Consider the following 57671-nt stretch of genomic DNA (forward strand, 5'->3'; position numbering starts at 1 on the left):
AATCCTGTAACCCATTTATCATATGTCTGACAACAACAATTCGAGAGGTACAATCATGTCTTTCCGATCCCTGCGCGCGTACTTTTTCGTTTTCGCCACCCTGCTTCTGATTTCCTGCGGCGGCGGGAGCACCGTCACGGCGGTCTCCTTGACAGCCGATTCCAACGAAGTAGCCGTTGGAGGAAGAACCCTAATTACAGCCCAGGCTGCCAATAGCATCACCGAAAACCCCATGGGCGAGAAAGTAACTTTTACCATCCGACACAACGAAAGTGGTTCACGCCTTGATATAATTAATGATCGACTTGATGCAGGTACTGGAAATGAAAATCCCAAAGCTCAAGCACTATTCTTTGCTGGACCAAGAGAAGGCACTGACATTATTGAGGCTTCGTTCGAAAGCGGAGCCCGGGCTACCACCACAATCAAAGTTGGTGAAGGCGTGGTCCTGGGCAATATTCGCCTTGAAGCTTTCAGCCTGGGAGGTGCAGACTCTCAATCAACCGGATGGCGAATTCGGGCCACTGTCACCGACACCCGCGGCTTCCCAGCAGTGGATGTGACCGTGTCGTTCAGCACCAACAACGGTGAATTAGATATCAAAGATACTGGCAAGGGAGTCGGGAAAACTAATGATGCTGGTATTGCGGAAGCTTTGCTCACAGGCCTTCAATCTGACAGAGGTGCCAGGGTCTGGGCCACGGCTGGCGGAATCACAGTGTCCATCGATGTCGGCCCCAGAAACTAATCTCCTTGGCGTTATTTTCATTCATTTGTCGGCTATCCTGTTATGTAGTTTTTACCCACATCCCAGTACGAAGATTACTGCAAAAAGTCCCGAAAAGCCGAAATCAGTCATATCGGCGATAGTCGGTATCCGGTTTTCTGGCGGTAGAAGCGGCGCACCTTCCGTTTTTAAAAGGGAGGATGACTTTTTGCAGTGACATCATTACGGGTTAAAGCAAAACTTCTTTTCCACCAGGACAAAGCATAACTTCGTCGAGGAGGAACAATTAATGTTCTCTTTACCAAAGAAAGTATTGTCTACTTTTGCCTTGCTTTTATTATGGACCGTCGCCCCCGCCCACTCCCGCCTCCCCGAATTCACCGACCTTGCTGAAAAGTCCGCCCCGGCAGTGGTGAACATCAGTTCCGTTCGGGTTGTGTCTGGTGAGAATCCCATGCGGCAATTTTTTTCTCCGTTTCAACGCCGCGGTGGGCCTTTTGACGATTTTTTTGAGCAGTTCGAGCGATTTTTCGGGGACCAGGCACCCGCCAGGCGTTCCCAGTCTTTGGGGTCCGGCTTCATCATTTCGTCCGACGGGTACATCGTCACCAACAACCATGTGATCCGGGACGCTACGGAGATCACGGTAAACCTCCTGGACAGTGCAGACTCGTATAAGGCCGAGGTTGTCGGACGGGACGCGGAGACGGACTTGGCCTTGCTGAAAATTGAGGCTGACCGGCCCCTGCCCGTATTGGAGTTCGGGGATTCAGACCAAGCCAAGGTCGGTCAGTGGGTGGTGGCCATCGGGAATCCTTTCGGCTTAGCCCATACGGTGACCGCCGGGATAGTTAGCGCCAAGGGCCGGATCATCGGCTCCGGGCCCTACGACGACTTCATCCAGACCGACGCATCCATCAACCCCGGCAACAGCGGCGGTCCGTTGCTGGACATGCGGGGGCGAGTAATCGGGATCAACACGGCCATCGTCGCCTCGGGCCAGGGCATCGGCTTCGCCATCCCCAGCAACATGGCCCGCGGGATCATCGCCCAGTTGCAGGAAAACAAAATGGTTCAACGAGGATGGCTGGGCGTGACCATTCAGGACCTGGACGACAACTCGGCCCGGGCCCTGGGCTTGACTTCGACCCGAGGCGCGTTGATCGCCGAGGTGATCCCAGATGAACCCGCCGCCAAGGCGGGATTACGCTCCGGTGACGTGGTGGTTTCCATCAACGGGCAAACGGTAGTGGACTCCAGTTCTCTGCTACGGGTCGTGGCCCAGCAGACCCCGGGTGAATCAGTTAAGGTCGAGGTGATGCGCCAAGGCAAAAAGCAGTCCTTCGCCGTCACCCTGGGCACCCGGGATCCTGAGCGTCTGGCTCAGCGAGGTGTGCCGTCCCCAAGTGAGGACCAGGAAACATCCTTGGGCATTTCCCTACGCCCGATTGACGAGCGTGAGGCCAGGGCCATGGGCATGACCCGCCCGCAGGGCCTGCTGGTCACCGCCGTGGAGGTCGAATCCGAAGCCGCTCGCGCCGATGTTCGCGCCGGTGACATCGTCATGGAAGCCAACCAGCAGCCCGTCAACTCCATAGACGACTTTCAACGAATCCTCCGTGAAGACGCCGCGGAAAAAGGCGTGGTCATGCTACTCATCCGCCGACAGGCCCAGACCATCTTCCGAACCATTCCCCTGGAATAGCTCCCTCTCTTCAAACAGCCTCAAAAGGCGGCGCGACAACGCGCCGCCTTTTTTATTGTGCTTTCTCCATGGATCGACTATGCGGCGATGGTCATGCCCACATCCCATTGCTCGTCAACGAGACTTCTTGCGGGCTGCAAGGTCAACATTTATTTGCATATCCACGGTCTTCGCGGCGATGGATACCACGAATTGACGACGTTGTTCCTGCCTCTGCCGAGCCCACACGATATATTGACCGTCACCCCAGGCTTGTCCGGCGTCGGACTGACGTTGTCCTGTTCCGATGATACGGTACCTCGCGACGAGAACATCCTGGTCACGAGCTACGAACATTACGGGAAAGCGACGGGTTTCTATCCGGACGTGCATGTTCACCTGCAAAAAAACATTCCCATGGGGGCCGGGCTTGGGGGCGGCAGCAGCGATGCGGCGGTCTTCCTGAAATACCTGAACGACAGAGCCGGCGATTCCGGCTTGAGTGACGTCGAACTCACGAGCATGGCCGACGATCTCGGTGCGGACGTTCCCTTCTTTCTGCTAAGCAGGCCTGCATGGGCCACCGGACGGGGCGACCGACTGACTCCGGTGGACCTTCCGCTGAATGGCTTGACCATGGTTCTGGCTTGCCCCCGGATTCACGTTTCCACGGCTTGGGCTTACAAAGCCTGGGACGAGGAGTGGCTGAAAAAACCATCGGCCCCACCTCTCTTGACACCCCAAGGCGCTCCGGATATGTTCCCCGCTTTGCCAAATATCGCCTTTTACAACAGCTTTGAAGTGCCGGTATTCGCGAAGCATCCGCAATTGCGGGCCGTGAAAGAGACGCTCCTCACATCGGGGGCGAGCGGAGCCGTAATGAGTGGTAGCGGAGCAAGCCTTTTTGCCGTGTTTCGTGAACCCGCCCAGGCGGAGAGAACAGCGTGTCGGCTCCGAAAGAAAGACATCCCCACGCATGTCTTTCCATCTTAGCCCAGACTATTCGGCAAACTGATCACTGGGGTGTCGCCAAGCGGTAAGGCACGGGTCTTTGGAATCCGCATTCGGAGGTTCGAATCCTCCCACCCCAGCCATTTTTTCAAGGAATCCCCTCATGGCCCTTCATGGCGAAATGAAAATCCTCTCCGGTTCCGCGAACCCTCCCCTGGCCAAAGCCATCTGTGACCACCTGGGCACCAGACTGACGCCTTGTCTTGTTGAAACGTTCAGCGACGGAGAAATTCGCGTCGAAATCGGCGACAATGTCCGAGGAGACGACGTCTTCGTCGTGCAGCCCACCTGCGCCCCCGTCAACTACAACCTTATGGAACTCTGCCTTGTGCTGGACGCTTTGAAGCGAGCCAGCGCCAAGCGGGTCACCGCCGTGATTCCGTATTACGGCTACGCCCGACAAGACCGCAAGGTGGTCCCTCGTGCGCCCATCAGCGCGAAACTCGTGGCCGACTTTCTGACCGTTGCCGGTGTGCATCGCCTGTTGACCATCGATCTCCATGCCGGACAAATCCAGGGTTTTTTCAACATTCCCGTTGACAATCTCTACGCGGCCCCGATTCTGCTCGATAATATCAAAAAGTTGACCGACAGTCCCGACAACCTCGTCATCGTCTCGCCCGACGCCGGCGGGACGGAGCGGGCACGTGCCTATGCCAAACGTCTTTGCGCGGGATTGGCCATCATCGATAAACGTAGGGTCTGCCCCAATCAAGCTGAAGCCATGAACGTCATCGGCGATGTGGAAAACAAGCTCGCTGTTGTGCTCGACGACATGATCGACACCGCCGGAACCATGGTCCAAGCCGCCAAGGTGCTCATGGACAAGGGCGCGCAAAGCGTCGTAGCCTGTGCCACGCATGGCGTTCTTTCCGGCCCCGCTGTGAAACGCTTGCAGGATTCGGCCTTCAACCAAGTTTACGTCACGGACACGATTCCCTTGAAAAATGAGGCCCAGGCCTGCAATAAGATCCAAGCGCTGTCCGTGGCCAGCATTCTGGCCAAAGCGGTACATAACATCCACACCGAATCATCGGTCAGCGTCCTTTTTGTCTAATCAATACCCTTAAGGAGATACAGGCATGTCCAATCAAGCAACCCTTAGCGTCGACGTCCGCTCTGAAACCGGTTCGGGGCAATGTCGCAGGCTGCGCAACAAGGCTTTTGTGCCGGGTATATTTTACAATGCCCAAGGAGCGAACCTGCTTTTTTCCGCTGAGCGGACACCACTTCAAAAACTGTATAACAAGGTCGGGCTGTCCCAGGTCTTTCAACTGGAAATCAAACAGAGCGGGGAGAGCCAGCTCCATCCGGCGATCATCCGCGATATTCAGTTCCATCCCGTAAAAGGCTCCATCACCCATATCGACTTCTTTGGAGTGGACTTAACCAAGAAGATCAATGTCTACATTCCCGTTGAAGTCACCGGCAAACCCAAAGGCGTTGTCCTCGGCGGCATGCTGGAAACCTTTCGGGACGAACTCGAAGTCGTTGGCCTGCCAATGTCCATCCCGGAGAAGATCGTCATCGACGTCACGGCGTTAGAAATCAACCACAACGTGCATGTTCAGGACCTGAAGCTCCCCGATAACGTGGAATTCGTCTTTGAAGACAACTTCGCGGTTGTTGGCGTCGTCAGCCCCTCGGCCAGCGATTCCGAAGCCGAGGAAGGCGAAGCGGAAAAGGGCGAGTAATCATTCTCCCGCCTTGGCCGAACATTTCATCCTTTGGCCAAGGTGGTTTTTTCTCTCCGGGTGTCACCACCCTCCGCTTTTCCGGCAATTTCGTCACGGCAAACGAATTTTACATAGCTCCGCGTTACCTGCGGGTAACGCCGCCCGAAATCCTTTCTCTCCTTTCTCCCTAGCACCACATGCAAAGCCGAGGCTTTTACGGGCTCATCGTTGGTCTGGGCAATCCCGGGCCGGAATACGAACGCACTCCGCACAACATGGGCTTTTTGGCCCTGAATGCTCTTTTCTCCTCCTCTCCAAGCGTTTGGCGAGCCGTAAAGGCTCCGGTGGGAAAGTGTGAACTCCATCGAGGAGAGAGCAACGGCTCAACTTGGTTGGCCGTCAAGCCCTTGACCTACATGAATCGCAGCGGAGACGCCGTTGGACCATTGGCCCGTTGGTACCGCATCCCCGCTGAGCACATCCTCGTGGTCCATGATGAGCTCGACCTCCCTCCCGGCACCCTGCGCTTTAAAATGGGAGGAGGTGCTGCCGGGCACAAGGGGATATTGTCCATCGTTCAATCGTTGGGGACAAACGCTTTCCCCAGGCTGCGCGTCGGCATAGGCCGCCCTCCATCCGGCCACGACCCGGCGGGTTATGTCCTACGCCCCTTCCACGCGGAAGGCCTGACCGCCCTTCCCGAGACATTGGCCACGGCGGTCACAGCGATCACGACGTTTTGCACCAAGGGATTAGCCTGGGGAATGCAGGAATTGCACGGCGGTCAACGAAAATGCTCAGCCTCAAGCCAGGCCGAATGACCCTTTTTGGTTTCCCACGAGAGAAAACCATGGACTCTTCGTCGACTTCAGGATATTGTGAAAAAAGTCATTAGGGGATTATGCTTGATCAGTACCTCATATCAGGAGTGGTGAACGTGTTCTCGGTTAACGACTTGGTAGTATACCCGGCACAAGGTGTTGGAAAAATCGAGAAAATCGAAAGTCAGGAAATCGGGGGTTGTCAAACCAACCTGTACATTATCCGTATCTTGAACAACAATGTTATGGTCATGGTTCCCGTGCACAACGCCGCCAACGTCGGCCTGCGTGCTTTATGCACCAGCGAGCAGGGCGAAGCCATGTTGGTATACATCCGGGATCGATCCGACTTTACCGGATATACTGGACAGAATTGGAACCGAAGATACCGGGAGTACTCGGAAAAACTTAAGAGTGAAAACCTCCGAGATGTCGCCTACGTTCTCAAGGAATTGATCCTGATCGGCAAGGACAAGGAACTGTCTTTCGGAGAGCGACGTCTACTGGAACAAGCTTTGCATCTGATTACAACGGAACTGGCCTTTTGCCTGGACAGCACACCGTCCGACATTCGCACCAAAATCTATTCATTTTTTGAAGATATTCTTAAGCCCGTCGAAGAGAGTGGAACCGTCGAGCCAAAGCAGGATGAAAAGTGAGGCCATATCGATTCGTTCTTCGACTCGACTCACAACCGGGGGACGCTTTTTCCACACGAAGCTGGCTTTTCCCAGTCTCGTCCCGTCACGTGCGGAGTCTCTATCAGCAGCACCAAACTCAGTCGGCTTTTTCCGTTCTCACCAACCAAAGCACCTCGGAAAAGCTTCAAAAAAATCTTGCCAAAACGAGCTGTTGTTCGGTAAGGTTAAGGAACGCATCATATGGTTTCCACCTGTGCCAGCCTTCCATTTCCGTTTCATTCCGTTCACGCAAATTTTGATTCATCGCCTGCCCCTTTTGCACCGACCACTTGTCAAAATATTTTTTCCCATATATTGCAATCTTCCATCCACGCATGACCATCTTCACACTTGGTTTCTTCAGCGCATTTTTTTGGGACGCCGTGCGACGTCAAACGTTGATTTCACACTACTTACTACACTAGCGAAACATATCCGCTTTTTTTGCATATCACAGAACGTTGCCTATTTTCGACACACCACTCTTCCTTGTTTAAGGTCATTTCTCTTTCCGGTTTTTCTTGATATGAGGCCGGTTCTTCTGTGTTGTTGCGACATGCTCCATGTCATGTCCAATCATTTATTTGTTCTTGTTTTAGTTGATCAGCAATACGTTTTTTCCAAAACTTCTTGCGGGAGATTTGAGCGAAGGTACGAACTATGAATTTGTCCGAATTGAAAACCAAGTCCATGTATGAACTGACTGAACTGGCGAACCAGTTCAAGGTGGAGAACCCGAGCAACTTGCGTAAACAGGAGCTTATTTTCGCGCTTTTGCAAGCCTGCTCATCACAAAACGGCTCCATATTCGGAGAAGGTGTATTGGAGATCCTCCCCGACGGGTTCGGCTTTCTTCGTTCGCAGATGTACAGCTACATGCCCGGGCCGGATGACATCTACATATCTCCATCTCAAATTCGACGATTCGGCTTGCGTACCGGCGACGTCATCTCCGGACAAATCCGCCCACCCAAAGACGGCGAGCGATATTTCGCCTTGCTCAAGGTCAAGGAAATCGGCTTCGCTCCCCCGGAAAAATCCAAACAACTGGTTCTATTCGACAATCTGACTCCCATTTATCCGGACAAGCGCTTTGTCATCGAAAACGGCAAAGAAAACTACGCCTCGCGCATCATCGATTTGCTCACGCCCATCGGCATGGGGCAACGCGGACTGATTGTCGCGCCCCCGCGAACCGGGAAAACCGTTCTACTGCAAACCATCGCCAACTCCATCAGCGCCAACCACCCAGACATCTACCTGATCGTGCTGTTGATCGACGAACGTCCAGAAGAAGTCACGGACATGGCGCGGACCGTCAACGCGGAGGTCGTCAGTTCCACCTTCGACGAACCCCCGACTAGGCATGTACAGGTCGCCGAAATGGTTCTTGAAAAAGCCAAGCGTCTAGTGGAACGTAAATACGACGTCGTGATCCTCCTTGACAGCATCACCCGCCTGGGACGCGCGTACAACACGGTCACACCCTCTTCCGGCCGCGTCCTTTCCGGCGGCCTGGACGCCAACGCCCTCCAACGCCCGAAACGTTTTTTCGGCGCGGCGCGGAACATCGAGCAAGGCGGAAGCCTAAGCATCATCGCCACGGCATTGATCGACACCGGGTCGCGCATGGACGAGGTCATCTTCGAGGAATTTAAGGGCACCGGCAACATGGAGATCTACCTGGATAGACACTTAGCCGACAAACGCATGTTCCCCGCCATCGACATCAATCGTTCCGGGACCCGCAAGGAAGAACTCCTACTCAGCGAAGACGTTCTGAATCGCGTCTGGATTTTGCGCAAGGTGCTTTCTCCCATGAATACCCACGACTCCATGGACTTCCTGCTGGGCAAGATGCGTGGCAACAAAAGCAATCGCGAGTTTTTGGACATGATGAACAAGTAACCCTCAACGACGGCTGTCGCCTTGCAAGCCGCCTTTTCATGACTATATCCGGAGGATGCCTCTGTTGTTCTCCCCTCGCCTCCGAACGGACATTCACATCCGACGCCCGGCACATCAGCCATCTTCTGGAATACTCCGTCGATTCATTCCTTCTTTCGCTTCATGCATTGGAATCGTCGTCTTGCTGGTATTGTTTTTTACAGCTGCGCGCCCTTCCACGGCTTTCGCCCAATTGTCGTTGGGCCGTTTTACCGTCTCCGATGAAATTGAATTGGGCCGAAAATTCAATATCCTGATCCGGTCCCGCTTGCCTCTGGTCGAGGATCCGGAAATCCTCGCCTATGTCGAAGGTATCGTCGAACGCCTACGGGTCCATATGCCTCCGCAGCCGTTTCCCATTCGGGTCGGGGTAATCCGGCATGGCGCGCTCAACGCCTTCGCCGGCCCCGGCGGCCACATCTTCGTCCATACCGGACTGTTGCAACATCTGGATAACGAGTCGGAATTCGCCGGGGTAGTCGCTCACGAGCTGGCCCACGTTTCCCAACGCCACATCGCCAGCCGCATTGAGAAAGCCCAAATCGTCAACCTTGCCTCTTTGCTCGGAATTCTGGCCGGAGTTTTTCTGGGAGGAGAAGCCCAGTCCGCCATGGTTTACGGATCAGTGGCCGCCGGACAAAGCGCCATGCTTGCCTACAGCCGAGAAGACGAGAGGGAGGCCGACCAAGTAGGGATGAACTATCTCGTGGCCGCCGGATTTCCACCGCAAGGCATGGTCCAATCCTTTGAAGCCATCCGAAAGCTGCGCTGGCTCGGCGGCTCGTTTCCTTTATATCTGAGCACCCACCCGGGAGTTGAAGAGCGGATTTCCTATCTCAAGGATCGCGTGGACAGAATGCCCCCGGAAGTCCGGAATCGCCAGGAGCACAACACTGCCTACCAGCGGGCTCGGATGCTGGTCATGGCCCGCTATACGGACCCGGACAAAGCCTTGGCCTTTTTCCGGGACGAAAAGCTTGATCTCTGTTTGAACACCCTCGGGAAAGCCATTGCCTTGGATCGAGCGAATCAAATCCTTGAAGCCCGCTCCGCTTTTGAACAGGCTTTGACCTGTGCTCCCGGGGACTCCCTGGTTCTGCGAGAAGCAGGCGACTTTTTTCTGCGTCAGGGAGATTTCGACGTCGCGGCTCGCCACCTCCAGGATGCGGTCCTGCGCAATCCCAAGGACCAATTGGCGCTCTATCATTACGCCAGAGTTCGCATCGCCCTTGGTCAACCCGCCGAAGCCATCCCCCTTTTGGAACGAATCCTGGCCCAGCTTCCCGAACAGTCTGCGGTTCACGCCCTGTTGGGCAGAGTCCAGGGACAAGAAGGGCGTCTTTTTTCCGCGCATCTCCACCTCGCCTATGCCGCTCTCTATTCCAGGGACAAGCGTCAATACCAGTTCCATCTGACTCGGGCTCAGGAACATTCACGTGCCGCCCGGGATGAAGCCGATCTGAGCAAACTTCGCGAGGCGTTCAAGGAACGTGAAGATTTTTTGTAAGTCGCCTTGAGGGGACCGGAAATTGAAAACGGCCGGGCGGCACCATTGCCGCCCGGCCGTTTTTTCGAGGAGGACGAAAAACTTGTTGGTTATTTTCGGGAGCCCCCCGAACCGGTGAACTCCGGATAGGCTTCAAGGCCGCACTCTGCCAGGTCCATACCCTGATACTCCATTTCTTCTCCCACGCGGATCCCCATGGTCGCTTTCAGGATCATCCAGATAATCAAACTGGCGGTGAATACGAACCCGAAGATGCACACGATGCCGGCCAACTGGCCAACCAGGGTCGCATCCTCGTTAGAAAGGAGCACTGCGAGCAGGCCCCAGATGCCGACCACGCCGTGCACGGAAATCGCGCCCACCGGGTCGTCGATGCGCAGCTTGTCCAAGGCGACGATGGAGAAGACCACGATAATGCCGCCGACAGCGCCGATAATGGTCGCCAGAAGCATGGAGGGCGTATCCGGCCCCGCGGTAATGGCCACCAGGCCGGCCAGGGCTCCGTTCAACCCCATGGTCAGGTCTGCTTTACCGAAAAGCAAGCGTGCGGTGGTCAGTCCGGCGACGACTCCCGCGGCGGCGGCCAGGTTTGTATTCGCGAAGACCATGGCCACGGCATTGGCCGACTCCACGTCGGACACCTTCAACTCGGAACCGCCATTGAATCCAAACCAGCCCATCCAGAGAATGAACGTCCCCAAGGTCGCCAAAGGCATGTTCGCGCCGGGGATTGGATTGATTTCCCCGTCCGGACCGTACTTCCCCTTACGTGCTCCCAGCAACAGGACAGCGGCCAAGGCGGCGCTCGCTCCGGCCATATGCACGATGCCTGAACCGGCGTAATCCGAGTACCCCAACCCGTCGAGAAATCCTCCGCCCCAGCTCCAGTACCCCTGAATGGGATAAATGAAGCCCGTCAGGACCACGGCAAAGACGAAGAACGACCACAGCTTCATCCGCTCGGCCACGGCGCCGGAAATGATCGACATGGCTGTGGCCACGAAAACGACCTGAAAGAAAAAGTCGGCGATGTTCGAATAGTATGGGGCGTCCTCGCCGCCAGCGACGACATCGGCGACGGAGTTGTCTCCGCCGACCAGAAAACTCAAGCCGGGAATGATCGAACTGGAAGAGTCTCCATACATGATGTTGTAGCCCACAAGCATGTACATGATGCAGGCGATGGAGTAGAGGCCGATATTTTTAGTCAAGATTTCCACGGTGTTTTTAGAGCGGACCAACCCGGACTCCAGCATGGTGAACCCGGCGGCCATCCACATGACCAGCATCCCGGACATCAGGAAATAAAAGGTATCCAGGGCGTAACTGACTTCAAGCAACATTTCCACGGTATATTCCCTCCATTTATAGAAAGAGCGTTATGTAGCGACGAATCGATTCCCGTTTCTACTGATTACAAGGCTTCCGTTCCGGTTTCTCCGGTCCGGATCCGCAAGCATTTTTCCAGATCAAAGACAAAAACCTTGCCGTCGCCGATTTTTCCGGTATGGGCGGCTTTCTGAATGGCCTGAATCACCTTGTCCACCTGATCGTCGTCGATCGCCGCTTCCAACTTGAGCTTTGGCCGGAAGTCCACGACATACTCCGCCCCGCGATACACTTCCGTGTGCCCCTTCTGGCGCCCGAACCCCTTGACCTCGGTCACCGTCAAACCCTGAACGCCTATTTCCATGAGCGCGGTCCGGACATCGTCCAACTTGAACGGCTTGATGACTGCTGTGATCCATTTCATAATCAAGTGCCTCCCTTACGTATGATAAAGATTTACAAAAACCGCATGACGCACACAAAGAAAAAACCCAACAAACAGCCTTTAAACTTGTTCTACTTTGAACAAAGCAAAGCTCAGGCCAATACAATTAACATATTGAAATAATAGTTTTCTACCTACAAAGGTTGCAGCCTGACAAGAAAACATGCAACATTTTTGTCAATCAACGGCTACACCAAGACCTTCAACCAGAAGAACATAACATTTTTGTATTTTACTACACTTAGCAAAGCCAATACGGATTGTCGGCTGAAATATCACAGGGAGATGCCCCACTCCCTGCTCAATGGCCCCTCAATCACTTCTCACGGCTTGAAACTTCGACGCGCCCGCTCTTGCCATGCCGAAGAATGCAGTCAACGCTTCTTTACATTATTGTATCTTGCCCCCGAGGACGTGTTCACTTCTGGGACGGGATCCGGCAGTGTCCGGTCCGTCCGCGTCCCAGCGGAGCACTAAAAACCTGTACAACCAACATGATGTCATGTAGGAATTTGCCCGTTCAGGTTTGCGGCTGACCACTTTGGAGGCCAATACGTGTGAAAATACTTCGCTGAAAAACAGGGAAGTGGTTTATCAACATCAAGAAACAAAAGGAGTGCACGATGATTTTTGAACCAAGCCTGGCCTATGCCATGGGGGGATCCGGAGCCGAAGCTCAAGGCAATCCGATTACAGCGTTCGTTCCGTTGATCGTCATGTTCGCGATCTTTTATTTTCTGCTGATTCGCCCCCAGCAGAAGAAAGCCAAGCAACACCGCGAAGTTCTCTCCAACCTCAAAAAAGGCGACCGCATCCTGACCGCCGGAGGGGTTTACGGCCGCATCCACTCCATCACCGACGACGTCCTGACCATTGAAATCGCCGACAACGTCAAAATCCAGGCCAACCGCAACTATATCGCCGGGCTCGCGGAAACGGACGTCAAGCCGGTCAGCAGGGACCCAAAATAACCCTTCCTTAAAACTCGTAGCGAACGTCTTCGCGACGACCCGCCCAACGCACGGTGCTGCTCCGGTGTCGCGCCGGAGTATTCCGTGCGTTTATTTCGTGCTGGGAACGTTCGTCTACCTGCTTGGAATAATTCAGAGGAACAACCATGAAGATGAGCTTGCGAATACGGATCGCCCTGGCCTTGATCGGCCTCTTGCTGGGCGGCCTGTATGCTTTGCCCGCCCTGACCAACCTCCAGGGCACGTTCTTGGGAAAAGTCCTGCCGGAAAGCGAAATTCGGCTCGGCCTGGACCTGCGGGGGGGGATGCATTTGACGCTGGGCGTCGACATCCCCAGGGGCGTGGCCAACACCATGGCCCAGTTCGGCCAGGACATCCGCTCCGAGGCCCAGGATGACGGCATTTTCATCCTCCGGCCGCAGGTGGTGAACGACACGAAACTGGAATTCACGCTGGCCCGCGGAGACCAACAGGATCAGTTCGAGCGCATGCTCCGCAACCGTTTTGACAATCTGCAGATTTTATCCAAGCAGACGCAGGAAGCGGGGCAGATTCGCTATGCCGTGAGCATGACCCAGCAATACCGGGCCCATGTCGAGGATCTGCTCGTGGAGCAGGCCATCAAGACCATCCGCAATCGCATCGACCAGTTCGGCGTGGCTGAACCGGACATCCGCCGCCAAGCCGAAGGACGGATTCAGGTCCAACTGCCCGGCCTTCAGGATCCGGAACGGGCCGTGGCCATCATCGGACAAACCGCGCACCTGGAGTTCAAGCTGGTGGACGACCAGGCGGACATCGACCGCGCACTGCGCGGTATTTTGCCCCCGGACGCGGAACTGGCCTCCATGCATACCCGAAACCCGGACGGTTCGGTTTCCCAAACCCCCATCGTCATCAAGCGGGACACCCTGATGACCGGTGAATTCATCACCGACGCCCGGGTCAGCTTTGATCAGTTCAACCAGGCCTACGTCGGACTGAACTTCAATGCGCGCGGATCCAGGCTGTTCGAGCGGATCACCGGCGAAAACACCGGACGTCGGCTGGCCATCGTCCTGGACGGCAACGTCCATTCCGCGCCGGTGATCCAGGAGCGCATCGCCGGAGGACGGGCCAGCATCACCGGGCGCTTCACTACCGAGGAAGCAACGGACCTGGCACTGGTGCTCCGGGCCGGAGCCCTGCCCGCCCCGGTGCACATCATGGAAGAGCGTACCGTGGGCCCTTCCCTGGGTCGGGAATCCATCGAGCGCGGCCTACAAGCGGCTTTGATCGGAGGAGCGCTGATCCTCGTCTTCATGCTCGTCTATTACAGCATGTCCGGCATCGTAGCCAACGCGGTTCTGTGCCTAAACATTCTGTTGGTCATGGCCGGGTTGGCGGCTTTCGGCGCAACGCTGACCCTGCCCGGCATCGCGGGCATCATCCTGACCATTGGTATCGCCGTGGACGCCAACGTGCTCATATTCGAGCGCATCCGGGAAGAAATCCGGCGCGGCCTGACCCCGGCCATAGCCATTGATGAAGGGTACAGCCGCGCTCTTAAGGCCATCGTGGACGCCAACATCACCACCATCATCGCGGCCATCGTCCTCTATCAATTCGGCACAGGACCGATCCGGGGCTTTGCCGTGACTCTGACCCTGGGTATTCTGGCGTCCATGTTCACCGCGATTTTCGTCTCGCGGATTTTCTTCGATTTCTGGCTGAAGTGGCGCAAGCCCGGTACGCCGTTGAGCATATAAGGAGCAGATGACAGCATGGGACTGCAAATCATTCGTCCGGACACCCGGATCAACTTCTTGAAAATGCGCTACGGAGCCTTTCTGGTCTCCGGCCTGCTGATTCTGGCCGGCCTCCTTTCCTTGGTCGTCAAAGGCGGTCCCCAAATGGGAATCGACTTTTCCGGCGGCATGATCATCCAAATCAAGTTTGATCAACAGGTGGAGCTGAGTCGCGTCCAACAGGCCCTTCAGGGCGCCGACCTGCCCGGGCTCGGCGTACAGCGCTTCGGCACGGCCCAGGACAATGAGTTCCTGGTCCGCACCTCGGCCTCGGATCTTGTATCCGACGCTGCTCGCCGCGATGTCCAGGCCAATCTGGACCAGAACTTGGCCGGCATCGGATTCGAAATCCAACGTTTGGAAATGGTCGGCCCCCGGGTCGGCGCTGATCTTCGAGCACAGGCCATGGAGGCGCTCTTCTACGCCATTTTGCTGATCGCGATCTACATTTCCGGCAGATTTGAACAGCGCTGGTTCCCGGCCGTAGTCATGGCCGCCGGACTGACCGGTGGCATCGCGGCCCTGCGCTGGCTGGGCCTGCCCATGGAGCTATTGGTCGTCGCCGCCCTGCTGATTACCATCGGCCTGTGCTGGAAGCTTAAGCTCTCCTATGCCCTAGGGGCCGTGGTCGCCCTGGTTCACGACGTGTTTATCACTCTGGGCATGTTTTCCCTGCTGAACAAGGATCTGGATCTGGCCATCATCGCCGCCTTTTTGACCATCATCGGCTATTCCCTCAACGACACGATCATCGTCTACGACCGCATCCGAGAGAATATCCGCGACAAGGTGGACATGACCCTGCCCAAGGTGATCAACCTGAGCATCAACCAGACCTTAAGTCGAACCATCCTCACGTCCGGAACCACCCTGATGGTCGTGCTGTGCCTGGTATTGCTTGGCGGCGGCGTGATCCACGATTTCGCCCTGGCCCTGCTCATCGGCATCGGGGTGGGGACCTTCTCCTCCATCTTCATCGCCAGCCCGATCCTGCTGGGCCTGTCCAAGATCGCGGACGTGGACCTGGAGGCCGAGGCCGGTCGGGAGGCGGATACCGTTGCCGTATAAACCACCGTAAGCATTGCACCAGCTTCATCTCTATTGTTAAACGGCCCGGCGGATATCCGCCGGGCCGTTCTTTTTCGGGGAAGACAACAGTCGCTCAGGATATACACAAAATCCCGCCATACTCTCTCGTCGACAATTGACCATGGCTGATCAGGACTTATTACTGACCGGAAGAAGACCTCCGTCACCTTTCAAAAAAAGGATGTAGCCATGCTCAAACATACACCGGAAATCAGCGCTCGCCTCTCCGGGTCGCTGTATGGATTCCTGATCGCTGACGCCCTTTCCATGCCGGTGCACTGGTATTATGATCGGCTTTCCCTGCACAAGGACTACGGCCTAGTCCGGGACTACCAGCAACCCCGCAACCCCCATCCGGACAGCATTCTCTGGCGCTCTCGCTACCGCCCGGCCGGACCGGAGGCGGACATTTTGCACAACCAGGCCATGTTCTGGGGCGAACGCGGGGTGCATTACCATCAATTTCTGCGGGCCGGGGAAAACACCCTGAACATCAAGCTAAGCCGTCTGCTCATGGACCACATCCTGACGTCCGACGCCTACGACCAGGACCGGTATCTTGCCCGGTACGTCTCCTTCCTGACCACTCCGGGCAAGCACAACGAAACCTATATCGAAGAGTGCCACCGGGAGTTCTTCAAGGCCTGGGTCCTGCGCAAAAAAGGCAAGATCGCGACTACTCCGGAGGAAAAGCATATCGGCGGACTGTGCCTGCCGATTCCGATCCTGCTCTTCTTTCACGACGAACCACTCAAGGCCCTTCAAATCGGCCAAGCTCACCTGGAACTGACCCACCCGGGTCCACTAATGCGGGACGCCTTCTCCGCGTTCGGCATAATTCTTCAATCCGTTCTGGACGGAGCGGATATCCGGCAGGCCCTGGAGATGGAACTTCCCGAAAAACCAAGCGTCTTCACCGCCTACTCCTTTGATGAGCTGGCGGAACTCGACGATGCGGACGTGGCGATGAACGTCTTCAGCACGGCCTGCTATGTTCAGCAATCCCTTCCGCTGGCGTTCTACCTGGCCTGGAAATACCAGGACGACCCGGAGCAGGCCCTGATCGTGAACACCAACCTTGGCGGCGACAACTGCCACCGGGGCGCGGTGCTCGGAGCACTTTTGGGAGCCATGCACGGAGAGCGGGCCTGGCCTGAGCGCTGGATCGACGGCCTGCTGGATCCTCCGATCCGTTTCAAGGACCGCCTGACCGACGATGCCCGAATCCGCGCCTAGACGTCGCCAAATACGCACATTTTCCCCGTTCCAATGGGGCTGGAGCCTTTCACGGCACCAGCCCCTTTTTTTTTGGAGAAGGGCGAACACGTGGAGAGTGGACCGATTTGGTGCGACTTTTCAGTTCCTTTTGTGCGAAATAGGAAAACCCCTTGATACCGCAACTTTTTTTCGGCACAACGAAGCCTTTGCATTCCGGACAGGCCATTCCACCCGCCGGGAACGCGGAAAACGAACATCGAGCGGAGGTTCATCATGGATTTGTGGCAGGAACAGATGCGATATCACGTCAACACGTTGGAAAAACTCAAGACCTACATCAACGTCACGGATCGGGAGGAACGGGCCATCACGGAAATGCCGACCCGCTGGGGAACCACCCCCTACTTCGCCGCGTTGATGGGCCGGGACGACCCCGATTGTCCGATTCGCAGACAGGTGGTGCCCAGCATCCAGGAGCGGGAGAACACTTACGGCGTTCCCAATTATTTGATCTGGAAGGAAAACAGAGACACCTCGGAAATTCGGCCGGACTGCATCGCCAGACAATACATTGATCGGGTCGCCTTCACCGTTTCCGATGCCTGCGCCATCTACTGTCGGCACTGTTTCCGCAAGGAACTGGTCGTGGACAGGGACTTGCAACTACGCTTTGACGTTGAAGAAGGACTGAAATGGATTCGGGAGCACCCGGAAGTGCGGGACGTTTTGATCACCGGGGGTGATCCCTTCCTGTTTTCAGACGAGAAACTGGACTACTTGATCCGCAAGCTTCGCGAAATGCCGCACTTGCAGATGATCCGCTTCGGAACGCGGACCCCCATCGTCCTGCCGCAACGGGTCACCGAGGGGCTTAAAAAGGTTCTCGCCGGACGCCATCGGGTGCCCATCTGGATCAACACCCAATGCAATCATCCCAAGGAAATCACCGAACAAACCGCCCAGGCCGTTTACGACCTGCTGACCTGCGGGGTGAACGTCGGCAACCAGGCCGTGCTACTCAAGGGCATCAACGACGATCCGGCCACCTTTCGTGAGCTGCACCAGAAGCTGCTCACCGTGCGCATCCGGCCCTACTACGTCTTCTATTGTGAACCCGCGCCGGGCATCGACCACTTCCGGACTCCGGTGGAAAAAGGCGCGGAGCTGATCCGGGACGCCATCCGCGGCCACACCACCGGCCTGGCCCAGCCCATGTACGTCATCGCCACGAACATCGGCAAAATCCCGCTGATGCCCGACTACTACATTCAGGGCAAAGATGAAAAGGAATACACCCTGCGCAACTACCAGGGCAAAACCACCCAGTGGCCGAACATCCCGGAATAGCCGTCATGCGGTCCGGACCGGAGCACCGGCCCGGACCTCGTCTCGCTTCCATATTCCACTCGTGGGGCCCCGAGTCTTTCCCCTCGGTGCCCCATGCCATCACTTAACAACTCAGGTAGTTTCCCAGTTCCCGCGGCGTAACGTGGGTGCGGTGCTCTTCCCAACTGGCGATCTTCAAGCACAGATAGTGGTTGTAGATGCTCTCGCCCAGAAGGTTGCGCAGGAATTCGCTGCGCTCCGCCTCCACCAAGGCCTCATACATGCTCCGGGGCAGGAAGCGTTCGTCCCAAACCCGACAATCGAAAAGACTGCGATAGACACTGCCCATGTCCGGTGGTCCGCACTCTTCTCCTTCCCGGAGCCCCTGAAGCCCCATTTCGATCAAAGCCGCCATCTGAAGGTACACGTTGCCGGACGGATCCGGGCTGCGTAGCTCCAGCCGGGTGCTTTCCGGGCTGACGCAGTAGGGCAGACGGACCATGGAGCTACGGTTCTTGATCCCCCAACCCACCACCATGGGCGCTTCCCGCTCCGCCACATAGGCCTTGTAGGAATTGTACGTGGAGGCCATGATGATGGATGTCTGGCGGGCGTACTTCAGAATTCCGGCGATGAATTGCCGAGCTTGGCTGCTCAGCCGGTGCTCACTTTGGGCGTCGTGGAACAGGTTTTCTCCTTCTTGATTCCACATGGAGATATGCAGGTGAAAGGCGTTGCGGTTCTGGCCGTCAAAGGGCTTGGGCATCAGGGTCATGTGCATGCCCTGTTCCGCGGCCACCCGCTCCGCGACGTAGTTGAAGAGCAGGGTCCTGTCCGCGGCGGACAGAGCGTCCGTGTGCTCCAGGTTGATTTCGTGCTGAGATGCCGTAACCTCGTGATGGGTCTTTTCGTGACGGATGCCGCAGCGCTTGAGGGTGCGGATGATCTGGTTGCGCACGAAACCGCCCTTGTCGTGGGGATCGGAGTGAAAATAGCCTGCCTTGTCCGAATGGATGTTTTTAGTGAAGTCATCGCTTTTGAGGAGAAAGAACTCGTATTCCGGAGCCACCTGAAAGCGTACGCCGAATTCCTCCATGGCTCGCTCCAAGGTCCGTTCAAGGACGGCCCGAGGATCGGACAGAGACCGCCCGCCCATCAGGTTTGAAATCTTGGCGATACAGAAGCCGATCCGTTCACTGTTGAACTCCAGCACGCGGTAGCTCTCCGGAACGGGAAGCAACAGCCGGTCGCTGTCGTCCACCGTGGTGATCCCGGCAATGGAACTGCCGTCAAAACCCACCCCTTTTTCCACGATCTGGTCCATGAACTCCGGGTTGATGGTCAAGGCCCGAAGCCGTCCATTCAGGTCCGTGAAAAAAATCTTGATGAACTCCACATCCTCGTCCTTCCATGCCTCGGTCGCAGCCGTTTTTCCGACCGGATTCGGAACCGTGTCCGAATCAGTATTCGCTTCACCTTCCTGCCGCACGCCGTCCTCCTTGATCTCGGGTTGCCGATGGCATAACGGAGAAACCGTTTCTCCGTGTCCTGTGATGCGTTCCAGACGTAGTGAAAAAAGCTCCGTTTCTCAATAACCGCCGCCGACTTCATGCTCAGCGCCCTGCCCCCCGAGTCCTCAAACCCCGGAGTCCTGAATGGAGTGGCAATTCATTGAAAACTGGCCCGCCCTGCTGGCGGCCGCCTTTTTCCTCTACTGGCTGGCGGTGCTGGTGGTCCTGGTCAACGACCAGCGCGACCCGACGAAAACCCTGGCCTGGTTGGTGCTGCTCTCCTTTCTGCCGCTTTTTGGCCTGGCCCTGTACTATTTTTTCGGTCGCAACTGGCGCAAGATCGCCGAGCAGCGAGGGCTGCACGAACGACATCGGGCCATGGCCGGGCCGACCATGCGCGCGATTTACGCCCGGTACGCGGACATGGCGGAGTCCGGCCGGAAGTGGGCCGAAGAACGGGGCTACTCCCGCCTGGTCCGACTGATCGAGCAAACCGAGTCCACCCCGCCCCTGCCGGCCTGCGACGTGCGCATCCTGCCCAGCGGCGCGGACAAGTTCGCGCTCCTGAAGGAAGACCTGGCCCAGGCCAAGGAAACCATAAACATCCAGTACTTCATCTGGGAGAGGGATCGGTTGACCGCTGAGCTGTGCGCCATCCTCCTGGAGCGACTGCGGGCCGGGGTGGAAGTGCGGATGCTCAACGACTTCATCGGCAACCTGCCCTACCGCAAGACCGAACTGAACCGGCTGGCCGCCGCGGGCGCCAAGGTCCGTTTCGACGTCCGACAACTGAACAGGGCCAATTACCGCAACCACCGCAAGATCGTGGTCATCGACGGGGTGCGCGGATACACCGGCGGGATCAACGTGGGTCAGGAATACATCGACGGCGGAAGGCGCTTCCCCTCCTGGCGGGACACCCATGTCCGGTTTTGCGGTCCGGCCGTGGCCGAACTGCAAAAACTCTTCGCCCTGCGCTGGTCCGAGACCAGCCGGGAAGATTTATTCACCCCGCGCTTCTTCCCGGAGTCGTACCCCGTGCCCGAAAGCTGCGTTCCGGTTCAGGTCACGGCCACCAGCGTGGAGGACAAATGGCAAACCGCCCGCCGCGCCCACGTGCTGGCCATGGGCCACGCCCGCAAGCGCATCTGGATCCAGTCGCCCTACTTCGTGCCGGATGAACAGATCTACGAAACCATGGTCAACGCGGCCCTGGCCGGGGTGGACGTCCGCCTGATGATGACCGGACTGCCGGACAAGCGCACCGCCTGGTACGCGGCCCAGACCTATTTCGGTCCGCTTCTGGAGGCCGGCGGCCGGATCTATTACTACATGCAGGGCTTCCTGCACGCCAAAACCATGACCATCGACGGCAACCTGCTCTGCATCGGGACCATGAACATCGACATGCGCAGCCTGGAGCTGCACAAGGAACTGATGGTCTGGTTCCTGAACGATGACTTGGCCCGGCGCCACGACGCCATCTTTGAGCAGGATCTGGAGTCCTGCGAGGAATACACCCCGGCCCGTTTGCGCTCCCTCTCCAAACTCGCCGCGTTCCGCAACTCGGCCATGCGCCTGGCGTCCAACCTGCTTTGACGTCCCGCCCCGGATCATTGCGCCGGGACGGGACGCTGGTCCGGTCATCATCGCCCTTTATATCGATATGCCTCCCGCACCGTCTTCTGGATCGTTTTCCAGCGCCTCTTTTCCTGAATCCTCAGCAGAACGTCCTGCTCTCGCTGATGATACTTGATTTCCTTGCATTGGCGCAGCCAGCTCTCGTATCGCTCCATCTCCAGCAAGCCCTCCGCGAGAGCATCCTGCACGGCGCAGTCCGGCTCGCCATTATGCGAGCAATCCCGGAAACGGCATGAAGCCGCCAGCTCGTCGATATCCCCGAAGGACCGGTCCAAGGATTTTTCATCGGCCAGAAGTTGAATCTCCCGCAGGCCGGGCGTGTCGATGAGAATCGCACCGGTCGGCAGGATCATCAGTTGCCTGTGCGTGGTCGTGTGTCGGCCCCTGCCGTCCGCCTCGCGCACGACCGAGGTCTTCCGAGCTTCCCGGCCGATGACGGCGTTGATGATCGACGACTTGCCCACTCCGGAAGAGCCCAACAACACGCCGGTCCGCCCAGGACCAAGGAGCGCAAGCGAGTCACGCAAACCATCTCCCGTCGCGGCGCTGATCAAATTAACGGCGACACCCGGGGCAACGGCTTCGGCCTGGAGTCGGGCCTTTTCCGGCTGGGCGTGAAGATCCGCCTTGTTCAGAAGAATGACCGGGTCGGCCCCGGACTCCCAGGCCAAGGTCAAATACCGTTCGATGCGTCGAGGCTTGAATTCCCGGTCCAGCCCGCTGACCAGAAAGGCGATGTCCGCGTTGGCCGCGACCACCTGCCCCTGGCTTTGGCCGCCGGCCACGCGCCGGATAAAGGCCGACCTCCTGGGCAGGATTTCGTGGACCATGCCGCGGGAGAAGGCATCTCCCGGTTCCGCGACCACCCAATCGCCCACGGCCGGATAGTCGGTCCGGGCAGCGGTTCGGTGCCTGAATTTTCCGCTCACTTCAGCCTGAAAGCGCCCTTGTTCAGACAAAAGGGTGTACACACCCCGGCCTTCACGGCTGACCCGCGCCGGTACGAGTCCGGGCTGCTGCCTGGAGGCAAAGGTCTCGGCCAAGCTGGAGGTCCAGCCCAGGGAGTGGAGATTCATGGCCGCACCTCCTCGTCGCCGGGTATCAGTCGGGGCAATTGGTCCATGGGGAACGGAGGCTTGCCCAAGGGGCGCACGGCCAAGGAAAGCAGGGCCATGGGGTTGTCGTCGCCGGCGATGCGGTTCATGCGGATCAACCCGCAGGATTGGCAGCGATGGAGCAAGGCCCAATCGCCATCATAGCGCACGGCAACGCCGACGGGTTCCATTCGTCCGTGACAACCGCTTCTCCGGTCGCCGGTACGCAGGTCGACGTGGAGACTCCAGAGGCAGTGGGGGCAATGATTTCGATGCTGGGTGCCGGGAGCTTCCCCGGGCACGGTGCGGTTGCAGTGACCGCAAAGAAAGGCGTTGGAAGACGGCAAAGCGCCGCCCCGACCGCGCATGTCGGATCTGGTTCGCATTGGATTTGTCCTATGTCTTGTCGTTGTCTGGATAAGGCGACGCCCCTTCGAACAGTCAAGGAGGCTGATCGAATCGGGGGACGCCTGCACGGACCGAAGTCCGAGCGCTCCATGGACGGGGAAATTGTGACGCGATGGGCCGGGGGAGACCCAAAACGGGCGGGATCAGACGAAGAAAATCAAGTACCGAAAATCCGGAACTCGACGCCTACGCAGCTCCTGCCCTTGCGCCACTCTCAACGACAAACACGGACATGCAAAACCTTTGCGGGATGATGTTGAAAAACAGCCGCGCTCTATTTCATGTGATCAGGCGGTTTGTCAAGAGGGATGATCGATATTTCAATAAGAGCACGACCACCGACAACCATGCCCCGATTAAAAAAACGGCACGACCTTGGCGATCGCGCCGTTTTACTCCGTCTTTCCTTACGTCCGGTCGGAGACAAGGAATATCTTCATCAGGGCCAGCTGTTGGCCTGAAGTCGGCCTTGCCGAACTGCCACGCGCCGGTTCACCGGGCAAATCATTCGCCAGCCCCTTGCGGGGCATACGTAATAACGGACAGCACCGCCCCTTGCGGATCCTGAAGAACGCTGAACCGGCCCACGCCGGGGATGTCCGTGGGCGGGAGGAGCACCCGCCCTCCGAGTTCCGAGGCTTTGCGGGCCACGGCGTCCACGTCCGTTACCGTAACGTAGGTCCCCCAGTGAGGCGGCATGCCCTCCGGCGCCTGAGGCGGCATGGCCATGATCCCGCCCACTTCCTCTCCTCCGGCCTTGACCACGGTGTAGTCCATGCCCTCCATGGGCATGTCCTCGATCTCCCAGCCAAGCAAATCCCCATAAAACTTCTTGGCTCCCTCCACGTCGCTGGTCAGCAACTCGCTCCAACTGAATGCTCCATGGGTCGTAAACCTATCGCTCATGATTCGCCTCCCGTGTTTTAGGATTGTTGAGAATGAGAGACCCGTTCCGATTGGCGAAGGCGGTACTCGAAGAGTGACCACCCTTCACGGGCGTTGAAAGCAGAACTGTCAGAGCACTGTCAAGCTGTTACGACAAATACCCCCGATCGTCGCCAGACTTCCTCCAGAGTCTGCTTCAGAGCGTCCACACTCATCGGCTTGGCCAGATAGCGGCCAGGAACTTCTCCTGATCTCCGACCATGGCATGGGCCGTGACCGCGATGATGGGGGTGCGTCGGTGGGAAGGCTTAGGGGTGAAATCTGAAACCCGAGGGTCAGGAGTCCGACGTCCAATCTCCGGCCTCCGGAGCGCGAATGCGCTGGGTCGCCTCCACCCCGTTCGACTCCGGCTTCTGAATGTCCATGAGGATGGCGTCAAAGGGATGTTTCAGGAACAGGTCCTAAGCTTGACGTCCGTTTTCCGCGGTTTCCACGGCGTTACCCATTTCTTGAAGCTGGTGGGACAGGACCAGACGGTTGACGGGCGAAAAATCTTTTTGCCCCTACGGGATGGTCTCTCCGCCAATACAGCTCAGCCGCATCCAAGACGCCTCCTGGACACTTACTCCAAGCCCAACTCCGAACACAAGCGCTCAATTTCGCGTTCCACTTGCGGCCCCAAATCCCGACATGCAGCCACGTCGCCATCTTTCCCGGCCTGTTCCAGCAGCCCGGCCGCCATGGCCAGAGCGCCCGCGCTGACGTTCATGGACGATCCCTTGATGGCATGGGCATACTCGCGAACGCCAACGAGGTCTCCTTCGTCGAGCTTCAGATTCAAGTCGACCAATCGTTGCCGATTCTCCTCCACGAACCCATGAACAAGCTGCTCGGCCAGCTCTTCGTCCCCACCCAGTCGGCGCGCAAAGTCCGCCTTGTTGAACACCGCAAGGTCGCTTTCCCTTGGTTTCACGCCATGTTGCTTACGACTCCCTTCTCCGGCCTTTTGACAACCGGCTTCTGATTTCCGAAATTCGTCTCCCGACTCCCGCTCTCCGCCCTCCGGCGTCTGATCCCCGTCCTCCCGGATCGGCAGCCATTTCTCCAACATCTCCGCCAACTGGCCCAGTTCCAGCGGCTTGGACAGATAATCATCCATCCCCGCGGCCAGACACTGCTCCCGATAGCCCTGCATGGCGTGGGCGGTGAGGGCGATCACCGGCAGACGCCGGGGAAAGGGCTGAGGGATGAGACCTGAAACCTGAGGGCCAGTAATCCGATCTTCGACTTCCGACGTCCGACGTCCGGCCAATGCTTCTTGACTCTCTTCCTCCTTCCGAATTTCCCGCGTAGCGGCAAACCCATCCATCACCGGCATCTGCACGTCCATCAGCACCAGGTCGTAGGGAATGGATTGAAGGGCTTGGAGGGCTTCGGCGCCGTTGGCCACGGCGTCGGCGGACAGGCCGAGTTTCTTGAGCATGGCCAGGGCCACCTGCTGGTTGGTGGGGTTGTCCTCGGCCAGGAGGATGCGGGCCTTGCGCGGGGTGAAGGTTTTCCGCTCACTGGCGGCTTCTCTAGCCCGGTGTCGGGAGATCAGTTCCTTGGACGGAACCTGGTCGTGACCGTGGCGCTCTCCGGCCAGAATCATGCTCAGGCAGTCGAACAATTCGCCGTGCTGCAAGGGTTTGGTCAGGTAGGCCGCAAAACCAGCTTCCAGGAGGCGCTTCGCGTCACCGCAACGCCCCAGGGAGGTGAGCATCACGGTACGCAGTGGTTGCAGCCTGGGGTCGGCCTGGATCACCCGACCCAGGGTTTCGCCGTCCATACCAGGCATCTGCATGTCCAGGACGGCCAGGCGATACGGATCGCCCTCGGCCAAGGCCTTGTACAGCAGGCCCAAGGCAGTGGGACCGTCCGGGGCCTCGTCAGGGCGCATGCCCCAGTCCAGGAAGCGGGTCAGCAGGATTTCCCGGTTCGTGATGTTGTCGTCCACCACCAGGGCACGGACGTCACGCAGATTCACGGGGTCCAACACCGAGTCCTGCACCGTCTCGGACAGTCCCAAGCGCACCGTGAACCAAAACGTCGTTCCCTGCCCCTCGATGCTCTCCACCCCCACTTCCCCGCCCATCATCTCCGCCAACTGCCTGGAAATGGCCAACCCCAGGCCGGTGCCGCCATACTTTCGGGTAATGGAGGCATCCACCTGGGAAAAACTCTGAAACAAGGCCCCCACCTTGTCCGCCGGGATGCCGATACCTGTGTCGCGGATGGTGAAGCAAAGCTCCACGATATTGGGTTCTCGGTTCAACGGTTCACGGTTCACGGTTGGGGCCGGGGTGGTGTCGGGAGAGGATGCATTGGGCGTGACACCGTCGGGCGCACCGCGGTGCGCCCCTACATCAGCACCGTCATCCGCACCTTGCACAACCGTTGAGCCTTTGAACCGTGAACCATGAACCCTGCTCACCTTGACCACCACCTCGCCCTTTTCGGTGAACTTCACGGCATTGCCGACCAAGTTGGTCAATATCTGCCGCAGCCGGCCGGGATCCCCAGTGAGGCGGTCCGGGATGTCCGAATCCGCGGAGCAGATCAGTTCCAGGCCTTTTTCCTCGGCCTTGAGAGCCATCATGGCCGCGAAGCTGTCCAACATGGGCCGCAGGGCAAAGTCCAGGAATTCCAGTTCCAGCTTGCCGGACTCGATCTTGGAGAAGTCCAGAATGTCGTTGATCAGGGAGAGCAGGGCATTGCCGCTGGAACGCACGATTTCCGCGTAGTGGCGCTGTGTATCGTCCAGTTCCGTGTCCAGGAGCAATTCGGTCATGCCGATCACGCCGTTCATGGGAGTCCGGATTTCGTGGCTCATATTGGCCAGAAACTCGCTCTTGGCCCGGGTGGCAGCCTCGGCCCGGGCCAGGGCCGCGTCCAGCTCCATGTTTTTCATTTCCATCTGCTCGGCGATCTGCTGGAGCTTTTCCTCGGCCTGCTTCCGCTCGGTAATGTCCGCATAGATGGCGTACCCGCCCACGATCTCGCCTTGCTTGCTCACCGGGCCGCCCTTGAGCAGGACGTTTTTGGCCTCGCCGGACTTGGTGAAGCGGATAGCGTCCATTTCAATCTGCTCGCCGCGCAGAATCCGGGGGGAGCCGTATTCGTGGGCTTTTTTCAGTGGGTCCACCACGGTATTGATGTTCTTGTACAGCACCTCGTCCAGGGTGTACCCGAAGATTTTCGTAAACACGGCATTGACGTTAATGATCCGGTGCTCGGTATCGAAAAAGACCATGGCGTCGTTGGTGTTGACGAACAGGGACTCAAAATGGGCCTTCTGGTGCAGGAGCGCCGCTTCGGTTTGCTTGCGGTCCGTGATGTTCAGAACGAAACCGTCCAGATACAAAACGACATCCTGGTCATCGGTTACGCCCGTACCCTTTTCGTAGGCCCAACGCGTACCGCCGTCCCGGTGGATAATCCGGTATTCGATCTCCCAGGAAATGCCCGCCGCCACGGCATGCGAGATGGCCTTTTCCACGGCCGGGGCGTCCTCGGGGTGAATGATGCTCGCATAGCTGCGAACCGAGTTGAGGATGAAATCCGATGCCGGATAACCGCTGACCATGTCCACGGTGTTGCTCATGTAGAGCATGGTCCAGTCCGGATCGTTCCGGCAACGGAAGGTGATCGCGGGAATGTTGGCCACCAGGGATTTGAACTGGGATTCACTCTCCCGCAGCGCCTTTTCGGCCAGCCTGCGCCGGACCTGACCGCGCACCCGGGCCTCGACGATATGCGGCTGGATCGGCTTGACGATAAAGTCCGCGGCCCCGAGGTCGAACCCCTTTCGCTCGTCCTCATCTGAATCCTCGCCGGTAACGAAAATCACCGGGATATCCGCGGTGCGCGGGTCGGCCTGCAATCGTCGGCAAACCTCATACCCGTCCATCTCCGGTATTATGATGTCCAATAAGATGACGTCCGGCCGTATTTTGCCGGTGGCTATCGTCAAAGCCTCCGCCCCGTTGGGAGCAATCAGAACCTGGTACTTCTCCCGGAGCAAATTTCCGAGAACCTGAAGATTGGACGGCTGATCATCCACGATAAGCACGACGGGTTTCGAGGGTGCTTCCTTATGGTTGGTATCCATGATGTCCTGCCTGTGCTGCAATGTTTTTTTGGCAATCCCGAAGGGATGCCGTCGTAGAGCCGGTGGTTTTGTAACTACTCAGCACATACGGTGCATGTTCATACTCATGCACTGGATTCCGGCTTTCTCCGGAATGACTTATCGTACTGCCGTTTCCAAGTCGATCATACCGACGAAAGTCGGCACGTGATCACTATCCAGGTCTTCTTATCCGATTCTGCTGAGTTGATACGCCAATTCTTTAGCTTTCATAAAGCCCTCCGTCCGCGCGGTTGATAAGAGTCTCAGCGGTGTCAGCCTCGACGGTCTGGATTGTCACCATTCTTCACCACTACATGTAGGTTGCTTCGATATCAGTCTTTCTTTGCTGACGCTATGCAATGAAATCTTTACAAATAGCAAAGAAACGGTCCTATCTCAAATTTAATCAAAAACTCACAAATATTCACCGCATATCTGACATACTATCAATTCTCTCGCACTCTGATTCTGAATTCCCATTCTTTCGTCCCATGACCGGAGAGAGTATTCTCAATGGTCCAAAACTTGCTTTGGTCCACCCATGGACCTGTTCTCCTTTGATCCCAGGATTTACCTCAGCTTCTTTCTGACGCTGTTCCGAATCAGCCTGATCGTCTTCATGTTGCCGTTTTTCGGCGGCGAAAACATCCCCCTGCCGGCCAAGGCGGCCTTGTGCCTGGTTCTGGCTCTGGGGCTGTGGCCGCACTTGGCGTTTTCCGCGGACTATTTCCCGGCCCACCCGTTCATGATCGCTTTGATGATCCTGGGAGAACTAATCCTGGGCCTGGCTCTGGGACTGATCGTCCGTGTGCTGTTCGCCGCCATCCAGACCGGCGGGCAGTTGGTCGGTTTTCAAATGGGCTTTGCCATGGTCAGTGTGGTGGATCCCAGTTCCGGGGTCAGCATGGCCGTGACCGCTCACTTCCTGTACATGACCTCCCTGCTCATTTTTCTAAGTCTCAACGGGCACCTGCACCTGCTCCACGCCCTGACCCACAGCTTCAGCCTGGTTCCTCCGGGCGGGCTGCTGCTCACGCCGGATCTTTCCGATCAAATGATCCGTTTTTCCAGCCAGATATTCATTCTGGCGGTCAAGATCGCCAGTCCGGTGATGGTGGCCCTATTCCTGATCGACCTGGCCCTGGCCCTGGTGGCCAAGGCCGCGCCGCAGATGAACGTGATCTTCGTCGGCTTTCCTCTGAAAATCGCCGTAGGATTTCTCTTTCTCGGCACCATGTTCACTATCATGGGCATCTACGTACAGGACTTCATCCTGATGCTCGGGTCAATGTTCCAAGGCGTCATGCTCAGCGGGCGCTGAGCAAAACCCACATTGCTGCTCACAACAACACATTGATATTTTTGGGGATCAATCAAGGCCGCTGAAGATTTTACCTCGGGAAACACAGGGGGCACGGGGAGCATTTTAACGTTAAACTAGGTTTTCTTTCCCCGTGATCCCCGTGTGCCCCGTGGTTAACCCTGCTCAGACACTGAATTGTCGCTGTAGTGATAAACATAAAGAAAAGAAACTTGAGGCCGAACCATGCCCCAGAGCGATCCGAGTAAAACCGAACAAGCCACCCCAAAACAACGCGACAAAGCGCGGGAAAAGGGCAATGTTCCCAAAAGCCAGGAACTGCCCAAGGTCACGGTGCTTTTGGGGGGCTTCCTTGCTTTGCTGTTCATGGTCCAGATCATGGTCAACCAGATGCACGACCTCTTCATCTGGACGTTCAGCGACAACCTGCTCACCGAGTTCACCCCGGAAACCGTCTACCTGCTCTTTCAGACGGTTTCCTGGCGCATCGCGGTAATGGTGCTGCCGGTGATGTTCACCTGCGCGCTGGTGGCGTTTCTGACCGTGCGCCTGCAAGTCGGCCATCTTTGGACCCTGAAAGTCTTTGAACTGTCCAATTTCTGGAAAAAACTGGATATCGTCGCCGGAATCCAACGGTTGCTCATCAGCACCCAGACTGTAGTCCGCCTGCTGCGCAGCCTGGGAATGGCCATTGCCGTGGGGTTCGCTCCCTATCTTGTGCTGAAAATGGAGTCCCCAAATTTTATTCCCCTTTTCTACCAGGATGCGCTGTACGTTGCCGCCTATATGCTGACCACCGGCGCAAAAATGGTCATGTACGCCCTGGTGCCCATGCTGATCATCAGCATCGCGGATTTGGCCTATACCCGTTGGGATTACGAGGAAAACCTGAAGATGACCAAGGACGAGGTCAAGGACGAACGAAAACAGGCCGAAGGCGACCAGGCCATCAAGAACAAACAGCGTCAAAAAATGCTGGCCGTGATGCAAAAACGGATGATGGAAAGCGTACCCAAGGCTGACGTGGTTATCACCAACCCGACCCACCTGGCCATCGCCTTACGCTACAACCCGCTGGAGGCCCCGTCGCCCATGGTCCTGGCCAAGGGAGCGGACTTCATGGCCGCCAAAATCCGCGACATCGCCCAGGAGCACAATATCCCCATCCGGGAGAACAAGCCTCTGGCACAGGCCTTGTATAAAAGCGTTGATGTCGGCCAAGCGATTCCCGAGGAACTGTTCCAGGCCGTGGCCTCCATCCTGGCCCAGTTGCCAAAATTCCGGCGCAGGTAATCGCCGGGCAAGGCGAATCCGACGAGTAACTCTCGCAACATGTTGAAAGTTTACTGTAAACAGCGCATCCAGCCCTGAAGGACGAGCGTCAAAACCATGGCTCAAGCCGCGATCAATCTCACCAGTATCGATTACTCCCGTTTCTCCGGATACGGGAACATCTTCCTGGCCGGGGGCGTGGTGACCATCCTGTTCGTGATGCTCATCCCGATGCCCACGATCATCCTGGACGCCATGCTCACCCTGAGCATTTCCCTGGGATTCGTGGTGTTGCTTTCGGCCATGTACATGCGCTCTCCCCTGGAATTTTCGATCTTCCCTTCCCTGCTCCTGGTAACCACGCTGCTCCGACTGGCCCTGAACGTGGCCTCCACCCGTCTGATTCTGCTCAACGGCGACCAGGGGCCTGGAGCCGCGGGAAAGGTGATCGAAGCCTTCGGCCAGTTCGTGGTCGGCGGGAACTACGTCATCGGAGTGATTATCTTTCTGGTCATCTTCATTCTGAATAAAATGGTCATCACCACCGGTACCACACGCATCGCCGAAGTTGCGGCCCGGTTCACCTTGGACGCCATGCCCGGCAAACAGATGGCCATCGAGGCGGATTTAAACGCCGGCCTGATCGACGAGACCGAGGCCAAACTATCCCGTGAAAAAATTCGCAAGGAAGCAGATTTTTACGGAGCCATGGACGGCGCGGCCAAGTTCGTCTCGGGGGACGTCAAAGCCGGCATGATCATTACCGCCGTCAACATCGTCGGCGGTCTGTTCATCGGCGTTTTCCAGCATGGCATGGACTGGGGCGATGCCGCGGCCACCTTTACCATCCTGACCGTCGGCGACGGCCTGGTGGCCCAGATCCCTTCGCTGATCATCTCCACCTCCGCTGGCATCATCGTCAGCCGTGCCGCCGCGGAAGCGGACATGGGCCAGGAGTTCCTCGGCCAGTTGACCCTGCACTCCAAGGCCCTGCGTCTGGTCGCCGCGATCCTCCTGATCCTGGGACTGGTCCCGGGGATGCCGACCATGATGTTCCTGCTTTTCGCGGGAATGACCTACGGCATCTCGGTTGTTGCCGGAAGAATCCAGGCCGAATCCGGTCAAGCCGCGGAAGAAGCGCAAAAAAAACCGGCCCCCAGCCTGGACACTCCGGAAGAAGTTCAGGCATTACTGCCTCTCGACGCCCTGGAGCTGGAAGTGGGCTACGGCCTGATCCCTCTGGTGGACGAGGACCAGAACGGCAACCTGCTGGCCCGCATCCGCTCCATCCGCCGACAGTTCGCCCTGGATATGGGCGTGATCATTCCCTCGCTGCATCTTCGCGACAACTTGCAGCTCAAGCCCGGCCAGTACGTGGTCATGATTAAGGGCAACCAAGTGGCGTCCGCGGAAATACTCATCGACCACTTTCTGGCCATGGACCCCGGCGATGCCAAACACCGCATCCAGGGCGTGGAAACCCAGGAGCCGGCCTTCAACCTGCCGGCCCTGTGGATCCCGGACAAGCAAAAAGACGAGGCCATGCTCGCCGGGTACACCGTGGTGGACCCGTCCACGGTCATCGCCACCCACATCACCGAGGTCTTCCGTCGCAACCTGCACGAATTCCTGGGCCGTCAGGAAGTCCAGTCCCTCTTGGACAACCTGGCCAAGCGCGCGCCCAAGGCCGTGGAAGAGCTGGTGCCGGGGATCATGCCCCTGGGAACCGTACAGCGAGTGCTGCAGAACCTGGTCCGCGAGCAGGTTTCCATTCGGGATATGTTGACCATCGTGGAAACCCTGGCCGATTTCGGCCCATCCATCAAGGATCCGGAGCTGCTCACGGAATACGTCCGCGGCCGCATGGCCCGGACCATCGTAAAACCCTACCTTGCCGGAGGCGGCAATCTCGCGGTGATCATCCTGGACCAGGACTGGGAGCGTCTGCTTCAGGAGAACCTGCGCAAGACCGAACAAGGGACCTACCTGAACATCGACCCCGGCCACGGCCAGAAACTGATCCAGGGCCTGCAATCAGCCATGGAACAGGCCATGGTCGGCGAGGGCCAGCCCGTGGTGCTGACAACGCCCAGCTTGCGCTCGCATCTCGCCCAGCTCATCACCCGCTTCATCCCCACGCTGCCCATCATTTCCCAGGCCGAAATCCCCGCGGGGATCAATCTGCAATCCGCGGCAACGGTGAGGATGGCCAATGCAGGTTAAGACCTTTCGCGGACCGGACACGCGGACCGTGCTCAAGCAAATCCGCGCCGAACTGGGGCCGGACGCGGTCATTCTCAGCACCCAGAACGGAACAGAAAATGGTAGACCCTGCTGTGAAATCATGGCTGCCCTGGAGCCGCCGTCCGTGGGAAACCGGCTCACGAATCCCGAACAGCCGGATATCGCCACCCCTTCTGGCGGGGCCTATCCGGGCTGGAAGCAGATGCACCAGGAGTGGTCGTGTCTCAAGGAACATCTGTTCAGCGTCCTCAAGCCCCAGGCTGACTACAATCTGCTTTCTCCCCGCCAGCGCCAGGCTCTGGAATATCTGGAAAGGGAGGAAGTCCTGCCCGAGGTGGCCATGCACCTGTGGCGAGCCATGAAAAACGCACCGGATAAATCCATCCTGGAGGAGTTGCGGACCATAGTAGCCGTCAAACCCTGGACCGGACGGCACTGGCCGGAAAAGCTGCACGCCTTCGTCGGCCCGTATGGCTCGGGCAAAACCTCGTCCCTATTACGCCTAGCTCTAAACCTGCGCCGGGAATTTCCCAACCGCAGGATCGCCCTGGCCAACGCGGACCAGCATCACGGCAAGGGTCGTTTGTTGCTGCAACATTACGCGGAATTGGGAGAATTTCCCTTCGTGGATCTGCGCTCGCCCGAGGATTGGCGCCACCTGCACCGCGAAGCCTACGACATGATCTTCATCGACCTGCCCGGCCTGCCGGCGGGAGACCATCTCGACGCCTGGCTGATGGACAAGGAGATATCCCTGAAGGGCAACTGCGCCGTGCATTTGGTCCTCAGCCCCCATTATTCCAACACGATTCTCCAGCGATTTATTGAAAAATTCCAAGTCCCGGCCCTTTCCAGCCTGATCTGGACCAAGCTGGACGAGGCGGAAACCTACGGCTCCCTGGTAAACTTGGGCTACTCCACCCGGCTCCCCGTATCTGCCCTGTCCTACGGCACGTCGCTGAGTTCCAGTCTGGCCCCGGCGGATCACCAAAACCTCTGGAAACTGGTCTTCACCCACCGCCTGCCCAGGACCATCGGCGGCGGGCCGGAAAAACCTTTGCACTGACGACGAACTTCACGTATTCGCGAGGAAACCATGACGCGCACCCAAGAACACAAACACGAACGCAACCCCCTCGTTCTCTCCGTAACTTCCGGCAAAGGCGGGGTGGGCAAGACCAACCTCTCCGTGAATCTGGCCTACACCCTCGGCAAGATGGGGAAACGGGTTTTGTTGATGGACGCGGATCTGGGGCTGGCCAACGTGGACATCCTTCTGGGGCTGGCCCCGGAGTACAACATCTTTCACCTCGTGTACGATGAAAAGAAGCTGGACCAAGTACTGGTTCCCACGGAGTACGGCTTTTCCATCCTGCCCGCGTCCTCCGGGGTGCCGGAAATGCTCAAGCTGTCCACCGGTCAAAAACTGGAGCTGATCGAAGCCCTGGAGCCCTTGGGGCAGGAGACGGACATTCTGATTGTGGACACCGGGGCCGGGATCGGGGATAATGTGATGTACTTCAACTTGGCCGTGCAGGAACGGATACTGGTCCTCACCCCGGAACCCACGGCATTAACCGACGCTTACGCCACGATCAAGGTCTTGCATAACAAACACGGCGTCCACAGATTCCGGGTGGTCGTGAACATGACCACGGACTCCAAACAGGCCAAACAGACGTTCCAGCGCTTGGCCGCAGCCTGCGACAAATTTCTCGACGGGGTTTCCGTGGACCTGATTGGGTTCCTGCCCCAGGATCCGGCGGTCCGCCAATCCGTTATCCGGCAAGTGCCGTTCTGCCACACCCTACCATCCTCGCCAGCCGCCCTGGCCGTGAGAAAAATCGCCGAGAACATCCTGGCCTGGCCGCAAACAGCCAAAACCGATGGCAATATCAAATTCTTCTGGAAAAAACTCCTCTTCAACAACTGACGACTGGCAGCGCTTTGAGGATGGGCGGTTGGCGTGGAGCGCCGCCGATCCCGAGGTCCGCGGGTCCATCGTCACGCACTATGCCCCGAAGATAAAAATCATCGCCCTGCGCATGAAGGCCAAGCTCCCCCAGCACATCGAGCTGGGAGAACTGATCAGCGCCGGCAGCCTCGGTCTGATCGAAGCCCTGGAAAAATTCCAGGTGAGCTTGGGCATAAAGTTCGAGACCTACGCGGAAAACAGAATCAAGGGGGCCATGCTTGACGAGCTGCGACGCATGGACTGGTTTACCCGTGGCTTGCGCCAGAGAGTCCGGATATTGGATGAAAGCATTCGCAATGTAGAGCAGCACTCCGGTCGCGTCCCCACCGCCGAAGAACTCAAAACAATGACCGGCCTAAGCGCCAAAGAAGTCCAGGAAGGTCTGGAAGCCCTGCAAAATCAAGTCTGTATAAGTCTGGACGGTCTTGAGGACCATTTTCTTCGTTCCACGAGCACCACGAAAAACGACCCCTTCTCCCATACCCTGCACCAACAATTGATTGACAAACTCGCGCAACTTATCGATGAATTGACCTCAAGGGAGCAGATGGTTCTCTCTCTGTACTACGCCGACGAGTTGAACATGCGGGAGACGGCCCTGGTGATGAACATCACCGAGGGCCGCGTTTCCCAATTGCACTCCCAGGCCCTGGGCAAACTCCGGGACAAATTCGCGAAATTCCAAGCATCCACCCCTCACCAAACGAAAAAAAGGAGACAAGCCTGATGGGTTACGACAAAAGCATGCGCGTTCTCGTCGTCGACGACTTTTCGACGATGCGACGAATCATCAAAAACATTTTGCGCCAATTAGGATTCACGAATATTGTCGAAGCCGACGACGGAACCACGGCCTGGGAAGTCCTGAACAAGGAACGGATCGATTTCGTGATTTCGGACTGGAACATGCCCAAAATGACTGGCATCGAACTGCTGCGCAAGGTCCGGGCCAGCGAGGAATACGGCGATGTCCCGTTTCTGATGGTCACTGCGGAAGGCCTTCAGGAGAACATCATCGAGGCGGTCCAGGCCAAGGTTTCCAACTATATCGTCAAACCGTTCACCCCGGAGACCCTCGGCCAGAAGATCGACAAGATTTTTGCATAATATCCCGTTTTCCGTCACAACCCGCCGCGCTTTGCGTTCCTCACCGATGATCGAACGCGTCCGAACAGAGGGCATGGAGCCCGGATGCGCTCCACTGCGAACATGAACATCGAACCCGCGGAAAACAGCCTAGCAACCCGAACGAGGATCACCCAAAGGCATCCGCCATGGCCAAACCACCTCCCGCTCCACCGCCCAATGAAGTCAACCCGTTGGAACGGGACGAGGAGATCCTCGATCAAGAGCCCAAGTCGGCCCAGGCAGCTCAAAAGGTCACTCTGGACCTGGACGACGCTCCTTTTCTGGACGATATTGAAGACGAAGCCCCCCCGGAAACAGAGGACGAGCCGGAAGAGCCTGAAGCCGGGAAGGTCGAGGAAGAGCCAAAGCCCGAAAAGTCTTCCCGCTTGATGCTGATCATCGGCGGTGTCGTCGCCGCTCTCCTGCTGGCCGGTCTGGCCTTCTGGCTCACGCGGCCTCCGCCACCGGAGCCAAAGATCCCGGAACCGGAACCGCTCCAGCAACCCCAGCCCGCCCCCGAGCCCAAGCCCGAGAAGTACACCGTCGATCTCAAGCCGTTCTGGGTCGCCTACACCCAGGGCGAGGACGTCATGTTTCTGACCTTGCACTTGGTTCTGGTCACGGAAGGCTCGACAAGCTACGTGGAAGTCCAGCGCAAGGAGATCATTCTTCGGGACGCGGCATATTATTTTTTGAACAACCGTCCGATTCCAGAAATCAAGCGCGAGGATGCCGCCGACGCGTTGAAGACGGACCTGATGTCGGTCATGAACCAGCACCTGAGCCACCCGCTGACCGACATTCTGATCAAGGAGTATTTGGTGCGCTAAATGGTCCAACAGGTTCAGCTTCCCGTGCTCCTTTCCCTGCTGCCCAAGGTCGGCAAGATGATCCAGGCCGAGCAGGATCGGCCGGCCATGCAGCAGGCCTTGGCGGGAAGTCTGATGCAGGAAGCCTTGAAAAAGGAGCGAGAGCGGATCCCCGAGGTGAAGAAGACCGAGGAGTCTTTTCAAGTCCGCCCTGAGGATGAACAGGACCAAAGTCGGAGCGGCCGCCAACCCCGTCGGGATCACCGGCGTCAGGCGGAACCGGACGAAGAGCCGCAGGCCGGAAAAGACCCCTGGTCCGGCCAGATTGTGAACCTCAAAATCTGAATATGTACGCAGGCGATTGAAAAGCTGTTCTTTCACGATCAGGAACCATGCACACCTCATACTGGATCATACTCGTCTTGAGCCTGCTGGAAGTGGCCCTTCTGGCCGGGGTGATCACATTCTTTTTTCGCCTGCGTCGTTCCGAACAGCTTCTGGCCAAGCTGCAAAAGGGTCAGAATGAATTCCTGAGCAAGATCGATAAAAGCGTGGACCTAGAGCAGCAGTTCCTGAACAATTTCGCGGAGCGGCAAACCGAACTGCTGCACCTGGAGACGCAGCTCGCCGAACGGGAAAAGCAGCTCCGCAATCTGCTCCAGCAGGCCGAGGGTCTCGCCCAGTCCCCCCAATTTCTGCGCCAGATCATTCTGTCCGGACACCGCAAGGGCCGCTCTATCAAAGCCCTGGCCCAGTCCACGGGTCTGAGCACCGAGGAAATCGAACTGATTCTGGAGCAGGGCGGATCGTCATGAGGCGCTGGAGCGGACCAACCCTCCCGTTCCACGCGACTCCTGAACGGGTGGAACGCTTTCGCGCCGACAATCGCCTCGGCGAAATGATTTCCGGCACGTTTCTGGGTTGGGACGGTCCGGGCATCGGCTGGGTGGACTTTCAAGGGACCAAGCTGCTGGCCAGCATGGCCTCACGGCCCGAAGTCGGCAAGCGCTTGCACTTTCTGGTCAAGCAACTCATCCCGGACATCATTCTGCAAGAACTGTCCTCCTCCGGCCTGCCCGAAGCCTTTCCCCTGCTCCAACGTCTCTGGACCGAACAGAGCCGCCTGGAAACATCTCTGGCCTCCCTCTGGTCGTCCGTTCCACAGGCCACAGACTATCTCGAACAAGCCCAAGGCACAGCTCCAAACGCTGCTCAAAGCTGGGCCGCTCGCCTGGCCGCTTGGCGGAGGCTCCTAGACCAACGCCCCGAAGCACGCCAGGACCTCCACCGCCTCCACGCGGCCCAGGAGCCGATCAACACGGAGCTCACCGCCAGGGGAATCGGCCGATTCTTCGTCCTGCCTTGGCTGGTCGACCGGGTACGCGGGGCCGGGCTGCTCCTCGGTGGCCCCCCGTGCCCTCCCGGTCAGGAGGACTCCGGACCATCCGCCCCTCAAGCCGTTTTCTTCTGTACGCATCCGGTCCTCGGGCAACTGGAGGTCCATTTCGTGCTGCCCGGAGCCCATCAGGCCCAACACCAGGGTTGGACCCTGCACCTGAACTTGGAGGCCATCCCGTCGCGTACCATCGCTTCCGTCTCGAAATGGCTTCTCCGGGCCTTTCCCCGCCCTGAATCCGGGGCGCTTTCCTTTCAGGGCGTCAAGCCACTGCCTTCGGGAGACCATTCCGGCCTCCTCCCGCGCTTGTTGCTCGCCTCGATCCCGGGACGCCCCCGGTTGCATATCAAAGTATGACCCACTCCACGTCACCGACATATCCTCCCTTGCCCATTGCTCCGGAATACCCCTGGCTAGCCCCCCTGGCCGGATTCTCGGACCTGCCATTTCGCCTGCTTTGCCGGGAGCAGGGGTGCGCCGCGGCCTGTACGGAAATGGTCAGCGCCAAGGGCCTGATCTACAACAACACGGCCACGGAACGCATCCTGGCCACCAATGTCGAGGACAATCCACTGGTGGTTCAGCTTTACGGCCCGGACGCCCAGACCTTGGGCCAAGCCATGGACCTCCTGTTGGAGCGGGGCGCGTGCCACTTCGACCTCAATGCCGGCTGTTCCGTGCCCAAGGTGACCAAGACCGGCAGCGGGGCCGCGCTGCTTCGCGAACCGGAGACCCTGATCCGCATCGTCGCGACCATGGTCGCCAAGGCCGGGGAAGGTCGGGTGGGCGTAAAGCTGCGCCTGGGATGGCGCCCAGGAGAGGATGTTCTGCCGGATCTGGCCAAGAGACTGGAAGACCTCGGCGTGGCCTGGCTGACCCTGCACCCCCGCTGGGCCACCCAAGGCTTTTCCGGGCGCGCGGACTGGGATCGTCTGGCCTCGTTGCGGGAGCACGTCGCCGTACCGATCATTGCCAGCGGCGATCTGTTCACGGCCGAGGACGCTTGGCGCTGCCTGGAGCAAACCGGGGTCAACGGCGTGATGTTCGCCCGCGGCGCATTGTGGGATCCTGCGATTTTCCGCAAGTTCCTGGCCTTGGGGCCGATCGGTGGGGCGGGGCGGGGCGGACAGACCTTTCATTCCACCCCGACTTACAGCCTGGATGTCGTCCGGCGGCACATGGAACTGGCCAGAGCGCACCAGGACGACCGCCGCGCCCTGCTAGCCATGCGCACCATCGCCCCGCGCTATCTGCGCCAGTTCGCCGGTGCCAAATCTCTTCGCGCCCAACTGACCCAAATCGAATCCTGGACCCAGCTCGAAAACTTGCTCGACGAACTCACGTTCGCGCTCAGTGAAACGACCGACCTCCCTCCCAAGGACGCAACATGAACATTGTCTTGGCCCAAACCGCCGGCTTTTGCATGGGCGTGGACATGGCCCTGCGCAAACTGGACTCTCTGCTTCACGGCCCGGACCAAAAATCCGAGGTCTGCACCCTAGGGCCGATCATCCACAACCCCCAGGTTCTCCAGGAATACGCGGCCTTGGGCGTGACTCAGATCAACGACCCGGAAGCCCTCACCCCGGGCCAGACCGTGGTCGTCCGAGCCCACGGCATTCCCCGAAACATCGAAGCCGCGCTGCAAACCAGAGGCGTGCTTCTGGTCGACGCCACCTGCCCCAAGGTCAAGAAGGCTCAAGTGCTCATCGCCAGACAAGCGGCCCAGGGCCGCTTGATGATTCTTTTAGGCGAGGCGGATCATCCGGAAGTGCGCGGCCTGCTCAGCTATGCCGCCAACGGGGCATGTGTCGTGGATTCGGAGGAAGGACTTGAAGAACTGCTCCAGGACCGGCTCGGCCCCTGCTTTCTGGCGGCCCAGACCACCCAGGACCAGGAACTGTACGCCCGGATGGCCGAGCTGTTGCGACGACGGCTTGATCCGGACATTCCGGTCCTGGACACCATTTGCGCGGCGACCATGAATCGCCAGGAAGAAGCACGTGTCATCGCCGGACAGGTCCAGGCCATGGTCGTGGTCGGCGGACGCGAGAGCGGCAATACCCGGCGGCTGGTCCAGGTGGCTGAACAAGCCGGCATCCGTTGTCATCACGTGGAAATCGCGGACGAGTTGCCCCTCGACCAGCTTCGAGGCTTGAACGCCATCGGCATCACCGCCGGTGCCTCCACGCCCAAAAACGTAATCCAGGCGGTTGTCCAACGCTTGGAAACCATGTTACTTTCAAATCGCCCATCATTCATCCAACCTCTAGAGGGAGAAACCCGTGAGCCAAAATAAGATTCTCTTGGAAGCCGGAACCAACGAACTCGAGGTCGTGGAGTTCACCCTGCTGGAGCAGCCCCCCGGCGAGACGGAGACCTACCATGGACACTACGCGGTAAACGTGGCCAAGGTGCTGGAAATAATCCGCATGCCCAAAGTCACTGAAATGCCGCAGCTGTCTCACCCTTCAGTGTTGGGTGCGTTCAACCTTCGCTCCTCCATTATTCCGCTGGTGGATCTCAGCGTCTGGCTCGGCAAGACCAAGGTTCCGCCCCAGGAAGGCGACGAGGACGGCAAGGTCATCGTCACGGAATTCAACAGCGTGGTCACCGCGTTTCTGGTTTCCGGCGTCAACCGCATCCACCGGATCAACTGGGAGGAAGTCATGTCGCCAGGTGCGTACCTGGCCAGCTTCAGCTCGGACTGCATCACCGGAGTGATCAACCTGGAAGGCCGGATCGTCTTCGTGCTGGATCTGGAAAAAATCGTGGCCGACCTCAACCCCGCCCTGGCCCTGCGCCTGGATCTGGATCTGGAGGTCCACCAGGGCAAGACGTTGAAAGCCATGATCGCCGACGATTCCTCACTGATCCGGAACATGCTCCGGGATCTTCTGGAAAAAGCCGGCTTTATGGTGGAAACGACCTTTCACGGACAGGAACTCTGGGAACGGCTCCAGAAGCTGAACCACGCCGCCAAGGAAAAGGGGCAAAAATTGACCGATCATGTTCAGATCGTGATCTCGGACATCGAAATGCCCACCATGGACGGTCTGACACTGTGCAAAAAAATCAAGGACGATCCGGACCTGGGACGCCTGCCGGTCATCTTGTTCTCGTCGCTGATCACGGACAAGCTGCGACACAAGGGCGAAGCCGTCGGGGCGGACGACCAGATCTCCAAACCCGAAGTCACGCAGCTCGCCCGCCGGGCCCGAGCACTGATTGAGGCTCGATCACAGGAAAGCGGCTAAGACGATTTGCCTCCCTCACCCCGGCCCTCTCCCAAGGGAGAGGGAGACAATATTTTGGAATTTCACCTCATTTTCCGATTCAGAAGGCGCGATCCAAGACCAAGTGCGAGCAGTAGCCGGTCACCGAGGCGAGATAGAAAGGCAGGACCGAAGCCAAGGATCGCTCGTAGAAGACCATGGGCAGGATGATGATCGGTAGCGGCACCAGGATCATGGCCCACCAGGTGTGGGTCCAGCCCCGATGATGTCCCACGGCCGGAAGCAGGGCGCAGAACCCCAGCACCGCGGCCAGCCGAAACCGCCCCTGGATCATCAAGGCAAGGTAGATCACGAGCAAGGCCCCATAGAACAGCACCCGGCCCTTGGAATCCGTGTCCACATCCGGAAACAGGGCGCTGAGCAACGCGATTAAAGCCAAAAACAGCAGGGTTTGCTGATCCGGCCGGTACACGCCCAGCCAGAGCACCATGGCCAAAGCCAAACCAAAAAAAAGCGCACCTCCGAACAGGTGCGCCTTGAAACCGGGCATTTCCTCACTCCCGTCTAGAACATGTCTTTTTCCGACTCCTGAATCGTCTTATCGATGGTCTGGCGCAGCTTTTCAGGCAGGCCCATGATCTCCACGTTCAGAAAGCCGCGGACAATGGTGGACGTGGCTTCATCCTCATCCAGACCTCGGGCCATCAGGTATTCGATTTCCTCTTGGGCGATCTTGCCCACAGCCGCCTCGTGGGACAGTTCCACGCCGGAAACCGTGCCTTCCAATTCTGGAATCGCGTGAATGATCCCGTTGCCCAGGATCAGCCCCTTGCACTCCAGATGTCCCTTGGCCGGGACGTGGCTGCCGATGATGTGTCCCCGGGCGATGATCTTGCCCCCGGTGGTGATGGTCCGAGAAATAATTTCCCCACGGGTTTCCGGGGCGTTCAGGTAGATCCGGTTGCCCGTGTCCACCAGTGAGCCGGCGGGAGCCACTATCACCGAATTGAAGCGGGCCACGGCCCTTGGGCCGTTCAGATAGATGGACGGGTAAGACTGCACGGATTCCACGGGCTTGAGCAGAACGTAGTTGCTCTGGAATTCCCCATCTTCCTCCACCACGCCCACGGTGCGCGGCCGAACCATGACCTTCTCGCCCCAGTTGTGAATCATGGTGAAAGTCAGCTTGCCGCCCTTCTTCACGTAAAACTCGGAAATGCCCAGATGCAGAGCGGACTGTCGGTCGTGCGCCGTGGCGCAGCCGGTGATCACGTGCAACTCCGCGCCCTCTTCCACGACAATGATGTTGTGAACGTTCTGGGCCACGGCCTCGCCCTTGATAAACAGACAGGACTGAACCGGCTCCGCGATCTTCATCCCGGCCTTGGCCCGCATGAAATAGCCTCCCTGCAATCTTTCCCGGGCTGCCATCCGCGTGAAGTCGTCCTGATCCGGTTTCACTGCGTTCCAGAAATACTCCGGCAAACCGTCGTATCGCCGCAGCGCCTCGGTGATGTCCAGGATTTCCACATTGGGGTCACAGGTATCACAGTGTACGCTCTTGTCATCCACCTGGAGATACGAACCGCCTCGGCCAGCCATATCCAGGTCCACGCCGGACATGAGCAGGCGCTCCTTATCCTCCGGAGTCAGAGAGCGGATGTCCGTGATTCCCGCGCCCTTGCCGGAAAACGCGAACCTGGAGACGTCGGCCGGGGGAATGTTTTGAGCGGCGCCCTGAGGCTTGCCGGCTAATTCAGACATCGTACGCACTCCTTGTAACCGAATTTCCCGATATGTTCTAAAATCACGCGTGGGTTGGCCTGGCAGCACAACACGCCCTTATGGAGTACCTGGCCTCGGTCCGCGTGAATATAGTCCAAAATGTATCCGGTATGGGTGATAATCAGCCCCGATGTCTCACGTTTGGCTCGCAGATCCTTCATGCTCTGGTCCGGCTTGGGCTCCTGGGAGCCGTTGAGCAGTTCCCTCACCGTGTTCCCGATCAAGGCCATGTTTTCCAGATCTACCCCGGATTCTGGCTCGTCGAACAGCAGCAGGGAGGGCTTCTGGGCCATCAGTTGCAGCAACTCGGAACGCTTGATTTCCCCCCCGGAAAAACCGGAATTGATGTCCCGCTCCAGGAACTGGTCGAAATTGAGCTTGCGGGCCAGGGCCTCCACGTCCACCTCCCGGTCGCGGTGGAGGGCGCACATGGCCACGAGCTGGCGCGTCTTCAGGCCATGAATCGTCGGTGGCCGCTGAAAGGACACGCCGATGCCCAGCCTGGCTCGCTCATAAATCGGAGCATGGGTGATGTCGTGCCCCCGGAAGGTGATTTTTCCGCCCGTGACCGTATAGTTGGCGAAACCCATCAACGTCATCAGCAACGACGTCTTGCCCGAACCGTTGGGGCCGAACAGGATGAACGTCTCCCCTTCCTTGATTTCCAGGCTGACGCCCTTGAGCACTTCCTGGCCGCCGATGGAAACCCGAAGATCCTCGATCAACAACATAAGTTTTCCCTCTCCTGCAAGTAGATGACAACCAGCCAAGCATCGTATGCCCATCCCCCATTCAAGTCCAGTTGCGCAGGGATGAAAACTCCGCGAAAAGACGGCGAAAAAGAAGGCGGCGAGAAAAAACATCTTGCCAACGGGGAGGGTTTTGAATAATAAAGAACGTGGGCGGTTAACTCAGTGGTTAGAGTGCCATCTTCACACGGTGGAAGTCCGGGGTTCAAATCCCCGACCGCCCACCACTGAAAACAGCAAAGCCCTCCGAAAGACCTTTCGGAGGGCTTTTTCTTTCCAAACGTCAAAAAAAGCGATCCACCCGGCGCCTTCAGCCATACGGACCGCTTTCTCTTCACTCACCGACGGAGGGTTACGTCGGCGTGCATTCCTCCGGAGCCTGGGCGCGCATTTCAGCGATGATCGTATTCAGTTCAACGGCCATGCCAGCCATTTGGGAAACGCTCCGGGCCGACTGGTTCATGACCTCGCTGGTATCCGAGGCTATCCGGTTGATTTCGTCCACCCCGCGATTGATTTCCTCGCTGGTGGCGGACTGCTGCTCAGCCGCCGTGGCGATGGACCGGACCTGGTCCGCGGCCTGTTCGGCCAGCCCGAGAATCTCCTGAAGCGACCGCCCGGAGAGATTAACCTGCGTGGTGGCGTCCTCGATGGTTCCCACAGCCTGGTCCATGCTCGTGATGCTGTCCCGTGTGCCTTGCTGAATGGCGGATATGGCGTCGCCCACTTCCTTGGTCGCGTTCATGGTCTTCTCGGCCAGTTTGCGTACCTCGTCGGCCACCACGGCGAAACCGCGTCCGGCGTCCCCGGCCCGGGCCGCCTCGATGGCCGCGTTCAAGGCCAGGAGATTGGTCTGGTCCGCAATGTCCTCGATCACGTTCATGATCCGTCCGATCTGTTCGGCCTGCTGGCCGAGCTGGCCCAAGCTCGACCGCACTTCCGAGGACTGGGACTGCACCTTGGTGATGGCCGCCACGGACTCGTCCACAATCTTCGCCCCTTCCATGGCCTTCCCCCTGGCCTGGTCCGACGCTTCAGCGGCACTGGAGGCGTTTCTGGCCACCTCCAGGACCGTGGCGTTCATTTCCTCCATGGCCGTGGCGGTTTCAGCGGTCCGAGATCGCTGCTCCTCCGCACCTCCACGCGCCTCCTCCACTTGTGCGGCCAGTTCCGCGGCCGCCGCGGCCAACGACTTGGACACTCCGGTGGCCTTGCCCGCCGCGGAGGAAATGATGTCGTTCTGTTCGCACAATTTGGCCTCGGAAGCTCGAATGTCGGATAAGTCAGTATAGATGCACAGAGCGCCCATCAATTGGCCTTCGATATCAAACAGCGGCGCGGCGTCGATATGAATGTTCCGCTTTCCACCCTTACGTCCGGTGAATTCCACTTCCTTGCTGATGGAACGGTTCTCCTTCATGGCTATCCCCAACACCGTCTGCCGCTTTTCCCCGTAAAAGAACATGGACACGTCCTGCCCGTAATACTTCTCGGGCTTTCCTTCATGCTCCAGCATCCTGATCAGTCCCTGATTGCCGTAAATGAAGACCTCATTGACGTCCGTGACCACGAAAGGCGTGACCATGCTGCGCATCACGCCTTTGGACAGGCTCAGTTCGTGCTTCAGGTGGGTCAGCATCTCCCGCAGACCGTCCTGACTTTGCCCAAGCAATCCGGAATCCGTTACCTGCTCAGGCAAAAAGTGATACTTCCCCGCGACGATGGCCTCAGCGCATGCCTGGTTGCTTCGCAGCACCGCGGTCAGCCTGGAAAGAAATCCCCACATCAACAGCGCGAGCAACGCGCATCCAGCGATGACCACTGCCAGAATAGTCCAGGTCGAAGCCTGGGCCAGATACAGCCCCACGGCGATCACGGGAACGGCCAAAACCGTCCCAAACCCGGCCAGGCGAAAGCCTTCAACGGACCGAACCACCTGCAACATCTTTAACTCCTCGTTTTTATGGTGAAATCCAGGCACGTCCCACCGCACGAAAAGAAACCGTTCATTTAGACCACGCTATATTCAGTGGCAATGCCCCAGTCCTGACCAACGTCTGATATTCTCTCGAAAAGATAAGAGGTTGGAGAGAATCGGTTAGAATTCGCCATCCCCCTATCTCTTGCCCATAAAACACGGAACAAACTTACATTCCAAAAAACATGCCAACAATATAATACATCATGAAGCGGCCATTACAGTTTGTTGGTTGTGAATCATGAGTGATTGCAGACAAAATTGCATCTCTTCTGGAAGGAAATTCAAAAAAAAAGAAGCCCCATGAAAGCATCAATCTGAAAAAACGTACTGTCTGAAAAAATGGACCTTCCAGCCCAGAATCGTGGCTTCGACTTTTCACATCTCTTCACGGCTGTTCATCCTACTTGTCTCCCCCTTGAGTGTTCGCCCTCCCACTGGTATTGCCAACGGCAACCCGATGATGTCGTTTTCATCCGGACCGACGGAGCCATCTGAGGAAAAAATCATGCCACCCAAAAAAAAGGAACCGGGCTTTGACGCCAGGCTGGCCGAGTTGCAAGGCATCGTGGCCCGCCTAGAGAACGAGGATCTGCCGCTTGAAGCCGGTGTCGCCCTGTTCAAGGAAGGCGTCGTGCTGGCCAAAACCTGCCGCAAGCAGTTGGAATCGGCCAAGAATGAAGTCTTGGTCCTGTCCCAGGGCCTGCTCGAACCCTTTGAACCGGAAGATCCCGCCGCCGACCCGCAACCCGCTGTATCGGAGAACGATGATGAAAGCATACCTTTCTGAACTGGGAAGCGAGGTTGAACATTTTCTGGCCGCGTGCCTCAAGCGCCCCGGCGTGCCGGAGCCGCTACTTCAGGCCATGGAATACAGCCTGCTGGCCGGGGGCAAGCGGCTCCGCCCGGTCCTATGCCTGGTCTGGGCGGAAATGGCCGGGGCACATCGGGAGCATGTCCTGTCGGCGGCCGCGGCCCTGGAGTGCATCCATACCTATTCGTTGGTCCACGACGATCTGCCGGCCATGGACGATGACGATCTGCGCCGGGGCAAGGCCTCCAACCACAAGCGCTTCGGGGAGGCCCTAGCCATTCTAGCCGGGGACGCGCTGCTCACCGAAGCCTTCGGCCTGCTCTTTACCTGCGCTGTCCCGGCCGAACGGATTCTCGCCGCCGGTCGGGAATTGGTCCGGGCCGCCGGAGCCGCCGGGATGGTTGGAGGGCAGGTCCTGGACATGCAGTGGACCGGTGGCACAGCGACGGTGGAAAACCTCTCCCGCATGCAGGAACTCAAAACCGGGGCCATGATCCGCGCCTCCTGCGTCTGCGGGGCGCTCTTGGGCGGAGCCGGAGATGCGGACTTGGCCCGAGCAGCGGACTACGGGACGCACATCGGCCGAGCCTTCCAGATCACGGATGACATTCTGGACGTCATTGGCGATCAAGCCGTCCTGGGCAAGCCCGTGGGCAGCGACCAGGGCCTGGGCAAGGTCACCTACCCCGCCCTGATCGGCCTGGAAGGCAGCCGGGACCTGGCCCGCTCGCATACGGACCAAGCCCTTGCCGCTCTGGCCGCGTTTTCGGACGCGCCGGACTTGTCGGACGTCACGCGCCGCCACGTCTGGTTCCTGCGGGAACTGGCCGAGTACATTCTGACCCGGGCGACCTGACCCAAGAGACTTGACCAGGTGTCTTCCCGTTTGCCGATTCGCTCCTGACCGGGTATCCTTTTCAACCACTACAGCCCTACTTCGTAACAGATCGAACCATGTCCAGCCATTCCAACGCCACGTTCATGCCCAGGGAGGCAGCTCCATTGCAACATCCCGTCGATGAAACCATCGCCGCCCCCCGCGACGCGACACCGCAAGCACCGGCCCAAATCCGCGAACAAACCGCCCCCCCGGACGGACATGCCCTATTCTCCGCCATTAACCACCCCAAGGATATCGGCGCGCTGAACATCGCCCAGTTGGAAGCCGTGGCCCGGGAGGTTCGCCGGGCGATCATCTCCACGGTCTCGGCCAACGGCGGGCATCTCGCCCCGTCCCTGGGCGTGACCGACCTGACCCTGGCTTTGCTGAAGGTGTTCAATCCGGAATGCGACCGGCTGGTCTGGGACGTGGGGCACCAAGCCTACGCCTACAAAATCCTGACCGGCCGCCGAGAAAGTTTCCACACCCTGCGCACCCTGGGCGGGATCAGCGGCTTTCCGCGCATGGCCGAGAGCCCTTTCGACCATTTCGGCGTGGGGCACTCCAGCACCTCCATCTCCGCAGCCCTGGGAATGGCCATCGCTCGCGACCTGGCCGGTGAGGACCATGCCGTGGCCGCCATCATCGGCGACGGCTCCATGACTGCCGGCCTGGCCTACGAGGGCCTGAACCAGGCCGGGGACCTGGGGGTGAACCTGACCGTGGTGCTCAACGACAACGAGATGTCCATCTCCCGCAACGTCGGGGCCTTGTCCTCCTTTCTCAGTCGCAAACTATCCAAACGCTGGGTGCAGCGCTTCAAACAGCAGATGGAAACCTGGATGCGCCAAGTCCCACGATTCGGCGACGACCTAGCCAATTACGCCCGACTCAGCGAATCCTCCTTCAAGGGCTTCTTCACTCCGGGGATGATCTTCGAAGCCTTCAAGTTCAACTACATCGGCCCGATCAACGGGCACAACATGCGGGACATGGTGGACATTTTCCAGCAAGTCCGGGAACTGGAAGGCCCGGTCCTGGTCCACGTCCTGACCACCAAGGGCAAGGGCTACGCTCCGGCGGAAAACAACCCCACCTATTTTCACGGCGTGGGCTGCTTTGTTCCGGAAACCGGCGAAGCCAAGAAAATGCCCGCCTGCCTGCCGCCCTATACGGAAATCTTCGGACGGACTCTGGTGGACCTGGCAGCGAAAAACGACAAGATCGTGGCCATCACCGCGGCCATGCCTGAAGGCACCGGGTTGAACTATTTCGCGGACGCCTATCCGGACCGCTTCTTCGACGTGGGCATCTGCGAACAGCACGCCGTGACCATGGCCGCCGGACTGGCTTCCCAGGGCTACAGGCCGGTGGTGGCGGTCTATTCCACCTTTCTGCAGCGCTCCTACGACCAAGTGGTCCACGACGTCTGCCTCCAGAACCTGCCCGTGACCCTCTGTCTGGATCGGGCCGGGGTGGTGGGCGAGGACGGAGCGACGCACCACGGCGTCTTCGATGTTTCCTTTTTGCGCCACATCCCGAACCTGCTGTTCATGGCACCCAAGGACGAGGCGGAACTGCAACGCATGCTGGTCACGGCCCTGAACCACCCCGGTCCGGCCGCTATCCGCTACCCCCGGGGCGTGGGCGTGGGCTCGCCATCCCTGGATAATCCGTCACCGCTGCCCCCGGCCCAGGGCGAAACCTTGCGCCACGGAGGGGACGCGGTGGTCGTGGCCCTGGGCAGCCGGGTGCACCCCTCCCTGGAAGCCGCCGAAGAACTGTCCGCGGAAACGGGTTGCGAAGTCACCGTGTTCAACGCCCGGTTCATCAAGCCGCTGCCTGAAGCCCAATTGTTGGAGCTGGCCCGAACGCACTCCCGGATGCTGATCGTGGAGGAAAACGCTGTGGCCGGGGGCTTCGGGTCAGCGGTGCTGGAACTGTTTGCCGCCCAAGGCGTGCTCCGGAACCAGCGCATCCGCCTGCTGGGCATCCCGGACGTCTTCGTGGAGCACGGTCCGCAGCGAATGCTGCGCAAACAACTCGGCCTGGACAAAACCGGGATCAAGGATGCACTGGGCGAACTCTTTGCCGCCGCCCCCCTGAATCAAAAGGACAGCTGATTCGACGGAGCGCATGTCCAAATTCCTGATCCTGATCACCGTCTTTCTCATCGTCACCGGCTTGTTCCGGCCGCTCCTCCGAAAACTTCGACTGGGCAGGCTACCCGGCGATTTTCTGATTCAGCGGGGCAGTTTCCGGCTGTACCTGCCCGTGACCAGTTCCATCGTGGTCGGGTTGGCCCTGATCGTTATGGTTTGGCTGTTCCGTCATTGACCGATCTCCGGCCCGACGCCGCGCCCTCGACCCAACTCCAACCGGGAACACTCCGATGACCTCGCAAGACCTTCGGGATCTGTTCGTCAAAACCTCCGCCCAGCCGGATTCCCGGACAACCGTCGCTATGCCCGACCCCAACCGCGGCACCGGGCGCCACCTGCCCCCGTGCATTATCGTCGTGTTCGGCGCATCCGGCGACCTGGCCATGCGCAAGCTTTTTCCAGCGTTGTACCACCTCTACAGCGGAGGGCACCTTCCTGAACATTTCGCCATTGTCGGTTGCAGCCGGACCGAATTCGACGATTCCGGATTTCGCGACCATGTCCGAGATTCCCTGCCGTCCTCGGACAACGGCGACCAGGACCACCGCGACGCCTTTCTCCGCTCCGCCTGCTACCAGCAACTGAAATATGACAATTCGGACGACTACATGGCCCTGAGTCGCCGTCTCGAATCCGTCGGAGCGTTCTTCGGCACCCAGGGCAACACGCTATTCTACCTAGCCGTTCCTCCACAGCTCTACCCGGAGATATCCACCCGGCTCGGTCAGAGCGGCTTGGCTCAGGAAAAAGACAGGACCCGTGAATGGTCCAGAGTGGTTCTGGAAAAGCCCTTTGGCCACGACCTGGAATCGGCCAAAACGCTCAGCGATGTGCTGCACCGACATTTCGATGAGCACCAGATCTTTCGCATCGATCACTACTTGGCCAAGGAAACCGTGCAAAACGTGCTCATGTTTCGCTTTGCCAACACCATTTTCGAGCCGCTCTGGAACCGCAACTACATCGACTACGTGGGCATCACCGCGGCGGAAACCCTGGGCGTGGAGAAACGGGCCGGATACTACGAGCAGGCCGGGGTGCTCCGGGACATGTTTCAGAACCACATGATGCAACTGCTTTCCCTGGTGGCCATGGAACCACCGGCCCGGTTCCAGGACGAGCCGGTACGCGACGACAAGACCAAGGTTTTTCGCTCGCTAAGGCCTTTTGAACTCCAGGGCAAGTTCAGCGACTTGGTCCTGGGCCAGTACGCCGCTGGCCGGATCGGTGACCAGAACGTACCCGGGTACCGGGACGAGGAGAACGTCGCACCGGACTCCCTCACCCCCACATACGCCTTGCTACGTTCCTACATCGACAACTGGCGCTGGCAGGGCGTGCCGTTTTATATTTGCTCCGGCAAACGCCTGACCAAGAAGTTGACCCGGGTCATCATCCAATTCAAGGACGTCCCCCACGCCATGTTCCGGCATATTCTCGGCGAACGGATTTCCTCCAACCGTCTGATCCTGGGCATCCAGCCGGACGAAGTGATCAACCTGACCTTCCAGGCCAAGATTCCAGGAATGAACAACATCCTGCGCACCGTGACCATGAATTTTGACTACAACCAGGAAGGCAAGACGGTCATCAAGGACGCCTATGAAAAAGTGCTCATGGACTGCCTGCTGGGCGACCAAATGCTGTTCTGGCGTCAGGACGCGGTCCGGCTCTGCTGGGCCTACCTCACCCCGATCCTGGAACTGTGCGAATCCTGCGGAGACCGGGCCAAGCATCTCAACTTCTATCCCGCCGGAGGCTGGGGGCCGGAAGCCGCCGCCACGCTGTACCCTGATTACCTCAAGGACCACGCATGACAGCAGTTTCAGGAATAATTATCCCAAGCCGTCTTCTTCCGCTTTCCACTCGCTCACATTGCGCTTCTGCGTGTCAAAGTTGATCCCCAGCAAGATGATCTGTTTGCCCAGGCCTCGATAGGCCTGGGCGTAGCCCTTGTCCTTGATCTGGGCCAGGGCCTCGTCCGCGCTCTGGTTGCACTTGAACTCGATGATGTAGATCCGCTCCCCTACGTGCATCACCAGATCGATCCGCCCGTCGCAGGTCAGCACTTCGCTGCGGGCGTCCACGCCTGAAGCGCTGACCATCAGGTAGAACACTGTGTGGAAATAGGATTCGTCGCGGTTGGTTTCCAGGGTATAGGCGAGATCCTTAAAGATGGCCGCGACCGTGTCCATGAAGGCGGTCAGGTCGTCGGCAAGCAGATGCTCCGCCAGCAGGACGAACCTGGACTGATCGCGGAGGTTCTGGGCGTAGGTGTGGAGCAGTTTCTCCAAAAAGGCGGATTTCACTTCCTGGTTGGGGTAGTCAAAAGTGTACAGCCGACCGGAAATATCCTTGATGGTCACGTAGCCGGTCTGGAACAGCAGGGCCTCGGGCTGGAGGTTTTCCAAATCGTAGGTGCTGAACATGCTCACCGTGGCCTGCATGTTCTCGATTTCCGGCAGGTACCAGTTCTTCTCCCGGAGCAGGTTAATCAGGAATGTGGGCGTCCCGGTCTCGAACCAGTAGTTGCGGAAAGCCTGTTCTTGAAGGGAACTCAGGACGGAAAAAGGGTTGTAGACCCGGACATCCTTTTCGGAAAAACGGTATCCGTTGTACATCAACCGCAGCTTGTCCAAGACCTCCTGAGATGTCTGGTCGGTCTCCCGGGCGAAATGGGCCACGTACTCCACGAAGCTGGCTTCCAGTTCCTCCTGGGTGTATCCGAGCATCTCCGCGTAATGGCGACTCATGGTCAGGTCCGTGAGGTTGTTCAATTCCGAAAAAATGGACACCCGGCTGAATTTGGAGACCCCGGTGATGAACACGAAGCGCAGCGCGTCGGCCACGTTGCTTTCTTTGATCACCCCGAAAAACTGTTTCAGCTTGTCACGGTTGCCCTTGGCAATGTTTAGTTCCTTCTCGCCCTTGCCCAGGTGATCAATGAGCGGCTTGTCGTATTCGTCGACAAGGATCACGACTTTCTGGCCGGTCTTTTGATGCAGGGCGATGATCAGTTCCATGAACCGCCCTTTAAGCATCGTTGTCTGAATCGGTATGTCGTTGGCCCGTGCGACCAGGCCGATGTGCTCGTGCAGGCTGGCCGTCAATATGTCCGGGGTCTCGTGGCTGATTCCATTGAAATCCAAGAGGACCACCGGATGCTCCCGCCAGTCCCATTCCCCGTGTTCCGCGATCCACAGCCCCTCGAACAGCTCCCGCCGACCCTCGAACAGGCAGCGCAGCGTGGACACGGTCAGGGACTTGCCGAAGCGTCGAGGCCGGGACAAGAAATAATACTTGCCTTGATCCACCATCCTGTAGATATGGCTGGTCTTGTCCACATAAAGCTGTTCATTCTGACGAATGCTCTCAAAGGACGAGTCGCCGACGGGCAGGTTGGGCAGTCTGGGCATGGGGCTCCTGGTCCGGACCTGTTTGAAATGTTCGAAAGACTGGTTCCTTCTGTTTGCGGCCAATCCTAAATCGCCTGCTTCTGGGGAATTTCATTAGAATACCTCAAGTTCGGTGCCTAGCCTGGGTCAATATTTTGGAATAGGCGGGCATAGAGTCGACCTTTGATTTCCTGCATCGTATGGCGCGCTCTCGCCTCTGCTATCAGTTCCGCAGTGCGCTTTTGAGTTTACTCGCATCGCTTGATGGCAGGGCTGCTAGCTTTTCTTTAAGAGTTAAGTAGCATTCAGCGATTCAAGGCATGCCAAAGACTCACGGTCCCATTGTGAAATCGGCGCATTATCTTCATCGCGGCAGAGCGGGACATTCCCACCAAGATGAGGCAGCACCGGTGTATAGTATTCTGTATCCGGTGCGATATGACTGGCATACCCCGCGAGTTTGTTGACGGCGTAACACAGCAATTCAGGATCAGCCGGTGGATCGTCCATTGGATCGTCCGGACGAGATGATTCATCGGACATAAGGAATTGGCCATAACCAGCCGTCAGCTCTCTTGCTTTTTCCCAAGAATAAGCCTGCCTTGCTTCAACCGGCTCAAACCCGAGAGTTTTGCCGACATCCTCAATCAGTTCCGGAATGGACCATCGATGAAAGGATATGGCTCCTATTGCCTGACCGGGCAGTACGAAATGTTGTCGCGCATCACTACTACCCGAGTTGTCAGGCATGGAGCGAATAAACGCTGCCAGATCGACGTTGCAAGCCTCGGCTATCTGGACCGTTGACGTGAGAGCTTCGGGAAAATTCTGAAACAGCAACGCCGCTTCATCGTCTGATCGGTAATGGAAAGGGTAACGTCCACGGCTGTAATGATGGATGTTGTTGAGGCTTATTCCCGAATTGATGCACCACAGGATGTCGTAAATCAGGGACTCCTCTTCGTCCGGGTAACGACAGGACATGGTGGCGACAAGTGGAAGTCGTGTGGCCGTGGCCAACTCAACGGTTGCGGCGTTGATTTCGGGTGAGTCTGGAATTTCGCTGGGCTCTATCCCTAGATAGAAACTGTCTGGGAAGGTTCCCTTGAGGAAACCGGCGATGTCAATGGCGGCGTCGGTGCCTTTATTGGCGAGGCAGGCGGAGACAGGGCCGTTACGAGAAGGGGAAATGGCGATCAAGCCCTCTTGGTATCTGGATAAGAGTTCTTTATCCACCCTTGGCCGGCAGAAGTATCCTTCCATGTGGGCTAATGAAACCAAGGCAATAAGGTTTTGGAATCCAACGACGTCCTTTGCAAGCAAAATGAGCTGGTGTCCTGGCTTGGCCTTGAAGGAACGGGGCTTATGGAGCCTGCTTTCGGGGGCTACATGAATTCTGCAGCCAATGATCGGCTTGATGCCGTATTCCTGCGCTGCCTTGAAGAAATGAATCGCGCCGTAAAGGTTGCCCACATCCGTGAGGGCCAAGGACGATTGACCGTCGGCGGCCGCTCTGGCGCACAGATCCCTAACTCGATTCAGGCTCCCGTTCAGGCCGTACTCACTCTGGCAATCCAAGTAGATGAACTTGTTTTCGGTTACGTTTGGCAACCCAAAAAGCTGATTCAATGAATCCACGGTTTCGGCATCCAGCATTTGATCAGGCCTCCCACCATTGCCCATCCGCATGGGGTTCGACATTTGGAAACAAGCCTGCATACTGATCCGGGGCAAAGCTGTGAATCGGAACAACTTTGCGCGGGGACAAAGCGTTGGCGAAAGCCTTCAACTCGGAAGGTCCGGCATGGCCCGAGGTATGGATGCTTTGCTTGGCAATATCCCTCGACTCAAGCCAGGATTTAACGCGATCGTAAAGCCCTCGCTCCCAGTATCCTTCCCACTGGGAGTAAATATACGCCGCGCCGGAGAGACATTCCGCCCTGTCGAGATCGCCCATGAACAATGGCCGAAATAGCAGAGTGTACTCGCTCGGTGCCGCCTGAAGGTGCTGTCCATAGATTCGGTTCGCGGAATGATGCTTGAGCTGGTCGAACCAAGCGTTCGTTTTGATCTGAATCCTTTGAGGCTGTGGAACGAAGAGAGCGACATTTTGCCAATTTGACTGTGGAATGTTCGGGTTCCCCGTAGCCTCCAGAATCGCGGCGGTATATAGGTCCATGACCATCTTTCTGCCAGTGCGTTTTGTCGCTCGCAGGATCGACACGATGCGATCAATATTCTGACCCGAGGCGTGAACCATGGCCAGCCCTTTGGTCGCGGAGAACACCTGGACAAGCTGCTCTTCAATCTCCGCTTCCGTTGGAAAGCGCCCTGCTTCATCCAAGCGTCCCAGGGACGAACCTTCCAGCAACAGGACGTCGACATCTTTTGGTGGACGGGAAAGGAGATTGTTGAAAAGCTTGGCCTTTCTGCCATGACCGCGAAAGTCGCCGCTGTAGAAAAGTCGTTTGCCGCCCGCCTCGATCAACAAGGCATAGGAGTCGTAGGCGGAGTGGTCCACAAGATACGGGGTTACGCGAAACGGACCGGTCTCCATGGCAGTCCATGCATCATAGTCCCTACCTGCCGGAAGGTCAGGCCAGTTGTCGGGCAGAAATGGTTTGGCCGCGGCAAGAATGCGCCGTGCGGCAGGCCCCATGTGTACGGGAATCTCGGGCGATATATGCTTGAGCAATCCAAGATGATCGAGGTGGGGGTGGGAAATGAAAATCCCCAGCAATGACGGATCACCGTTTGTCAGGCAGGGCACATCGGGCAGATAATCCGGAACATTGTCGTCGGCGTCCAAAGGCAATCCCAGATCGACGATGATGCGCTGCCCATCCTGCTCAATTTCCACGCAACTCCCGCCGATCTGGTTGCTACCTCTGTGAATGCAGATGTTCATCATCTCTCCTTAGGGCGATAGCTTTGCAATAGTTGCAAAAACGCAGATCGTTTGAGCATGGAAGCTTCATGCATCCCATATCCAGCGAAGGTGGATACAAAAAAGCGAAGATCAAAGTTCTCTGGGTTCTCGTAAGACTCAGGAACTTCATTCTCGATGATTTCACGTAGTTTTCTGCTGCGAGGGTTGTGGTTTGCAAAAATAAAAATTACCTGCGGCTTTTCAGCATTTGAACATAAATCAATGGTAAGCTCATTTTTGCTTTTGTTGAATTTCATTAACTGCAATTCATCAAGAATCCTAAACTGATCTGCCATCATTGCTAAAGATTCACTATAGGCATTCTTGCTGGAAATAAATTCTTCAATCTTTTTAAGATGTTCAGTTAGCCCTGACTTGCCACTTAATGCTTCATCTCCATATTTCACTTCAATAAAGACAGGTCTGCATCTTGCTGCTTTTGAACGATCCGAAGAAAGCCATTGAATGGCGAGCATGTCGAATCTTGATTTAATTTCAGATACGGCAAATTCGATGTCAGTGATGAAATATTCCGTTCCATTCGAAATTGGAGAAGAATTATTTTCTCGAGCTATTACTTGTTGAAATTCCCTTTCGTATTTATTTTTTTTTGAAAAATACGTATCCATGATCTCTTTCAAGAGAGGTAGTACTCCTATAAAATTTTGCGTGTCTTTTTTGGATGCCAATATCTCTGGAAAATGTGGGATTGAAATACCTGTTTTATTGTATTCTTTGTCAAATGATATTATAAAATGTTTTTTTAATTTATTCTCTTTAACTTTCGCAATGCTACCTCCTCTGTAATAAATGTTGAAATATCCATTTCTAATTGCAAACATTAGTGTGTCATCGTTCCTCAGCCTTTCAATGATAGGATGAAGAATACCGTCTTCATTGATCATTTCATGATAAAAAGAATCGCTGATGGTTCTCATTTGCTCTACTCCTTTGTTTGATGTTGTCTGGTAAGCAATATTAAATAAGGTCTTGCAACTCTACAGGAATGACATCTGCTTCCTTATAGTTGTGATGTTACTGCAAAAAGTCCGGACAGACATTCAATTTAACATAAAAATTTACTTGCATTATATACTATAGTGGTGATATACAAATTGAAAAAACGAGGTCACTGCTGTGTTGCGATACAAGAATAGGAACAGGATAAGCCTTATAGACGATACATTTTTGCTTCCAGGTAAACAGTCAAGTGCTATCAAGAAGACTGTTTATTATACGTTTAGGCAAGAAATATTGCCACATCTTCCAGTCGCTATGTTTAAAAAACATTTCTCAGTCGACACTGGGAGGCCTACTAAAGATATCCAGTCCATGCTTGGATTGTTTATCATCCAAGCCCTCATGGACTTCACCGATGACGAAGCCGTCGAGGCTTACTGCTTCTACGATACCGTTCGGTATGCCCTCGATCTGCCCAGAGACGCCTATCTTTCGCAACGCACCTACTACTCTTACAGAGCCAAGTTGCTCGGTGAGGGCCACATGGTTTTCGAGCAGGTCCTGGAGCGAATCAGTGAAAGGCTCAAACTTGAACACGGCATCCAGCGAAAGGACTCAACCCTTGTAGGCACGCACTTGAAGCAGATGTCCAGGCTGGAACTTTTTCGAACCACGATTCAATTATTCTACAAAGAACTGAACAAGTGCCA

51 protein-coding genes and 2 tRNA genes (1 of these 53 only partly in view) are annotated in these 57671 nt (G+C 57.5%); 37 read left to right on the plus strand and 16 right to left on the minus strand.

What is annotated here, in order from left to right; translation table 11 throughout:
* Nucleotides 1-55 precede the first annotated feature (55 nt).
* From C6366_RS07900 to C6366_RS07935, 8 genes are all read left to right on the plus strand, one after another.
* Nucleotides 56-748 (plus strand): hypothetical protein, encoded by a 693-nt coding sequence (locus C6366_RS07900; RefSeq protein WP_158269695.1) that lies wholly within the window; start codon nt 56-58, stop codon nt 746-748.
* A gap of 268 nt (nt 749-1016) precedes the next feature.
* A complete protein-coding gene (locus C6366_RS07905) occupies nt 1017-2432 on the plus strand; it encodes a DegQ family serine endoprotease (RefSeq protein WP_107736803.1) in 1416 nt (471 codons plus the stop codon).
* A 93-nt stretch (nt 2433-2525) separates the two neighbouring features.
* Nucleotides 2526-3404, plus strand: coding sequence for a 4-(cytidine 5'-diphospho)-2-C-methyl-D-erythritol kinase (gene ispE, locus C6366_RS07910; protein ID WP_158269696.1), 879 nt, complete (start codon nt 2526-2528; stop codon nt 3402-3404).
* A gap of 26 nt (nt 3405-3430) precedes the next feature.
* Nucleotides 3431-3505 (plus strand) — tRNA-Gln (locus tag C6366_RS07915).
* A gap of 20 nt (nt 3506-3525) precedes the next feature.
* The gene (locus C6366_RS07920; RefSeq protein WP_107736806.1) at nt 3526-4479 is read left to right on the plus strand and encodes a ribose-phosphate pyrophosphokinase; all 954 of its coding nucleotides are present in this window, start codon (nt 3526-3528) and stop codon (nt 4477-4479) included.
* Between the two features lie 25 nt (nt 4480-4504).
* Complete coding sequence (locus C6366_RS07925; protein WP_107736807.1) at nt 4505-5116, plus strand: 50S ribosomal protein L25/general stress protein Ctc; 612 nt, start codon at nt 4505-4507, stop codon at nt 5114-5116.
* A gap of 179 nt (nt 5117-5295) precedes the next feature.
* Entirely contained in the window at nt 5296-5919 is a 624-nt protein-coding gene (gene pth, locus C6366_RS07930) for an aminoacyl-tRNA hydrolase (RefSeq protein WP_107736809.1), read from the plus strand.
* Between the two features lie 116 nt (nt 5920-6035).
* Nucleotides 6036-6578 carry a CarD family transcriptional regulator gene (locus C6366_RS07935; protein WP_107736811.1) on the plus strand — a complete coding sequence of 181 codons (543 nt, stop codon included), beginning with the start codon at nt 6036-6038 and terminating at the stop codon, nt 6576-6578.
* Nucleotides 6579-6744: 166 nt separating this feature from the next.
* Here the strand turns inward: C6366_RS07935 and C6366_RS07940 are convergent, their stop codons facing one another.
* Entirely contained in the window at nt 6745-6936 is a 192-nt protein-coding gene (locus C6366_RS07940) for a hypothetical protein (RefSeq protein ID WP_146164794.1), read from the minus strand.
* 323 nt (nt 6937-7259) lie between these two features.
* Here C6366_RS07940 and rho point away from each other — a divergent pair, with 323 nt between their 5' ends.
* Both rho and C6366_RS07950 read left to right on the plus strand, forming a co-directional pair.
* Complete coding sequence (rho, locus tag C6366_RS07945; RefSeq protein WP_107736815.1) at nt 7260-8507, plus strand: transcription termination factor Rho; 1248 nt, start codon at nt 7260-7262, stop codon at nt 8505-8507.
* Between the two features lie 271 nt (nt 8508-8778).
* Nucleotides 8779-10053 carry a M48 family metalloprotease gene (locus C6366_RS07950; protein WP_158269698.1) on the plus strand — a complete coding sequence of 425 codons (1275 nt, stop codon included), beginning with the start codon at nt 8779-8781 and terminating at the stop codon, nt 10051-10053.
* A gap of 89 nt (nt 10054-10142) precedes the next feature.
* On the opposite strand, the gene C6366_RS07955 is transcribed toward C6366_RS07950, so the two are convergent.
* The gene (locus tag C6366_RS07955; protein ID WP_107736896.1) at nt 10143-11396 is read right to left on the minus strand and encodes an ammonium transporter; all 1254 of its coding nucleotides are present in this window, start codon (nt 11394-11396) and stop codon (nt 10143-10145) included.
* Between the two features lie 71 nt (nt 11397-11467).
* Nucleotides 11468-11806 (minus strand): P-II family nitrogen regulator, encoded by a 339-nt coding sequence (locus C6366_RS07960; protein WP_107736819.1) that lies wholly within the window; start codon nt 11804-11806, stop codon nt 11468-11470.
* Between the two features lie 644 nt (nt 11807-12450).
* Here C6366_RS07960 and yajC point away from each other — a divergent pair.
* From yajC to C6366_RS07985, 5 genes are all read left to right on the plus strand, one after another.
* Nucleotides 12451-12798, plus strand: a complete 348-nt coding sequence (yajC, locus tag C6366_RS07965) for a preprotein translocase subunit YajC (RefSeq protein ID WP_107736820.1) — start codon at nt 12451-12453, stop codon at nt 12796-12798.
* 146 nt (nt 12799-12944) lie between these two features.
* Nucleotides 12945-14546, plus strand: coding sequence for a protein translocase subunit SecD (secD, locus tag C6366_RS07970; protein ID WP_107736822.1), 1602 nt, complete (start codon nt 12945-12947; stop codon nt 14544-14546).
* 15 nt (nt 14547-14561) lie between these two features.
* Entirely contained in the window at nt 14562-15653 is a 1092-nt protein-coding gene (gene secF / locus C6366_RS07975; protein ID WP_107736823.1) for a protein translocase subunit SecF, read from the plus strand.
* A 210-nt stretch (nt 15654-15863) separates the two neighbouring features.
* A complete protein-coding gene (locus tag C6366_RS07980) occupies nt 15864-16910 on the plus strand; it encodes an ADP-ribosylglycohydrolase family protein (protein ID WP_107736825.1) in 1047 nt (348 codons plus the stop codon).
* A gap of 255 nt (nt 16911-17165) precedes the next feature.
* Nucleotides 17166-18239 (plus strand): KamA family radical SAM protein, encoded by a 1074-nt coding sequence (locus C6366_RS07985; RefSeq protein WP_107736827.1) that lies wholly within the window; start codon nt 17166-17168, stop codon nt 18237-18239.
* Nucleotides 18240-18342: 103 nt separating this feature from the next.
* Here C6366_RS07985 and C6366_RS07990 read toward each other — a convergent pair whose 3' ends face one another.
* Nucleotides 18343-19707, minus strand: a complete 1365-nt coding sequence (locus tag C6366_RS07990; protein WP_107736829.1) for a glutamine synthetase family protein — start codon at nt 19705-19707, stop codon at nt 18343-18345.
* A gap of 166 nt (nt 19708-19873) precedes the next feature.
* On the opposite strand from C6366_RS07990, the gene cls reads away from it, so the two are divergent.
* On the plus strand, nt 19874-21328 hold the full coding sequence (gene cls / locus C6366_RS07995) for a cardiolipin synthase (protein WP_107736831.1): 1455 nt from the start codon (nt 19874-19876) through the stop codon (nt 21326-21328).
* Nucleotides 21329-21375: 47 nt separating this feature from the next.
* On the opposite strand, the gene rsgA is transcribed toward cls, so the two are convergent.
* From rsgA to C6366_RS20020, 4 genes are all read right to left on the minus strand, one after another.
* Entirely contained in the window at nt 21376-22446 is a 1071-nt protein-coding gene (gene rsgA, locus C6366_RS08000; protein WP_107736833.1) for a ribosome small subunit-dependent GTPase A, read from the minus strand.
* Nucleotides 22443-22850: an RNHCP domain-containing protein gene (locus tag C6366_RS08005; protein ID WP_107736835.1), complete on the minus strand. Its 408-nt coding sequence runs from the start codon at nt 22848-22850 to the stop codon at nt 22443-22445. The genes rsgA and C6366_RS08005 overlap by 4 nt, the downstream gene beginning before the upstream one ends.
* A gap of 526 nt (nt 22851-23376) precedes the next feature.
* Complete coding sequence (locus C6366_RS08010; RefSeq protein WP_107736836.1) at nt 23377-23778, minus strand: VOC family protein; 402 nt, start codon at nt 23776-23778, stop codon at nt 23377-23379.
* A 601-nt stretch (nt 23779-24379) separates the two neighbouring features.
* A complete protein-coding gene (locus C6366_RS20020) occupies nt 24380-27907 on the minus strand; it encodes a response regulator (RefSeq protein WP_199221463.1) in 3528 nt (1175 codons plus the stop codon).
* A 562-nt stretch (nt 27908-28469) separates the two neighbouring features.
* Between C6366_RS20020 and fliR the strand changes: the two genes are divergently transcribed.
* From fliR to C6366_RS08095, 14 genes are all read left to right on the plus strand, one after another.
* Nucleotides 28470-29249 carry a flagellar biosynthetic protein FliR gene (gene fliR, locus C6366_RS08030; RefSeq protein ID WP_107736838.1) on the plus strand — a complete coding sequence of 260 codons (780 nt, stop codon included), beginning with the start codon at nt 28470-28472 and terminating at the stop codon, nt 29247-29249.
* A gap of 225 nt (nt 29250-29474) precedes the next feature.
* Nucleotides 29475-30542, plus strand: a complete 1068-nt coding sequence (flhB, locus tag C6366_RS08035) for a flagellar type III secretion system protein FlhB (RefSeq protein WP_107736839.1) — start codon at nt 29475-29477, stop codon at nt 30540-30542.
* Nucleotides 30543-30638: 96 nt separating this feature from the next.
* Nucleotides 30639-32744, plus strand: coding sequence for a flagellar biosynthesis protein FlhA (gene flhA / locus C6366_RS08040; RefSeq protein WP_107736841.1), 2106 nt, complete (start codon nt 30639-30641; stop codon nt 32742-32744).
* On the plus strand, nt 32734-33831 hold the full coding sequence (locus tag C6366_RS08045) for a hypothetical protein (RefSeq protein ID WP_107736843.1): 1098 nt from the start codon (nt 32734-32736) through the stop codon (nt 33829-33831). The genes flhA and C6366_RS08045 overlap by 11 nt, the downstream gene beginning before the upstream one ends.
* A gap of 30 nt (nt 33832-33861) precedes the next feature.
* Complete coding sequence (locus C6366_RS08050) at nt 33862-34698, plus strand: MinD/ParA family protein (RefSeq protein WP_107736844.1); 837 nt, start codon at nt 33862-33864, stop codon at nt 34696-34698.
* Nucleotides 34652-35467: a FliA/WhiG family RNA polymerase sigma factor gene (locus tag C6366_RS08055; RefSeq protein WP_107736846.1), complete on the plus strand. Its 816-nt coding sequence runs from the start codon at nt 34652-34654 to the stop codon at nt 35465-35467. The genes C6366_RS08050 and C6366_RS08055 overlap by 47 nt, the downstream gene beginning before the upstream one ends.
* Nucleotides 35467-35847, plus strand: a complete 381-nt coding sequence (locus tag C6366_RS08060) for a chemotaxis response regulator CheY (RefSeq protein WP_107736847.1) — start codon at nt 35467-35469, stop codon at nt 35845-35847. The genes C6366_RS08055 and C6366_RS08060 overlap by 1 nt, the downstream gene beginning before the upstream one ends.
* Before the next feature lie 167 nt (nt 35848-36014).
* A complete protein-coding gene (locus C6366_RS08065) occupies nt 36015-36698 on the plus strand; it encodes a flagellar basal body-associated FliL family protein (RefSeq protein ID WP_146164795.1) in 684 nt (227 codons plus the stop codon).
* Complete coding sequence (locus tag C6366_RS08070; RefSeq protein WP_107736851.1) at nt 36699-37022, plus strand: hypothetical protein; 324 nt, start codon at nt 36699-36701, stop codon at nt 37020-37022.
* Between the two features lie 47 nt (nt 37023-37069).
* On the plus strand, nt 37070-37492 hold the full coding sequence (locus C6366_RS08075) for a hypothetical protein (RefSeq protein ID WP_107736853.1): 423 nt from the start codon (nt 37070-37072) through the stop codon (nt 37490-37492).
* The gene (locus C6366_RS08080) at nt 37489-38430 is read left to right on the plus strand and encodes a hypothetical protein (RefSeq protein ID WP_107736855.1); all 942 of its coding nucleotides are present in this window, start codon (nt 37489-37491) and stop codon (nt 38428-38430) included. Before C6366_RS08075 ends, C6366_RS08080 begins: the two co-directional genes overlap by 4 nt.
* The gene (locus C6366_RS08085; protein ID WP_107736857.1) at nt 38427-39464 is read left to right on the plus strand and encodes a tRNA-dihydrouridine synthase; all 1038 of its coding nucleotides are present in this window, start codon (nt 38427-38429) and stop codon (nt 39462-39464) included. The genes C6366_RS08080 and C6366_RS08085 overlap by 4 nt, the downstream gene beginning before the upstream one ends.
* A complete protein-coding gene (gene ispH, locus C6366_RS08090) occupies nt 39461-40372 on the plus strand; it encodes a 4-hydroxy-3-methylbut-2-enyl diphosphate reductase (RefSeq protein ID WP_107736859.1) in 912 nt (303 codons plus the stop codon). Before C6366_RS08085 ends, ispH begins: the two co-directional genes overlap by 4 nt.
* Nucleotides 40359-41330: a chemotaxis protein gene (locus C6366_RS08095; RefSeq protein WP_107736861.1), complete on the plus strand. Its 972-nt coding sequence runs from the start codon at nt 40359-40361 to the stop codon at nt 41328-41330. The genes ispH and C6366_RS08095 overlap by 14 nt, the downstream gene beginning before the upstream one ends.
* Nucleotides 41331-41409: 79 nt before the next feature.
* Here C6366_RS08095 and C6366_RS08100 read toward each other — a convergent pair whose 3' ends face one another.
* From C6366_RS08100 to C6366_RS08110, 3 genes are read right to left on the minus strand one after another with little or no spacing between them, the layout of a single operon-like run.
* The gene (locus C6366_RS08100) at nt 41410-41859 is read right to left on the minus strand and encodes a metal-dependent hydrolase (RefSeq protein ID WP_107736862.1); all 450 of its coding nucleotides are present in this window, start codon (nt 41857-41859) and stop codon (nt 41410-41412) included.
* A gap of 14 nt (nt 41860-41873) precedes the next feature.
* Nucleotides 41874-43073: a SufD family Fe-S cluster assembly protein gene (locus C6366_RS08105; protein WP_107736864.1), complete on the minus strand. Its 1200-nt coding sequence runs from the start codon at nt 43071-43073 to the stop codon at nt 41874-41876.
* Entirely contained in the window at nt 43061-43825 is a 765-nt protein-coding gene (locus C6366_RS08110; RefSeq protein WP_107736865.1) for an ABC transporter ATP-binding protein, read from the minus strand. Before C6366_RS08110 ends, C6366_RS08105 begins: the two co-directional genes overlap by 13 nt.
* 169 nt (nt 43826-43994) lie before the next feature.
* Between C6366_RS08110 and C6366_RS08115 the strand changes: the two genes are divergently transcribed.
* A tRNA-Val gene (locus tag C6366_RS08115) sits at nt 43995-44070 on the plus strand.
* 125 nt (nt 44071-44195) lie between these two features.
* Here C6366_RS08115 and C6366_RS08120 read toward each other — a convergent pair.
* Nucleotides 44196-45788 carry a methyl-accepting chemotaxis protein gene (locus tag C6366_RS08120; RefSeq protein ID WP_107736867.1) on the minus strand — a complete coding sequence of 531 codons (1593 nt, stop codon included), beginning with the start codon at nt 45786-45788 and terminating at the stop codon, nt 44196-44198.
* 541 nt (nt 45789-46329) lie between these two features.
* Between C6366_RS08120 and xseB the strand changes: the two genes are divergently transcribed.
* The 5 genes from xseB to zwf all read left to right on the plus strand — a co-directional run bounded on the left by xseB (nt 46330) and on the right by zwf (nt 51494).
* Entirely contained in the window at nt 46330-46611 is a 282-nt protein-coding gene (xseB, locus tag C6366_RS08125) for an exodeoxyribonuclease VII small subunit (RefSeq protein WP_107736869.1), read from the plus strand.
* Nucleotides 46592-47491: a polyprenyl synthetase family protein gene (locus C6366_RS08130; RefSeq protein ID WP_233248428.1), complete on the plus strand. Its 900-nt coding sequence runs from the start codon at nt 46592-46594 to the stop codon at nt 47489-47491. The genes xseB and C6366_RS08130 overlap by 20 nt, the downstream gene beginning before the upstream one ends.
* 98 nt (nt 47492-47589) lie before the next feature.
* Entirely contained in the window at nt 47590-49638 is a 2049-nt protein-coding gene (gene dxs / locus C6366_RS08135) for a 1-deoxy-D-xylulose-5-phosphate synthase (protein WP_233248429.1), read from the plus strand.
* Between the two features lie 13 nt (nt 49639-49651).
* Nucleotides 49652-49852 carry a DUF2905 family protein gene (locus C6366_RS08140; protein WP_107736872.1) on the plus strand — a complete coding sequence of 67 codons (201 nt, stop codon included), beginning with the start codon at nt 49652-49654 and terminating at the stop codon, nt 49850-49852.
* Between the two features lie 55 nt (nt 49853-49907).
* The gene (gene zwf, locus C6366_RS08145; RefSeq protein ID WP_233248430.1) at nt 49908-51494 is read left to right on the plus strand and encodes a glucose-6-phosphate dehydrogenase; all 1587 of its coding nucleotides are present in this window, start codon (nt 49908-49910) and stop codon (nt 51492-51494) included.
* A gap of 18 nt (nt 51495-51512) precedes the next feature.
* On the opposite strand, the gene C6366_RS08150 is transcribed toward zwf, so the two are convergent.
* From C6366_RS08150 to C6366_RS08165, 4 genes are all read right to left on the minus strand, one after another.
* Nucleotides 51513-53093 carry an ATP-binding protein gene (locus C6366_RS08150; RefSeq protein WP_107736874.1) on the minus strand — a complete coding sequence of 527 codons (1581 nt, stop codon included), beginning with the start codon at nt 53091-53093 and terminating at the stop codon, nt 51513-51515.
* A gap of 273 nt (nt 53094-53366) precedes the next feature.
* Complete coding sequence (locus tag C6366_RS08155) at nt 53367-54728, minus strand: PHP domain-containing protein (RefSeq protein WP_158269699.1); 1362 nt, start codon at nt 54726-54728, stop codon at nt 53367-53369.
* A gap of 4 nt (nt 54729-54732) precedes the next feature.
* The gene (locus C6366_RS08160; protein WP_107736878.1) at nt 54733-55980 is read right to left on the minus strand and encodes an MBL fold metallo-hydrolase; all 1248 of its coding nucleotides are present in this window, start codon (nt 55978-55980) and stop codon (nt 54733-54735) included.
* The gene (locus C6366_RS08165) at nt 55980-56939 is read right to left on the minus strand and encodes a hypothetical protein (RefSeq protein ID WP_107736880.1); all 960 of its coding nucleotides are present in this window, start codon (nt 56937-56939) and stop codon (nt 55980-55982) included. Before C6366_RS08165 ends, C6366_RS08160 begins: the two co-directional genes overlap by 1 nt.
* A gap of 394 nt (nt 56940-57333) precedes the next feature.
* On the opposite strand from C6366_RS08165, the gene C6366_RS08170 reads away from it, so the two are divergent.
* On the plus strand, nt 57334-57671 hold part of the coding region annotated (locus C6366_RS08170) for a hypothetical protein (RefSeq protein ID WP_199221464.1) (this coding region is incomplete at its 3' end). Its footprint extends 333 nt past the window's final position; 338 of 671 annotated nt are visible.

The organism is Desulfonatronum sp. SC1, assembly GCF_003046795.1.
Taxonomy (GTDB): domain Bacteria; phylum Desulfobacterota; class Desulfovibrionia; order Desulfovibrionales; family Desulfonatronaceae; genus Desulfonatronum.

Bases quoted from the DNA above. Each gene is read 5' to 3' on its own strand.
- ispE (WP_158269696.1), top strand. From the start codon at position 2,526: ATGCCCACATCCCATTGCTCGTCAACGAGACTTCTTGCGGGCTGCAAG.
- C6366_RS08160 (WP_107736878.1), bottom strand. From the start codon at position 55,980: ATGAACATCTGCATTCACAGAGGTAGCAACCAGATCGGCGGGAGTTGC.
- ispH (WP_107736859.1), top strand. From the start codon at position 39,461: ATGAACATTGTCTTGGCCCAAACCGCCGGCTTTTGCATGGGCGTGGAC.
- C6366_RS08070 (WP_107736851.1), top strand. From the start codon at position 36,699: ATGGTCCAACAGGTTCAGCTTCCCGTGCTCCTTTCCCTGCTGCCCAAG.
- C6366_RS08050 (WP_107736844.1), top strand. From the start codon at position 33,862: ATGACGCGCACCCAAGAACACAAACACGAACGCAACCCCCTCGTTCTC.
- C6366_RS07920 (WP_107736806.1), top strand. From the start codon at position 3,526: ATGGCCCTTCATGGCGAAATGAAAATCCTCTCCGGTTCCGCGAACCCT.
- C6366_RS08100 (WP_107736862.1), bottom strand. From the start codon at position 41,859: ATGCCCGGTTTCAAGGCGCACCTGTTCGGAGGTGCGCTTTTTTTTGGT.
- C6366_RS07940 (WP_146164794.1), bottom strand. From the start codon at position 6,936: ATGCGTGGATGGAAGATTGCAATATATGGGAAAAAATATTTTGACAAG.
- C6366_RS08060 (WP_107736847.1), top strand. From the start codon at position 35,467: ATGGGTTACGACAAAAGCATGCGCGTTCTCGTCGTCGACGACTTTTCG.
- C6366_RS08085 (WP_107736857.1), top strand. From the start codon at position 38,427: ATGACCCACTCCACGTCACCGACATATCCTCCCTTGCCCATTGCTCCG.
- C6366_RS07925 (WP_107736807.1), top strand. From the start codon at position 4,505: ATGTCCAATCAAGCAACCCTTAGCGTCGACGTCCGCTCTGAAACCGGT.
- C6366_RS08055 (WP_107736846.1), top strand. From the start codon at position 34,652: ATGGCAATATCAAATTCTTCTGGAAAAAACTCCTCTTCAACAACTGAC.
- C6366_RS07955 (WP_107736896.1), bottom strand. From the start codon at position 11,396: ATGTTGCTTGAAGTCAGTTACGCCCTGGATACCTTTTATTTCCTGATG.
- secD (WP_107736822.1), top strand. From the start codon at position 12,945: ATGAAGATGAGCTTGCGAATACGGATCGCCCTGGCCTTGATCGGCCTC.
- C6366_RS08065 (WP_146164795.1), top strand. From the start codon at position 36,015: ATGGCCAAACCACCTCCCGCTCCACCGCCCAATGAAGTCAACCCGTTG.
- C6366_RS08120 (WP_107736867.1), bottom strand. From the start codon at position 45,788: ATGTTGCAGGTGGTTCGGTCCGTTGAAGGCTTTCGCCTGGCCGGGTTT.
- secF (WP_107736823.1), top strand. From the start codon at position 14,562: ATGGGACTGCAAATCATTCGTCCGGACACCCGGATCAACTTCTTGAAA.
- pth (WP_107736809.1), top strand. From the start codon at position 5,296: ATGCAAAGCCGAGGCTTTTACGGGCTCATCGTTGGTCTGGGCAATCCC.
- C6366_RS20020 (WP_199221463.1), bottom strand. From the start codon at position 27,907: ATGGATACCAACCATAAGGAAGCACCCTCGAAACCCGTCGTGCTTATC.
- rho (WP_107736815.1), top strand. From the start codon at position 7,260: ATGAATTTGTCCGAATTGAAAACCAAGTCCATGTATGAACTGACTGAA.
- yajC (WP_107736820.1), top strand. From the start codon at position 12,451: ATGATTTTTGAACCAAGCCTGGCCTATGCCATGGGGGGATCCGGAGCC.
- C6366_RS08110 (WP_107736865.1), bottom strand. From the start codon at position 43,825: ATGTTGTTGATCGAGGATCTTCGGGTTTCCATCGGCGGCCAGGAAGTG.
- C6366_RS08165 (WP_107736880.1), bottom strand. From the start codon at position 56,939: ATGAGAACCATCAGCGATTCTTTTTATCATGAAATGATCAATGAAGAC.
- C6366_RS08105 (WP_107736864.1), bottom strand. From the start codon at position 43,073: ATGTCTGAATTAGCCGGCAAGCCTCAGGGCGCCGCTCAAAACATTCCC.
- cls (WP_107736831.1), top strand. From the start codon at position 19,874: ATGGAGTGGCAATTCATTGAAAACTGGCCCGCCCTGCTGGCGGCCGCC.
- fliR (WP_107736838.1), top strand. From the start codon at position 28,470: ATGGACCTGTTCTCCTTTGATCCCAGGATTTACCTCAGCTTCTTTCTG.
- dxs (WP_233248429.1), top strand. From the start codon at position 47,590: ATGTCCAGCCATTCCAACGCCACGTTCATGCCCAGGGAGGCAGCTCCA.
- C6366_RS07985 (WP_107736827.1), top strand. From the start codon at position 17,166: ATGGATTTGTGGCAGGAACAGATGCGATATCACGTCAACACGTTGGAA.
- xseB (WP_107736869.1), top strand. From the start codon at position 46,330: ATGCCACCCAAAAAAAAGGAACCGGGCTTTGACGCCAGGCTGGCCGAG.
- C6366_RS07900 (WP_158269695.1), top strand. From the start codon at position 56: ATGTCTTTCCGATCCCTGCGCGCGTACTTTTTCGTTTTCGCCACCCTG.
- C6366_RS08155 (WP_158269699.1), bottom strand. From the start codon at position 54,728: ATGCTGGATGCCGAAACCGTGGATTCATTGAATCAGCTTTTTGGGTTG.
- zwf (WP_233248430.1), top strand. From the start codon at position 49,908: ATGACCTCGCAAGACCTTCGGGATCTGTTCGTCAAAACCTCCGCCCAG.
- C6366_RS08140 (WP_107736872.1), top strand. From the start codon at position 49,652: ATGTCCAAATTCCTGATCCTGATCACCGTCTTTCTCATCGTCACCGGC.
- C6366_RS08005 (WP_107736835.1), bottom strand. From the start codon at position 22,850: ATGCGAACCAGATCCGACATGCGCGGTCGGGGCGGCGCTTTGCCGTCT.
- C6366_RS07980 (WP_107736825.1), top strand. From the start codon at position 15,864: ATGCTCAAACATACACCGGAAATCAGCGCTCGCCTCTCCGGGTCGCTG.
- C6366_RS07905 (WP_107736803.1), top strand. From the start codon at position 1,017: ATGTTCTCTTTACCAAAGAAAGTATTGTCTACTTTTGCCTTGCTTTTA.
- C6366_RS08010 (WP_107736836.1), bottom strand. From the start codon at position 23,778: ATGAGCGATAGGTTTACGACCCATGGAGCATTCAGTTGGAGCGAGTTG.
- C6366_RS08130 (WP_233248428.1), top strand. From the start codon at position 46,592: ATGAAAGCATACCTTTCTGAACTGGGAAGCGAGGTTGAACATTTTCTG.
- rsgA (WP_107736833.1), bottom strand. From the start codon at position 22,446: ATGAATCTCCACTCCCTGGGCTGGACCTCCAGCTTGGCCGAGACCTTT.
- flhB (WP_107736839.1), top strand. From the start codon at position 29,475: ATGCCCCAGAGCGATCCGAGTAAAACCGAACAAGCCACCCCAAAACAA.
- C6366_RS08150 (WP_107736874.1), bottom strand. From the start codon at position 53,093: ATGCCCAGACTGCCCAACCTGCCCGTCGGCGACTCGTCCTTTGAGAGC.
- C6366_RS08080 (WP_107736855.1), top strand. From the start codon at position 37,489: ATGAGGCGCTGGAGCGGACCAACCCTCCCGTTCCACGCGACTCCTGAA.
- C6366_RS08045 (WP_107736843.1), top strand. From the start codon at position 32,734: ATGCAGGTTAAGACCTTTCGCGGACCGGACACGCGGACCGTGCTCAAG.
- C6366_RS08075 (WP_107736853.1), top strand. From the start codon at position 37,070: ATGCACACCTCATACTGGATCATACTCGTCTTGAGCCTGCTGGAAGTG.
- C6366_RS07960 (WP_107736819.1), bottom strand. From the start codon at position 11,806: ATGAAATGGATCACAGCAGTCATCAAGCCGTTCAAGTTGGACGATGTC.
- flhA (WP_107736841.1), top strand. From the start codon at position 30,639: ATGGCTCAAGCCGCGATCAATCTCACCAGTATCGATTACTCCCGTTTC.